General features: G+C 67.2%; 62 protein-coding genes and 1 pseudogene. 41 read left to right on the forward strand and 22 right to left on the reverse strand.

The features are described from left to right. The coding region (locus tag AB0I98_RS27285; RefSeq protein WP_362946249.1) for a transposase at positions 1-298 on the forward strand (298 nt) is incomplete at its 5' end. A gap of 452 nt (positions 299-750) precedes the next feature. Here the strand turns inward: AB0I98_RS27285 and AB0I98_RS27290 are convergent. Together AB0I98_RS27290 and AB0I98_RS27295 are read right to left on the reverse strand one after the other, a co-directional pair. Continuing rightward, positions 751-1254: a TIGR03618 family F420-dependent PPOX class oxidoreductase gene (locus AB0I98_RS27290; protein WP_362946251.1), complete on the reverse strand. Its 504-nt coding sequence runs from the start codon at positions 1252-1254 to the stop codon at positions 751-753. Positions 1255-1322: 68 nt separating this feature from the next. Continuing rightward, positions 1323-1472 (reverse strand): hypothetical protein, encoded by a 150-nt coding sequence (locus AB0I98_RS27295; RefSeq protein WP_362946254.1) that lies wholly within the window; start codon positions 1470-1472, stop codon positions 1323-1325. Positions 1473-1903: 431 nt separating this feature from the next. On the opposite strand from AB0I98_RS27295, the gene AB0I98_RS27300 reads away from it, so the two are divergent. The 5 genes and pseudogenes from AB0I98_RS27300 to AB0I98_RS27320 form a co-directional block, all read left to right on the forward strand. After that, a complete protein-coding gene (locus AB0I98_RS27300) occupies positions 1904-2428 on the forward strand; it encodes a hypothetical protein (RefSeq protein WP_362946257.1) in 525 nt (174 codons plus the stop codon). A gap of 3 nt (positions 2429-2431) precedes the next feature. Further along, positions 2432-3547, forward strand: a complete 1116-nt coding sequence (locus AB0I98_RS27305; protein WP_362946260.1) for an MAB_1171c family putative transporter — start codon at positions 2432-2434, stop codon at positions 3545-3547. A 23-nt stretch (positions 3548-3570) separates the two neighbouring features. Beyond that, positions 3571-4758 (forward strand): amidohydrolase family protein, encoded by a 1188-nt coding sequence (locus AB0I98_RS27310; protein ID WP_362946262.1) that lies wholly within the window; start codon positions 3571-3573, stop codon positions 4756-4758. Positions 4759-4824: 66 nt separating this feature from the next. After that, the gene (locus AB0I98_RS27315; protein ID WP_362946265.1) at positions 4825-5130 is read left to right on the forward strand and encodes a hypothetical protein; all 306 of its coding nucleotides are present in this window, start codon (positions 4825-4827) and stop codon (positions 5128-5130) included. A gap of 70 nt (positions 5131-5200) precedes the next feature. Further along, a pseudogene (locus AB0I98_RS27320) lies at positions 5201-6060 on the forward strand (IS5 family transposase); the annotation flags it as partial. 18 nt (positions 6061-6078) lie between these two features. Here the strand turns inward: AB0I98_RS27320 and AB0I98_RS27325 are convergent. Next, a complete protein-coding gene (locus tag AB0I98_RS27325; protein WP_362946267.1) occupies positions 6079-6408 on the reverse strand; it encodes a hypothetical protein in 330 nt (109 codons plus the stop codon). Positions 6409-6623: 215 nt separating this feature from the next. Here AB0I98_RS27325 and AB0I98_RS27330 point away from each other — a divergent pair, with 215 nt between their 5' ends. Next, the gene (locus tag AB0I98_RS27330; RefSeq protein ID WP_362946269.1) at positions 6624-7712 is read left to right on the forward strand and encodes an IS630 family transposase; all 1089 of its coding nucleotides are present in this window, start codon (positions 6624-6626) and stop codon (positions 7710-7712) included. Here the strand turns inward: AB0I98_RS27330 and AB0I98_RS27335 are convergent. Next, positions 7709-8557: a helix-turn-helix transcriptional regulator gene (locus AB0I98_RS27335; RefSeq protein WP_362946272.1), complete on the reverse strand. Its 849-nt coding sequence runs from the start codon at positions 8555-8557 to the stop codon at positions 7709-7711. The two genes, AB0I98_RS27330 and AB0I98_RS27335, sit on opposite strands and share 4 nt — an antisense overlap. A 378-nt stretch (positions 8558-8935) precedes the next feature. Here AB0I98_RS27335 and AB0I98_RS27340 point away from each other — a divergent pair, with 378 nt between their 5' ends. From AB0I98_RS27340 to AB0I98_RS27380, 9 genes are all read left to right on the forward strand, one after another. Next, complete coding sequence (locus AB0I98_RS27340) at positions 8936-9250, forward strand: transcriptional regulator (protein WP_362946275.1); 315 nt, start codon at positions 8936-8938, stop codon at positions 9248-9250. After that, on the forward strand, positions 9250-9636 hold the full coding sequence (locus AB0I98_RS27345) for a hypothetical protein (protein ID WP_362946278.1): 387 nt from the start codon (positions 9250-9252) through the stop codon (positions 9634-9636). The genes AB0I98_RS27340 and AB0I98_RS27345 overlap by 1 nt, the downstream gene beginning before the upstream one ends. Before the next feature lie 59 nt (positions 9637-9695). Beyond that, positions 9696-10286 carry a WhiB family transcriptional regulator gene (locus AB0I98_RS27350; RefSeq protein ID WP_362946280.1) on the forward strand — a complete coding sequence of 197 codons (591 nt, stop codon included), beginning with the start codon at positions 9696-9698 and terminating at the stop codon, positions 10284-10286. 486 nt (positions 10287-10772) lie between these two features. Beyond that, complete coding sequence (locus AB0I98_RS27355; RefSeq protein WP_362946282.1) at positions 10773-11573, forward strand: hypothetical protein; 801 nt, start codon at positions 10773-10775, stop codon at positions 11571-11573. Between the two features lie 83 nt (positions 11574-11656). Next, positions 11657-12301: an ATP-binding protein gene (locus AB0I98_RS27360; protein ID WP_362946524.1), complete on the forward strand. Its 645-nt coding sequence runs from the start codon at positions 11657-11659 to the stop codon at positions 12299-12301. Beyond that, the gene (locus AB0I98_RS27365) at positions 12301-12651 is read left to right on the forward strand and encodes a DUF4326 domain-containing protein (protein ID WP_362946284.1); all 351 of its coding nucleotides are present in this window, start codon (positions 12301-12303) and stop codon (positions 12649-12651) included. The genes AB0I98_RS27360 and AB0I98_RS27365 overlap by 1 nt, the downstream gene beginning before the upstream one ends. A gap of 11 nt (positions 12652-12662) precedes the next feature. Next, positions 12663-13067: a DUF6195 family protein gene (locus AB0I98_RS27370; RefSeq protein WP_362946286.1), complete on the forward strand. Its 405-nt coding sequence runs from the start codon at positions 12663-12665 to the stop codon at positions 13065-13067. 62 nt (positions 13068-13129) lie between these two features. Beyond that, positions 13130-14173, forward strand: coding sequence for a DUF2637 domain-containing protein (locus tag AB0I98_RS27375; protein ID WP_362946289.1), 1044 nt, complete (start codon positions 13130-13132; stop codon positions 14171-14173). Positions 14174-14256: 83 nt separating this feature from the next. Further along, positions 14257-14808, forward strand: a complete 552-nt coding sequence (locus AB0I98_RS27380; protein WP_362946290.1) for a hypothetical protein — start codon at positions 14257-14259, stop codon at positions 14806-14808. Between the two features lie 48 nt (positions 14809-14856). On the opposite strand, the gene AB0I98_RS27385 is transcribed toward AB0I98_RS27380, so the two are convergent. Next, positions 14857-15162 carry a hypothetical protein gene (locus AB0I98_RS27385; RefSeq protein WP_362946292.1) on the reverse strand — a complete coding sequence of 102 codons (306 nt, stop codon included), beginning with the start codon at positions 15160-15162 and terminating at the stop codon, positions 14857-14859. A gap of 25 nt (positions 15163-15187) precedes the next feature. Here AB0I98_RS27385 and AB0I98_RS27390 point away from each other — a divergent pair, with 25 nt between their 5' ends. The 14 genes from AB0I98_RS27390 to cutA all read left to right on the forward strand — a co-directional run bounded on the left by AB0I98_RS27390 (position 15188) and on the right by cutA (position 27148). Beyond that, positions 15188-15559 carry an SH3 domain-containing protein gene (locus AB0I98_RS27390; RefSeq protein ID WP_362946295.1) on the forward strand — a complete coding sequence of 124 codons (372 nt, stop codon included), beginning with the start codon at positions 15188-15190 and terminating at the stop codon, positions 15557-15559. A 170-nt stretch (positions 15560-15729) separates the two neighbouring features. Continuing rightward, positions 15730-16335, forward strand: a complete 606-nt coding sequence (locus tag AB0I98_RS27395; RefSeq protein ID WP_362946297.1) for a hypothetical protein — start codon at positions 15730-15732, stop codon at positions 16333-16335. 10 nt (positions 16336-16345) lie between these two features. After that, positions 16346-17323 (forward strand): bifunctional lytic transglycosylase/C40 family peptidase, encoded by a 978-nt coding sequence (locus AB0I98_RS27400; RefSeq protein WP_362946299.1) that lies wholly within the window; start codon positions 16346-16348, stop codon positions 17321-17323. Positions 17324-17372: 49 nt separating this feature from the next. Next, the gene (locus AB0I98_RS27405; protein ID WP_362946301.1) at positions 17373-17711 is read left to right on the forward strand and encodes a hypothetical protein; all 339 of its coding nucleotides are present in this window, start codon (positions 17373-17375) and stop codon (positions 17709-17711) included. A 3-nt stretch (positions 17712-17714) separates the two neighbouring features. Further along, complete coding sequence (locus AB0I98_RS27410; RefSeq protein ID WP_362946303.1) at positions 17715-19025, forward strand: hypothetical protein; 1311 nt, start codon at positions 17715-17717, stop codon at positions 19023-19025. After that, positions 19006-20643, forward strand: coding sequence for a hypothetical protein (locus AB0I98_RS27415; protein WP_362946306.1), 1638 nt, complete (start codon positions 19006-19008; stop codon positions 20641-20643). Before AB0I98_RS27410 ends, AB0I98_RS27415 begins: the two co-directional genes overlap by 20 nt. 3 nt (positions 20644-20646) lie before the next feature. Continuing rightward, on the forward strand, positions 20647-22173 hold the full coding sequence (locus AB0I98_RS27420; protein WP_362946308.1) for an SCO6880 family protein: 1527 nt from the start codon (positions 20647-20649) through the stop codon (positions 22171-22173). Next, on the forward strand, positions 22170-23606 hold the full coding sequence (locus AB0I98_RS27425; protein ID WP_362946311.1) for an ATP/GTP-binding protein: 1437 nt from the start codon (positions 22170-22172) through the stop codon (positions 23604-23606). Before AB0I98_RS27420 ends, AB0I98_RS27425 begins: the two co-directional genes overlap by 4 nt. A 62-nt stretch (positions 23607-23668) precedes the next feature. Then, on the forward strand, positions 23669-23989 hold the full coding sequence (locus AB0I98_RS27430; protein ID WP_362946313.1) for a DUF6238 family protein: 321 nt from the start codon (positions 23669-23671) through the stop codon (positions 23987-23989). Between the two features lie 8 nt (positions 23990-23997). Beyond that, a complete protein-coding gene (locus AB0I98_RS27435; protein WP_362946315.1) occupies positions 23998-24252 on the forward strand; it encodes a hypothetical protein in 255 nt (84 codons plus the stop codon). Positions 24253-24406: 154 nt separating this feature from the next. Beyond that, on the forward strand, positions 24407-25741 hold the full coding sequence (locus tag AB0I98_RS27440) for a TraM recognition domain-containing protein (RefSeq protein WP_362946318.1): 1335 nt from the start codon (positions 24407-24409) through the stop codon (positions 25739-25741). After that, positions 25738-26247: a hypothetical protein gene (locus tag AB0I98_RS27445; RefSeq protein ID WP_362946320.1), complete on the forward strand. Its 510-nt coding sequence runs from the start codon at positions 25738-25740 to the stop codon at positions 26245-26247. Before AB0I98_RS27440 ends, AB0I98_RS27445 begins: the two co-directional genes overlap by 4 nt. Then, complete coding sequence (locus AB0I98_RS27450) at positions 26244-26684, forward strand: hypothetical protein (protein WP_362946322.1); 441 nt, start codon at positions 26244-26246, stop codon at positions 26682-26684. The genes AB0I98_RS27445 and AB0I98_RS27450 overlap by 4 nt, the downstream gene beginning before the upstream one ends. 137 nt (positions 26685-26821) lie before the next feature. After that, on the forward strand, positions 26822-27148 hold the full coding sequence (cutA, locus tag AB0I98_RS27455; protein ID WP_362946325.1) for a divalent-cation tolerance protein CutA: 327 nt from the start codon (positions 26822-26824) through the stop codon (positions 27146-27148). A 71-nt stretch (positions 27149-27219) separates the two neighbouring features. Here cutA and AB0I98_RS27460 read toward each other — a convergent pair whose 3' ends face one another. The 3 genes from AB0I98_RS27460 to AB0I98_RS27470 form a co-directional block, all read right to left on the reverse strand. After that, positions 27220-28461: a helix-turn-helix transcriptional regulator gene (locus AB0I98_RS27460; RefSeq protein ID WP_362946327.1), complete on the reverse strand. Its 1242-nt coding sequence runs from the start codon at positions 28459-28461 to the stop codon at positions 27220-27222. A gap of 192 nt (positions 28462-28653) precedes the next feature. Continuing rightward, a complete protein-coding gene (locus AB0I98_RS27465) occupies positions 28654-29769 on the reverse strand; it encodes a helix-turn-helix domain-containing protein (RefSeq protein WP_362946329.1) in 1116 nt (371 codons plus the stop codon). 6 nt (positions 29770-29775) lie between these two features. Beyond that, positions 29776-30195 carry an NUDIX hydrolase gene (locus AB0I98_RS27470; protein ID WP_362946331.1) on the reverse strand — a complete coding sequence of 140 codons (420 nt, stop codon included), beginning with the start codon at positions 30193-30195 and terminating at the stop codon, positions 29776-29778. A 168-nt stretch (positions 30196-30363) separates the two neighbouring features. On the opposite strand from AB0I98_RS27470, the gene AB0I98_RS27475 reads away from it, so the two are divergent. The 6 genes from AB0I98_RS27475 to istB all read left to right on the forward strand — a co-directional run bounded on the left by AB0I98_RS27475 (position 30364) and on the right by istB (position 35139). Continuing rightward, entirely contained in the window at positions 30364-31164 is an 801-nt protein-coding gene (locus tag AB0I98_RS27475; protein ID WP_362946334.1) for a TauD/TfdA family dioxygenase, read from the forward strand. Continuing rightward, a complete protein-coding gene (locus AB0I98_RS27480; protein WP_362946336.1) occupies positions 31161-31634 on the forward strand; it encodes an ATP-binding protein in 474 nt (157 codons plus the stop codon). Before AB0I98_RS27475 ends, AB0I98_RS27480 begins: the two co-directional genes overlap by 4 nt. Further along, positions 31634-32032 carry a DUF6415 family natural product biosynthesis protein gene (locus AB0I98_RS27485; RefSeq protein ID WP_362946339.1) on the forward strand — a complete coding sequence of 133 codons (399 nt, stop codon included), beginning with the start codon at positions 31634-31636 and terminating at the stop codon, positions 32030-32032. The genes AB0I98_RS27480 and AB0I98_RS27485 overlap by 1 nt, the downstream gene beginning before the upstream one ends. A gap of 293 nt (positions 32033-32325) precedes the next feature. Then, positions 32326-32826: a hypothetical protein gene (locus AB0I98_RS27490; RefSeq protein ID WP_362946341.1), complete on the forward strand. Its 501-nt coding sequence runs from the start codon at positions 32326-32328 to the stop codon at positions 32824-32826. Continuing rightward, positions 32771-34369, forward strand: a complete 1599-nt coding sequence (gene istA, locus AB0I98_RS27495; RefSeq protein WP_362946344.1) for an IS21 family transposase — start codon at positions 32771-32773, stop codon at positions 34367-34369. Before AB0I98_RS27490 ends, istA begins: the two co-directional genes overlap by 56 nt. Further along, positions 34366-35139, forward strand: coding sequence for an IS21-like element helper ATPase IstB (gene istB / locus AB0I98_RS27500; protein WP_362946347.1), 774 nt, complete (start codon positions 34366-34368; stop codon positions 35137-35139). The genes istA and istB overlap by 4 nt, the downstream gene beginning before the upstream one ends. 292 nt (positions 35140-35431) lie before the next feature. Here istB and AB0I98_RS27505 read toward each other — a convergent pair whose 3' ends face one another. The 4 genes from AB0I98_RS27505 to AB0I98_RS27520 all read right to left on the reverse strand — a co-directional run bounded on the left by AB0I98_RS27505 (position 35432) and on the right by AB0I98_RS27520 (position 38755). After that, positions 35432-36430 (reverse strand): beta-ketoacyl-ACP synthase 3, encoded by a 999-nt coding sequence (locus AB0I98_RS27505; protein ID WP_362946350.1) that lies wholly within the window; start codon positions 36428-36430, stop codon positions 35432-35434. Positions 36431-36441: 11 nt separating this feature from the next. Beyond that, a complete protein-coding gene (locus AB0I98_RS27510; protein ID WP_362946352.1) occupies positions 36442-37215 on the reverse strand; it encodes a hypothetical protein in 774 nt (257 codons plus the stop codon). Next, positions 37212-37952 carry a hypothetical protein gene (locus tag AB0I98_RS27515; protein ID WP_362946354.1) on the reverse strand — a complete coding sequence of 247 codons (741 nt, stop codon included), beginning with the start codon at positions 37950-37952 and terminating at the stop codon, positions 37212-37214. The genes AB0I98_RS27510 and AB0I98_RS27515 overlap by 4 nt, the downstream gene beginning before the upstream one ends. A 95-nt stretch (positions 37953-38047) precedes the next feature. Continuing rightward, complete coding sequence (locus AB0I98_RS27520; RefSeq protein ID WP_362946356.1) at positions 38048-38755, reverse strand: hypothetical protein; 708 nt, start codon at positions 38753-38755, stop codon at positions 38048-38050. Positions 38756-39045: 290 nt separating this feature from the next. Here AB0I98_RS27520 and AB0I98_RS27525 point away from each other — a divergent pair, with 290 nt between their 5' ends. Next, positions 39046-39999: a phosphotransferase gene (locus AB0I98_RS27525; protein WP_362946359.1), complete on the forward strand. Its 954-nt coding sequence runs from the start codon at positions 39046-39048 to the stop codon at positions 39997-39999. Positions 40000-40092: 93 nt separating this feature from the next. Here AB0I98_RS27525 and AB0I98_RS27530 read toward each other — a convergent pair whose 3' ends face one another. From AB0I98_RS27530 to AB0I98_RS27570, 9 genes are all read right to left on the reverse strand, one after another. Next, on the reverse strand, positions 40093-40476 hold the full coding sequence (locus tag AB0I98_RS27530) for a hypothetical protein (protein WP_362946362.1): 384 nt from the start codon (positions 40474-40476) through the stop codon (positions 40093-40095). A gap of 88 nt (positions 40477-40564) precedes the next feature. After that, a complete protein-coding gene (locus AB0I98_RS27535; RefSeq protein WP_362946364.1) occupies positions 40565-41893 on the reverse strand; it encodes a peptide ligase PGM1-related protein in 1329 nt (442 codons plus the stop codon). A gap of 11 nt (positions 41894-41904) precedes the next feature. After that, positions 41905-43161 carry an aspartate aminotransferase family protein gene (locus AB0I98_RS27540; protein WP_362946366.1) on the reverse strand — a complete coding sequence of 419 codons (1257 nt, stop codon included), beginning with the start codon at positions 43159-43161 and terminating at the stop codon, positions 41905-41907. Beyond that, positions 43158-44354, reverse strand: a complete 1197-nt coding sequence (locus AB0I98_RS27545; RefSeq protein ID WP_362946368.1) for an acyl-CoA dehydrogenase family protein — start codon at positions 44352-44354, stop codon at positions 43158-43160. Before AB0I98_RS27545 ends, AB0I98_RS27540 begins: the two co-directional genes overlap by 4 nt. Continuing rightward, positions 44351-45382: a ketoacyl-ACP synthase III gene (locus AB0I98_RS27550; protein WP_362946371.1), complete on the reverse strand. Its 1032-nt coding sequence runs from the start codon at positions 45380-45382 to the stop codon at positions 44351-44353. The genes AB0I98_RS27545 and AB0I98_RS27550 overlap by 4 nt, the downstream gene beginning before the upstream one ends. A 14-nt stretch (positions 45383-45396) precedes the next feature. Continuing rightward, positions 45397-46329 carry an ATP-grasp domain-containing protein gene (locus tag AB0I98_RS27555; protein WP_362946373.1) on the reverse strand — a complete coding sequence of 311 codons (933 nt, stop codon included), beginning with the start codon at positions 46327-46329 and terminating at the stop codon, positions 45397-45399. A 200-nt stretch (positions 46330-46529) separates the two neighbouring features. Next, entirely contained in the window at positions 46530-47102 is a 573-nt protein-coding gene (folE, locus tag AB0I98_RS27560; RefSeq protein ID WP_362946376.1) for a GTP cyclohydrolase I FolE, read from the reverse strand. Next, on the reverse strand, positions 47103-47855 hold the full coding sequence (locus AB0I98_RS27565; RefSeq protein WP_362946378.1) for a 7-carboxy-7-deazaguanine synthase QueE: 753 nt from the start codon (positions 47853-47855) through the stop codon (positions 47103-47105). Next, positions 47852-48628, reverse strand: coding sequence for a 6-carboxytetrahydropterin synthase (locus tag AB0I98_RS27570; RefSeq protein ID WP_362946381.1), 777 nt, complete (start codon positions 48626-48628; stop codon positions 47852-47854). Before AB0I98_RS27570 ends, AB0I98_RS27565 begins: the two co-directional genes overlap by 4 nt. Before the next feature lie 502 nt (positions 48629-49130). On the opposite strand from AB0I98_RS27570, the gene AB0I98_RS27575 reads away from it, so the two are divergent. The 4 genes from AB0I98_RS27575 (at position 49131) to AB0I98_RS27590 (ending at position 54743) form a co-directional block, all read left to right on the forward strand. Beyond that, positions 49131-50765 (forward strand): amidohydrolase family protein, encoded by a 1635-nt coding sequence (locus AB0I98_RS27575; protein WP_362946384.1) that lies wholly within the window; start codon positions 49131-49133, stop codon positions 50763-50765. Further along, complete coding sequence (locus AB0I98_RS27580) at positions 50762-51580, forward strand: isochorismatase family protein (protein WP_362946386.1); 819 nt, start codon at positions 50762-50764, stop codon at positions 51578-51580. Before AB0I98_RS27575 ends, AB0I98_RS27580 begins: the two co-directional genes overlap by 4 nt. A 569-nt stretch (positions 51581-52149) precedes the next feature. Continuing rightward, positions 52150-53358 carry an acyl-protein synthase gene (locus tag AB0I98_RS27585; RefSeq protein ID WP_362946389.1) on the forward strand — a complete coding sequence of 403 codons (1209 nt, stop codon included), beginning with the start codon at positions 52150-52152 and terminating at the stop codon, positions 53356-53358. After that, entirely contained in the window at positions 53355-54743 is a 1389-nt protein-coding gene (locus AB0I98_RS27590) for an acyl-CoA reductase (RefSeq protein ID WP_362946392.1), read from the forward strand. Before AB0I98_RS27585 ends, AB0I98_RS27590 begins: the two co-directional genes overlap by 4 nt. Positions 54744-54836: 93 nt before the next feature. On the opposite strand, the gene AB0I98_RS27595 is transcribed toward AB0I98_RS27590, so the two are convergent. Next, positions 54837-55058, reverse strand: coding sequence for an integrase core domain-containing protein (locus AB0I98_RS27595; protein ID WP_362946394.1), 222 nt, complete (start codon positions 55056-55058; stop codon positions 54837-54839). Positions 55059-55072 lie beyond the last annotated feature (14 nt).

The following is a 55072-nucleotide window of genomic DNA, read 5'->3' on the forward strand; positions in this document are numbered from 1 at the left end:
GGCCGCCAGGTCCACCGGTCTGCGCAACCTCCCCCTGCACCACACCGCCCAGAACCAGATCTGGCTGGAGATCGTGCAGATCGCCCTCGACCTGCTGGCCTGGATGCCGATGCTCGCCCTGACCGGCAGAGCCAGCTGCTGGGAGCCCCGCCGTCTGCGACTCCGTCTGTTCACCGCAGCCGGACAACTCGTCACTACCGGCCGCCGACGGATCCTCCGTCTGGCCCGGCACTGGCCCTGGACCAGCCACATCACCGCCGCCCTCGAACGGCTCACCCGACTGCCGAACCCCGGCTGACCAGTAGATTCCCCGTCCCAACGAACAGCATCACCAGCCCGGAGCAGTGGAACCCGGCGCCCACCCGACACGAAAGTCGGGCCCTCGGCCTGCCCATCAACCCGCAGGGAATGCAAAACGGCCCACCGACTCCGTCGGCGGACCGTCACGCAAGATCGAGGCTAAGACCGTTGCCGTACTCCCCGTCCATAACAGCGGAATTAGAACGCACTCACGACCCGGGCGCCAGCCCGCCGATTCCACCACTCAGGGAGCCTGAGACCCTTCTTGCAATCGACGACGGCGAGGACAGCCGCGGACTGCAACGCTGGCCCTAGTTCTGGGTTTTGGCGCAGACCAAATTGCGGGTGACGGAAAGTCCCTGCCGTCACCGAAAGCGACAACTCACATCAACCCCACGGGTGCCTGGGTTTCTTACACCCGAGCACCCGTGTTCGGTGTACGTGGCTGTACTACGCGGCAGCGCTTGCGGCACCCCGGGGGCGCGGAGCGTGGGTCTGCCCCATCGCCCGTTCTATCGAGATCCGGATGACAACCCGCTCAGGGTCCGGCGCCGGAGTACGTCCATAACGCTCTCCGTAGCGGGCAACGGCCTCCTCGACCACTGCGGCGTCCGTGCAGACCTCTGCCACGCCTTCGAGCGTGGCCCACCGGCCTCCGTCGACCTGGCACACCGCAACTCGGGCTGCACCGCCACCCTCAAGGACGTTGGTAACTTTCCTGCTGGATTTGCGGGTGATAACTCGGGCCACTCCGGCGGCGGCATCGATCGTCACGCCAACAGGCACGACATGCGGTCGACCATCAGGACGCAGCGTAGTCAACGTGCACAGATAGTCCTCATTCCAGAACTCCAGGTAGCCGTCAGATTGACTCAACAACGCGTTCGACATGGCCGAAAGCGTAATAGCGAGCCGTTGCCCCATCTGTCCGGAAGTGACCATGACCACATCCACTCTAGGCGGGTAATAAGTGCGATTCGAGCACTTATGCCGCAAGCCCCATGCGTAGAAAAGTATCGGATTCATAACAGACCAGCTTCCGCGCGTCGAGCCTTGAAGCGTTCACGCCAGAACGCAAAGCCCCAGCTCAAGAGCATGATCGTGATCATTGTCAGCCGATTTAGAACCTTTTGAGGGGTCGAGGCCCCCGACGAGCGATGCAGGTCGATCATGCTTTTTAGGCCACGTCCGTCACGTACTGTCCAAAGAGGTTCCCGAGAGCTCCGATGAGGCGGCTCACCGGGTGTTTCATTGCGCGTTCGCATCAGTGACATCAGCGTGACGAAGTGACCTGAATGCTCGGCAGCCGGCCCCCCTTGAGGGGGCCTGGCAGGGCATGCGGACACCCCCGTCTGCGGTCGTCTCCGGAGTTGGGAACCGGACGTCATCGACAGGGGCGCGGTGTCGCCCGGCTCGGGGGAGCCATCGGTTGGAGGGATCCTCAATGTGGTTGGGGAAGAACGGTCGCGACGCGGCTGAGTCAAAACTGCCCGCTCAGGGCGAAGCGAGCCGTCGACGCTTCGGGCGCTGGCGCACAGCCGCGAATCGGACGGTGGAGAGGGATCTGCACCGCCTGATTCGACGTGAGCTGCAAGACCTCGGGGTGACTCCCCCGCTCGATGTCGACGAACTCTGCCAGGCACTCAGCCGACGGCGCGGGCGCCCCCTGTACCTGCGCGAAGCTCCGCTGCCGAAGCCTGGACCCTCGGGGATGTGGGTCGAGTACGACGACTACGACGTGATCCTGTACCAGCAGGAAACAACCCGACTGCATCAAGATCACATCAAGCTCCACGAGATAGGCCACATCCTCGTAGCGGAGAACGAGGAGGCCGCAAAAAGGGCCGCGGGCGAGACGACGAAAGAAGCCCCTGCGGTCGACCCCGACGAGGAGACGGCCGTCTTCGTCGAGGGCTGGGCCACCATGCTGCCGGTGTTCCAGCCCGAGACGATTAAGCGCGTGGCCCGCCGATGCTCCTACGAGGACGGCGAGGAGTGCTCGGTCGAACTGGTCGCCACCATCATTCTGGAGTGGTCGTCTCTGCTGGACAGCTCCACTCCGCTGTCGGACGACCCTTCCCTCCGTCGTGTGGAGTCGGCTCTCGGTGACCGGCGAGGATGGCTGTAAACCGTGGAACTGCTACTCCTGGGGCTCGTGGCCGCTCTCGTCTGGAAGCTCTACCAGCTGAAGCGATCCCCTCATGACCCACCTCTGCGTTCCGTCACCCTCTGCCTGTTCTGCGCTGCGCTGTCGTACCCCGTGGCCATGCCCGGCGGCGCGTCCGGCGTCGACGCAGTCGCCGGCCACGGGACGGCGAAGCTGATCCAGAACCTGCTGTTGCTCCTCGCGGTGTACTTCTTGATGTGCTTCTACCTCTACTCCGCCGCCGACGAAGAAGCGGGCCGCCGCCGCGCCCGCAAGGAAGCCGTCGTCGTCGGAGTCGTTGCGCTGGCCATCACCGTGGCTGCGGAGTCGGTGCCGCACGAGGTCTTCGCCGGCAGCTTCAGCACGGCCGACATGACAATTCCGCAGATCGCCTTCTTCTACGGCGGCGCTGGTCTCTATCTCATGTATGCCCTCGGCATGGCGTGCCGGTGGACTCGCCGCTATGCCCGCATATCCCGGCGCCCGCACTCCACCGGGCTCTGGATGGCGGCCGTTGGCCTGGGGGCGATGGCGGTGGCCTGCGCGATCCGTGCCGTTTTCGTCGCCATTCGCTGGGCCGACGTAGAGCTACCCGAGCAGTTCATGACCGCCATCGCTTTCCTCCTGGTGGCATCCGTCCTGCTGTTCGCGGCGGGTATCACGTACTCCGGAGCACGCGCCCGGATCTCCTCTCTTCGACTCTGGCTCCAGCACCGGCGTGATCACCGTCGCCTCGCCCCGTTGTGGGAGCTGTTGGCGGAGACGTACCCCGACAACGTGCTGAGGCCGGCCTCCCCGGCAGCGCTGGACCGGTGGCGGGCCCGCGGCGTGCACCGGCGCTACCACCGCCGCATCGTGGAGTGCCGCGACGGTCTGGTGGACATCAGCCCGTACCTAATGGATGAGAGTGACGACAGCGAGGCCCTCAACATCGACTCCGCAGAGCTTGCCACCCGGCTCCGTCGGGCCTCGGCACGGATCGAGAAGGGGGTCCCGGCACCCCGCCGAGTGGTCCCCCTCGCCATGGCTCTGGGAAGCGATCGCGAGTCGGATGTGAAACAACTGATTGCGGTGTCCGACGAACTACGCAAAGCCGCATGACCTCCCATGATCTAGGAGTCACGATGCTGATCACCGGTGGACGGGTGCTTGTCGACTCGGGAACCTACCTGGAAGACGGCGCCGTCCTCATCGAGGGCGAATCGATCGCTGCTGTCGGGCCGCGCAAGGAGATCGAGGAGCAGGCTAGCGCCAACGTTCCTCGGTTCACGTTCGACGGCACCGTTCTGCCGGGCCTGATCGACGCGCATGTCCACCTGGCTTTCGACGGCAGTCCTGATCCTGTGTCCACCCTCCAGAACTCGACGGATGAGGTCCTGTTCGAGGACATGCGCCGCCGTGCGGAACAGCTCCTGCACAGCGGTGTCACCACGGCCCGTGACCTCGGTGACCGGGGTGGGCTGGCACTCCGTCTGGCTGCGGAGACCAACGATCGTCGTACGCCGGGACCGAGGATCGTGGCCGCGGGAACACCCGCGACCACCGTGGGCGGGCACTGCCACTTCCTCGGCGGCGAGGTTTCCGGTGAAGCCGAGGTCCGCGACCTCGTACGGCGCAACCTCGCAGCGGGAGCGGGGGTCATCAAGGCCATGGTCACCGGCGGCGGCCTGACGAAGGACGGCCCCAAGAGCCACCAGTCCCAGTTCACAGCAGAGGAACTGACCGCCCTGGTGGACGAGGCCCACAAGGCAGGTGTTCCCGTCGCGGCCCATGCGCACGGTGCTGACGGCATCACCGCGGCCGTGCAGGCGGGTGTGGACACCATCGAGCACTGCACGTGGATGACGAGCGGTGGCCTCGATTTTCGGCCTGACGTGGTCCAGCAGATCATCGCTCAGGGAATCACCGTCTGCCCGGCGGTGAGCCCTCACTGGCAGATGCTCCCGCGCTTCTTCGGTGAGGAGCGCGCTGCCGCGATGTTCGACCTGGTGCGACGGATGGCCGAAGCTGGTGTACGCCTGGTCGCAGGAACCGACGCGGGCGTGCAGCGCGCGGGCTTCGACGGCTTGGTTCCGGCCCTATCGTTTTACTCCCACCTGGGCCTGGCGAACGCTTCCATCATCGACATGGCGACGTCCGAAGCGGCCACGGCTCTGGGACTGGGCTCCATCACGGGGCGGATCGCTCCCGGCTACCGCGCCGATCTCCTCCTGGTGGACGGCGACCCGCTCGTTGATCTGGGCGCGCTGAAGGACGTTCGGGCCGTGTTCGCCTCCGGCTTGCGTCACGAACCCAACACCACTCCGGAGTAGAAGCAGGCCGGCGGGTGGGTCGGGCGGCAGCTGCGGCGGCTCGGCACTCGGTTCACAATGTGGATTATGGGCAGTTCTAACCTCCCTGACGATGTCGAGCAGTTCATGAACTTCATCGGCCAGAACGTCGTGGCGTCCGGTGGCTTCGTCTTCGAGGAGAGGCAGCTGATCAAGACGGAGATGGAGTACGAACGGGGCCGCTGGCTGCACGTTCACCCCACAGCTCTCCGAGACAAGTGCGTTGCGATAGGGCTCTCAGACGCAGAGGCTACTGAGGTCGTCGGGTGGCTGGGCAAGATCCGTGAGGGTAAGCACTTGCGCCCTCACAGGGCGCGTCGTGATCACCGCTATCAATGGCCGGGCTCCAACTAAGGCGTGTCCGACGGATCGCGTGACCGAGCCACGCTGACGTCGTTCCGGCCAGCGTGGGGCGAGGTGAGCGTCGGATCAGCAGTGGGCGCGGCTTGAGCCGCACCTACCGAAGAGCACGGGGCGGGGCGGGCGGTGGACGTGTCACCGCAAGGTGATCAACGGGATCTTGTTCCGCCTGCGGACCGGGATCCCGTGGAGGGAGCTGCCCACCCGGTTTGGGAAGTGGAAGACCTGTCATGACCGGCATCGGAGGTGGTCGGCTGACGGCACGTGGGAGAGGGTGCTGCGTGCCGTTCAGGCTGATGCCGATGCGGAGGGTCGGATCGACTGGTCCGTGGTCAGTGTTGATTCCACATCTTGCCGCGTCCATCAGCATGCCGCCGGGGCCCGCCGGGCGCCGGCGCGAATACCGGGACGGCGTGGACGTCCTGCCCATCACCGGCCTGATGAGGGGATCGGTCGTTCACGCGGCGGGCTCACCACCAAGATTCATCTGGCGAGCGACGGCGGCTGCCGGCCGCTGGCCATCCTGGTTACCCTCGGTCAGTGGGGCGACGCCCCGCAGATGATCCCGGTCCTGGACCGCATCCGTGTCCCGCGGCCAGGTGGCGGGCGCCCGAGAACACGCCCGGACCACGTCTGCGGCGACAAGGCATACAGTTCCCGTCGCAACCGTCGTTACCTGCGGCGACGGCAGATCCGGCACACGATCCCCGAGCGCCGGGACCAGCAGGCCAACCGCCAACGCCGTGGAAGCCGCGGCGGCCGACCACCGGCTTTGACCGGGTCTGCTACGCCCGTAGGAATGAAGTCGAGCGAACGGTCAACATGCTCAAAAGCTCCCGGGCCGTGGCGACGCGCTATGACAAGAGAGCGTTCATCTTCCACGGCACGGTCACTATTGCGGCGATCCGGCTCTGGCTCCGGTGAGGCCTTGCCGGGGGAGCCTTAGCCGAAGCTGACGTACGTCGGGTACGGGGCCGTGTACTCGTCCGATTGCCGGGATCCGAGGAACCTGCTGGAGGACGTGCAAGTGCTGTTCGTGTACAGGCGGGCATCCGTGTCGGTGTCGTTGGTCGCCTGGCGGGCGCCACCCGGGATGGCAAGGCACTGGCCGTTCGGCGTCGAGCCGAGGAAGGTCTCGCGTCCCGTATCGGCGCGTGTGTAAAAGAACGTCCCTTCTGCTGCCTGGGCGGATGTGGCCATACCGGTCACCGCCATCAGCGCCGCCGCACCAGTGATGGCGGCGATCCTTGCCGAGCGCCTCAGTGCATGCATGGTCAGATCTCTTTTCTCTCCGAAGGGACCGCTGGTCCGGAGAAGCCCGCCCCCGGCTGGCCACGCGTCTCTCACCCACCCCTGACGGGAAATCACCCACAAGAGGGGCGTTACTCCAAACGGCGGAACCGCCACCTGCAGCACGATCACGCGACCCGTCGGACACCCCCTAGTGACGTGAGTCGTTAGTTCGCTTGCGGTTGTAGGGTGGGGCGATGCCAGGTCCGAAGCCGTTGTCGCTGGAGTTGTCCGATCACGAGCGCCAGGTGCTACGAGGCTGGTTGCGCAAGCAGACGGCGTCTCAGGCGCTGGTGCTGCGGTCGAGGATCGTGCTGGCGTGCGCGGAAGGCCTGTCGAACGCGCGGGTCGCGGATGACCTGGGCATCTCGCGGGAGACCGTACGCAAGTGGCGGTCCCGGTTTGCCGCGGACCGGCTGGAGGGTCTGGTGGACCGGCCGCGTTCGGGGGCGCCGCGTAAGATCACGGACGAGCAGGTCGAAGCCCTGGTCGCCAGAACCCTTGACCAGGCGCCGCCGGCGGGTGATTCGCACTGGTCGACGCGTTCGATGGCCGAGGCGGCGGGCATGTCGCAGTCGGCTGTCTCGCGGATCTGGCGGGCGTTCGGCCTCAAGCCGCACATCGTGGAGACCTGGAAGCTGTCGACCGACCCGCAGTTCGTGACCAAGGTCCGCGACGTGGTGGGTATTTACCTGTCGCCGCCGGAGAACGCTCTGGTCCTGGCGGTGGACGAGAAGTCGCAGATACAGGCACTGGACCGGACCCAGCCCGTGCTGCCGATGGCGCCGGCCACGCCGGCGAAGATGACGCACGACTACGTCCGGCACGGCACGACCAGCCTGTTCGCCGCCCTGGACATCGCCTCCGGGTCGGTCATCGCCCAGCACTACCGCCGCCACCGCCACCAGGAGTTCCTCCGCTTCCTGAAGGTCATCGACGCCGCCGTCCCCAAGGACCTCGAACTCCACCTGGTCCTGGACAACTACGCCACCCACAAGACCGAGCCGGTCAAGAAGTGGCTGCTGCGTCACCCCCGCTTCCACCTTCACTTCACCCCCACCTCGGCGTCCTGGCTCAACCTCGTCGAGCGCTGGTTCGCCGAGCTGACCTGCCGCAAACTCCGCCGCTCGGCCCACCGCAGCGTCGTCGAACTCGAACGGGACATCCGCGGCTGGATCAACGAGTGGAACAAGAACCCCAAGCCGTTCATCTGGACGAAGACCGCCGACGGCATCCTCGACACCCTCGCCGCATACTGCACACGAATTAGCGACTCAGGACACTAGTCGTTGGCGTCGGGGTCGGCCTTCTTCTCCAACTCGGTCGCAAGATCGTTGAGGATCGAGAGGACGTCGGCCGGCAGGCCCTCGGAACCGATCCCGCGGGCTCGCACTCGGCCAACCTTCCCCTGCTTGGCCGCTGACATCAGGCGAAGCCCTTCGTAGACCTGACGGGCGACAGCGTCGTCCGGCTCGAAGTACATACGAGCGACACCGAAGAACTGGGCGAGACCTTCCAGGACAACCGGCGCGGGGGCTTCGTCGGTTCCCGTTCGAAGGGCCTCGACTTTCGCGGCCGTAGTGACCTGCGAGCCCGCGTAGGCGTTCACCGCCTCCGCGATCTCTTCGTCCCCCGGGGCGGTCCCCGCCGGGTACGAGCGTTCCAGGAGGAGAGTGATCTTCTCGGCGAGTGTCCGCGGAGGCTCCTCAGCCTCCGCGACCGCAGCAGACTCGTCCTCTCCGCCTTCTCCGAATGACCGCTCCTGCGCGCGCCTCAGCTCGTCCTCGGTCACGCCGTAAGCCTCCGCCAGGGGAGGGATGTACCTGTCCTTGAGGCGTCGGATCCCTTGTTCCGCTCCGGCTACCGGACCGTCGCTCTTGGTACCGATGATCGCTTTCGTCTCGTACCGGTAGAGGCCGGCGTCGCACCGCAGGTCGGTGAGATCGGGCAAGCCGTCACGGGGGAACAGCTCGTCCAACGGCCGCTTGAGCACCCTGGCGAGGGCCGGCAGCTTCTCTTGATCCGGCACGCTTGCGCCCGACTCCCATCCCGCCACCGTCGAGTCCGCAGCACCTAGGGCAGATCCCACGTCGGCCTGCGAGACGTCGGCGGCTCGACGTACCGCGCGCACACGGGCTCTATCGAAGCGGCGAGCTGGCATCGGACCTCGTTTTTTGGATGAACCGGGGAAACGCCGGACTGTTGACTTTCCGGAGGAACCAAGATAGCTTCAGTTTAGCGAAAAACGAGGGGGTTCGCACCCCCGTCTGCCTTCGCGCACCCGTTGGCCCTCACCAAGGGACCAACCCGGTGGAGAGGAGAAGCCGCTCACGACTCGCGCGTGTTCCTTCCCCTCAAAACGCCATCGGCGTCCGAGAGTTCGCACCTCTCGGACGCCAGACAGCTCGTGATCCGCTGCCCCCAACGGGAGCTCTAGATCACTCGCACAGCCGCTCCGTGTCCTTTCGCACGGCACTACGGAGCGGCGTACCACAAAGAGGAGTGTCGCATGTCCCCTACTGCGGACTGCAACCCGAAGCCGGAGATCGATTCCGAACCGGCTGAACGGCTGGCTGCACAGCTGACGTCCATGCTGCCCGGGGCCGCCGTCGTACAGGTTCGCCTCCAGGGCCCCCGGACTCCGTGGCCCCACCTGGGGCTAACCGCCGTGAACGAACGCGGACACGTCCTGCGGGTACCCCGAGCGAAGGCGCTCACGATCGCGCGATGGATCATCCGCTCGTTCCCGCAGGCCGGGTGGGCAGCCTCGGGCGGCCACGTCTTCGATCTGCGGACGGCTCAGCTGCGCGGGCTGGAAGCGTGATGGCGGCCGTGGCACCGGCGAACGCAGGCCCGGCCTCCATAGGGCCCATCGAATTGCAGGGGCTCGCCGCCGTGGTGAACCTGCTGGCTCAGGCTGGCGGCCTCGATGCACTGCTCAGCAACAGGTCGTCAGAACTTCGCGACAAGCGTCTGCACATCGGATATGGCGAAGCGGCTGAGCGGCTGAACATTCCGGAGAAGTGGCTGCGTGAGCGCATCTCAACACTGCCCCATCGAAAGTTCGGAAAGTTCGTGCAGTTCACGGAGGCAGACCTCCGCGCCATTTCTGACATGCATTTCGTCAACCCGGGCGCAGCATCCGAAAAGGATGGCACGTCAGCGTTGATGTCGCTTCAGCCCTCTAAGCGCTCGCGTAAGCGCTTCTGATCTCCTCTTGCGCTCGTACGCGTACAGCGTGCGGCGCCGTGAACATCGTGAGATGCAAAATGAGCACTGATATATACCGTCTCGTCGAGGCTGCACGTCAGGGAAATTGGTCGCCTCTCATAGAAGAGTCGAAGAAGGCCCCCGGAAAGCACTGGGCGGAAGACGCCAGGTGTTCCAACCAAGACATCGAAATCTTCGTTCCCGTCTGGGATGGCCCCCGCGAAGATCCCGACCTTGTGAAGCACAAGCTGGGCACGGACCTTAACCGGCCGCGTAATCTCTGTGCATCGTGCCCACTGGCTGTGGCTGCCCGGTGCCTGGTCGAATCTCTGAGGGATGACGACGAATACGGCATTCGAGCTGGCCTTCTGGCTTCGGAGCGTTCCGCACTGCGCGCCGCATGGCAGCAGCGGGCGAACGAAGACACCATCCAAAGTGCTATTCAAGGCTGTACCGCGGTGCTGAGCAAAGTCGAGCGGGACGCGGTGATCGCTCGTTTCGCGACAGACCCGTCATTGGAACCTGCCGCTGTCGCCCGGGGACTCGGAGTTACGCACGAGTATCTGCTGAAACTCGCGCGACGCCACCGGAAGAAGTCCCAATCCAGGCTGGCCGAATCCTTGCCTACTGGCAGCGCTGACGCAGCCTGACACGCCTCCTCGAGGAAACGATTCTTCCAGCAAGGCAAGCCTTGCGATCACGGGAGTTCTCCCCATGCCTCAGAACAACCCCGCCGCTTCGGCGTGCGCAAATCTCAGTGCGGCGATCCGCGAAATAGCTCCCACGGCAGTCCTTGCCCGCGTGTATCCAGAGCGCCGGTCTGTTACCCACCTCTTCGAATCGGACTTCTACCGCATGCTTATCGACCGACGAACCGAAGAAATAGTGGCACACATGATCAGGCGGAATTTCGGCGATTCCGCCGATTGGCGCCGCGCCCATGATTTCTACCTCCCGACCGGAACGTTGTACCTCACTCCCGAACCGCATCAGACCGGGTACATCCCTGAAGATGATCACTCTTTTGGCCTTGCCCTCGTCCGTCGCATAGCGATAGATGGGACTTGCTGATGAGCGACATAGCGACCGAACTGGTTTGGTCACAGTCCAAGTCATGCAGGGGCTCGCGTCTGGTCATGCTCGCGCTCGCCCGCGAGGCCGACGATAAGGGCAGGGCCACCCTGACCCTGGAGGAGATATCCGCCCTCACCCAACTCACCGCTCGCTCGATAACGAAGTGCCTCGGGGAGTTGACGACGCTCGGCGAAATCAGCCGCGAGCGCGGCGGGGGCGCCTCGAACCCCAACAGCTACTCAATACTCCTGTTTAACGAGGGCACTGAGACCCCGGCTGGTTCAGAGACAGAACTTTCATCTCCGCCTTCCGAAGCATCGCAAGGGGGAACGAGGTTCCACGAAGTTTCTTCCCACAACTCCCCCTCGATGACGGCAAGTGGGAACTCTCTACACCGAGACTGGGAAATCCCTTCCTCGCGCGCGCGTGGTGGTAATACTCCCTACGGGAGTATTACCACCACAAAAAAGCAAGCTAGCTTGCCTGGGGCGAGCCGAAACCACCACCAAACGGCCCATCAGGAGTCGGTCAAGGTTCCTGAAGGCGCCAAGGATCTGGTAACAGCCATCACTAATGCCGGAATGCTCGTCGGCTGGCGGCTGACCGAATCGGAATGGGATCGGGTAACAGCTCTCGCGGCCCGTTGGGGGAATGAACGGCTGGTCGACATGATCGCGCGGCGATGGAATACCGACCGACCCCCACAGTCGGCCCGCTACCTGCTTCGCATCTGGGCAGACCTCCCATCGCACGCATCCGCAGCGGCGTCCCAAGGCAACGTCGTGCCACTGCGTCGGCAGCCCGGAGGATGGGCGCCCTTTCAGAACACAGCCGAACCCAGTGCTTACCAGAACGGATTTTGATCATGGCAGAGCCGGAACGCGCAGGTAACGCCCGGTCAATGCGCCGCCTGGAACAAATACTGGCCGCGAAAGGAATTCAGGTCGTGCCCGACAGCCCCGCCGACGAATCACCGGAAGAAAATCCGGGAGACCGCGAATGGCACCGCCGTGCTCGCGCCGAGTACGCGCTGAACCGGTGGCGGACCGCGACCCCTCCCCGGTTCAGCGACGCTGAAGCGACGGTGCCGGAGGTCACCGCGTGGGCTGATCGCGCTCTCGCGGATAACACTGGCGCTGGCGCTCTCCTCCTCACCGGCCTCACGGGCACGGGCAAGACCCACCAAGCCTACGGAGCCCTGCGGCGGATCGCGGCCGGCGGGCCGGACCGGTTCGAGCTGATCGCCGTCAACTCGGCAGACATGTACGGCGACCTGCGCCCCTCGCAGGTCATGGGTACGGCGGAACGGGAACTGCGGAAGCTCAGCGAGGTGCAGTACCTGCTGCTCGATGACCTCGGTACGGCTAAAACCTCGGAGTGGACCGAGGAGGTGACGTATCGGCTCATCAACTACAGGTACAACCACTGCTTGCCGACGATCATCACGTCCAATTTGCCAGCCCGCGACGACAACGGGCCGGACCTGACCGACTTCGTCGGGGCCCGGGTGGCGAGTCGCCTGGCAGAGATGGTGACGACCCTCGTCCCGATGATCGGTGCCGACCGGCGCCGCGGTGGGAGGGCGGCGTGATGCCCGTCCGCCTCCGTGGAGCGTCCCGCGACGCCGCTGCACTGTCCACAGCCTGTGCATACGTCGGCCCTCGCAGCCGGTACGCGAACCCGTTCACGGCCGGGTTTCCGTCCCCGCTCGGTCCCCCGATGGACGCTGCGGAGTCGGTGGACCTCTTCGCGGCCACGCTCCGAGGCCCAGTCGGACGCCACTACGCCGCTCGCTTCGCCCGAGCGCTGCGGGGACTCGACCTGATGTGCACATGTCCCCTTGATGCCCCGTGCCACGCGGATGTGCTGCTCCGTCTCGCCAACGAAGCCAGCGACGACTCCGTAACCCGAACCAACCATCTTCTGGAAGGCCCCCGATGAGTCACCCGCTCATGTTCGCTGCGGCCAAGCACCTCACGAACGCTGAGGAGCGGCGGAAGACCGCTCGGGAGCACGCGTTTCGCACCTGGGGGCCGAGGTCCATCACCGCAGCCTCGAAGTACGCGCGCACCCTCCTGGGTGATGCCGCAGTCACGCTCGACTGGGAGGTTCTGGGCCTGCTCAGCTTCGAAGAACACCTGCAAGCCTTCGCGTCCCTCGACACGACCGGGGGCCAGCACCTGGAGCTGTACTACACCGACCAGGGCGGCACGGAACGAATCTTGCTGCGGGTGTCGTGCGTGAGCTGCCCGAGTCAACATGTGCACGACGTGACGTCCTTGGAACAGCTCGGGCAACTGCTCTCGCAGACCCCAGCTTGGCAGGACATCGATCCGCGCGACGGGGGCAACCTCTGATGTCACGCGCTCACATAGACACGGCACCGGCCGAACGTCCGGGGGCCTACAGCCTTCGCGGCATGACGGCCTGGGACCGTTCCGCGATCATCCTTCTCGGCGCGGCCGGCTTCGCCTTCTCGTACGACGCGCTGCGGCAGATCGCCATCGCGATCCACGCACGGGAGAGCTTGTCCTATCTGTTTCCGGTGTTCATCGACGGGTTCATTGCCTACGGCGTTCGAGCGATTGTGCTCCTCCGTCACCAGCGCTTCGGTGCTCGGCTGTACGCCTGGTTCCTCTTCCTCGCGGCCACCGGGGCGAGCCTGGGTGCGAACGCTCTTCACGCCGTCACGCTCAATGACGGTCCGCAGGCCGGACGGTCCGCTCTGCACCTGGCGGACAGCGTCGTCGGGGTGCTGTCGACGCTCGCGCCGCTGGCCTTGGCAGGCTCTGTGCACCTTTACATTCTGATGGCGCGGACGGCTGAGCTGGCAGTCCCGGACGGCGGTCCCGGACCGGTCCGCGACGAGGTCCCGAAGCTCGAAAGGGTCGCGGTTCAGCCTGGTTCCCCTGCTCTGGTGCCGACGCCGACATCCGGGGCGGGGAGTCTCGCAGCTGGTCCGTCCGCGACAGAGGAAGCGCCCCCGAGCCGTGTTGATCTGCGGAAACGTGAGACGGCACGAGACGCCGAGCCGCGTCCGGAGAGTGCCGATGCCACCTCGTCCGCAGGCGCGGCCGATGCAGACGAAGGCCCGTGCGATACGGACGGACCGGCCCCTGGCTCGGCGGGCCACGGGCCGACAGAGGCACCCTCGACAGCAGCCGATCCCTCGGTGCCGGCGGCAGTCCGCGCCTCTGCGGACGGCGAAATGCCGTCCGTCCCGGACGGGGCGGAGCGCCCGCAGGACCGGGAGGCGGACGACGACTGGTTGGCGGAGCTACTGCCGATTGCGCGGGCCGCTACCGAGCGGGCCGGACGGACCAATCGTGAGGTGGTGGCGAGCGCCGTCCGTAAGCACCAGGCGATCAGCAACGACCGTCTTGGTGTGCTGCTTGCCCGGCTGAAGGAAGAGGACGACGAGGCGGCGAAGACACCCGCCGCTGCCTCCAGCCCTCTCTGGTGATCTCATCTCATGACGGGCCCGGGGCCTGTGTGGTTCGCGCCGTGCAGGCCCCGGCCGGTCCGCTTGATCAGGAAGGTCCGACGATGTGGTCTCGCCGACGCGACCGGGCGGAGGACACCGTCCGCGCCGATGCCGTACAGGCAGCGTCCGCGCTCGCGGTTCATCTCCAGGGCGGGGGCAGTCTTCTGCCGATCCAGGCGGACGGCCTTGCGCTTGCGGCCGGTGAGGTCGCCTTCGCGGACGTGGCGTGCTCCGCCGCCCGCTTCTACGGGACAGACGTCGACTACCCGCCCTCGGCCAGTGGGTACTTCGAGGACCACCCGACCTTCGGCCGGCGGTGGGTGACCAACGGTCGTCTCGACGCCCGTCGGCGACAAGAAGCGGAGGACGTTGCCCTACCGCAGTGGCGCGATCACACCACGGCCCGAGTGGTGCTCACCTCGGTCGGGGTACGGCTCCGGCCGGTGGGGGCTCGTGACTGGCTGCCGTTCGACCACACCCTCCTGACCGGAGTCGCTGATGGGCAGTCGGCGGTCGTGCTCTCGTACGGCGTGTGCGCACCGCTGCTTCTCGCCGGACCGGCCGCACCCTGGCTAGGCGTCGCGATCGAGCACCTGGTCCGCCCTGCCTCGTAGGCCCCAGTCAAGCCCGAGTGAAATAGCGAGATACCGAGAAGTCGGAACCTAATTCTTGGATTCAGGTTCCGACTTTTTTGCTGGTTCGAGTTGTCCGCAGACCTCTGCCAGGATCTGGGCATGGCCAAACGCCGCAGCGTTTTCGGCCAAGCCACTGATTCCGTTCCCAGGATCAGTCATGCCCAGAGGAGGTCGATCGACCTTGATATGAGAAGCATCGGGACCGGAATTCTGATCACGCCAAATATTGCGATCCGAACCCCCCGACGAAACAGCGGCGCTGAATCCGAGCGCGCCACAGAGGTTTCTCATCTCAGGAATTAGGCCGCGCTTCACCCAGAAGTAGACCGACACTCACCACAGTCTCTTGAGGAAAGCAATGCGTTTCACTCGTACCGCCACCGCCTCCACCCTCGCCGCGACCGTTGCTCTCGGCGGCGCAATAACTCTCGCGTCACCTGCCCAGGCCACCCCTGCGCAGTCCTCGTCCGCTCTGACTACGAAGACGGCGAACACCTGTCCCACCTGGACCGTCATAAAGAAGGCAGTCAACTTCCGAAGCGGCCCCAGCACCAGCAAGTACGCAAAGGGGGTCATCTACCGCGGCGACTTCGGCAAGAAGGTCGACCGCAGCGGGTCCTGGATCAAGCTCAAGCTGGGCAAGAAGTCCCGAGGCGGCCTTCCCAAGGGCAGCACCGGATGGGTGCCCCGGGCCTACCTCGACCAGTGCGTCTACATGAACCTCGACTAGCTCAACTCCCCTATCTCATCCGCGATATCGCGGTTCCCCCGGCTGATAACTCGCCGGCCAGTCCCGCAGGAACTCCCCCTCCTGCGAAGGGGTGTTGCGGTCCTCCACACCCGCTGGACCGCAACACCCACCCCTCGCTGATTCCTGTACCAGAGCGTGGTGTTTGCTGCATGCGCTACTCCAAGCGCTTTATCCAGATATCAACCGCAATAGGCGTTGCCACTGCGTTCGGCCTGGCCGCGGGCTGCTCCAGCTCGACCAGCGGCACATCCGCTACCTCGACCTCGACCGCACAGCCGCACTCCGTCTCGGCAGGCATCCCCGACACGGCCCCGCCGAACACCAAGGCCGCCGCCTCCTCGTCGACTACCGCTCTCCCGGCAGACGTTGAGCGGACAGCGCGCACCTTCACTACGGCCTACGCGGAGCACGACGCCCGCGACGGAGCCGACAGCTCGTACGCGGACGCTGGCGCTCGGGCCGCCCGGCTCGCCTCGGGGGAACTCGCGGGCGTGCTCGCCCAGAAGCGGCCGAGCCAGGACGCCGCCTGGGCCGCCTTGCGGGCCGAGAAGGCACACCAGACAGCCAAGATCACGTCAGCCGTCGTCCCCGACGGCGCACCTGCGGTAACGGCCTCCTCCGCTCTCGTCCGCGTGAGCTACACCCTCACGACCACCCCGAAGGCCGGCCACGCGCGGAGCAGTGGCGAACAGCTCGCGCTACGCCTGGAGCACACCTCCAAGGGCTGGCGCGTCACCGCCTTGCCCTGGGCGTGACGGGGCCGCGATGAACAAGGGCACGCAAGCTGGCCTGGGACTCGTCACGGCCGGGCTCATCTCCGGTGTAGCCATGCTGACCACGTTCGGAGGGGCTGACAGAGCCTCCGCGCAGGAAACCGGTCCTGGTGGTGGCATCAAGACGGACGCGCCCGTACCGGGCTGGGTACGTGAGTTGATCAACAAGCATGCGGGCGAGTGCCCGCAGGTCACAGCTTCGCTCCTGGCGGCTCAGCTCTACACCGAGAGCAACTTCAACTCCGGCGCGAAGTCGCCCGTCGGTGCCCTCGGCATCGCTCAGTTCATGCCAGGGACCTGGGCTCAGCACGGCAAGGACGGCGACGGCGACGGGGTCGAGGACATCCGGAACCCAGCCGACGCCATCGCCGCGCAGGCCGCGTACGACTGCACCTTGGCCAAAGAGGTCAAGAAAGTGCCGGGCGACTCGACGGACAACATGTTGGCCGCGTACAACGCGGGTGGCGGCGCGGTGATCAAGTACAACGGCATCCCGCCGTACCCCGAGACCCGCGACTACGTGCGCAACATCCGTGCGCTGGCCTCGAAATGGGCCGATGCCGTCAGCCCCGACGCACCGGCCGGCAAGGGCGCAGCTCGCGCGATCACGGCCGCGAAGACGGCCCTGGGCACCTGGTATCGGTGGGGCGGCATCTGTGTCATGCCGTACGAGGGCGTGGGCGGTTGCGACTGCTCCTCGCTCACCAAGATGGCCTGGTCAGCGGCGGGAGTGAACTTGCCGCGCACCACGTACAACCAGGTCCACGCAGGAACCGCCGTCAAGAGCGTTTCCCAACTCGCCCCGGGCGACCTGCTGTTCAGCGTCCCCGGCAGCGCCGGACCTGAGCACGTCGGCATGTACCTCGGCGGCGGCCAGGTCATCGACGCCCCGCACACCGGGGCTCAGGTGCGGATCAAGCCGCTCAGCTACTGGAAACCGCAGATCATCGCGATGCGGCATGTCGGCTAGCCACGCCAAAAGATAACAAACCATTGCTTACAGCACTAAGGGGCTGAACATGCACAACCTCCTGTCTGCCGCTGCTGATCCCTCCCTGCACACGACCCTCGCCGCCGGAGCCGATGTCGTGTCCGGCGTGAAGCCGGACTGGGGCCCCTTCGGGAAGCTCGGCACCACGGCGAAGGTGATCCTCGGCGTCATTGCAGCCGTCGTCCTCGTCGTCGGCGCCGGCGCCTTTCTCGCCGGTGTCGGCAAGTCGAAGGGCTGGTTCGGCGAGGGCCACTCCACGATGGACAGCTCGCGCGGCAAGGGCATGATGGTCGGCGGCCTGACCTGCGTCTTCCTCGTGGCCAGCTTCGGCACCATCTTCGCCATCACGTACGGCATGGGTGTGTGACCCATGGCTTCCCGATCCCGGAGGAAGGTTTCCTCCTCGAAGGCCAGCGGAGCGCGCCGCCCGTCGGCCAAGCTCTGGGGCATCGCCGCCGGCGGCACGGCAGTGGTCACCGCGGCTGGGGTGGTCGTCAGCATGGCGACGGGCACCCCTCCGGCCACGGCTCCCTCCGCGGCGGCACCCGCCCACTCGACTCCGCAGGCGAGCGGCGAAGGTGTGCGCGAGCTGCACGGCGTCCCCGTCGGCTACCCGCACACTCGATCCGGCGCCAAGGCTGCGGCGGCCAACTACACGACAGTCAGCGGGAGTTCTAAGTTCCTCACAGACAAGGAGGCGCGACACCGCGCTGTTGCTGTCATGGCGGCCAAGGGCACGGCCGGAGCGGCGGTGAAGAAGGCCGACCACGCGGCCGGTGCCGCAGTCGGCTCCCTGCGGGGCGACACCTCCAAGGTCTCCGCCAAGAAGACCGTCGCGCGGACCGGCGTCCTCTCGGCTCACCTGCTGGGCTTTGACGCCCACGGGGCGATGGTGCGGCTGTGGACGACGACGGTTCGCGGCAGCGCGGCCGGGCACGCGACGCCGAAGGCCGGCTTCCAGTCGGTGACGGTCACGCTCACCTGGGAGTCCAACGACTGGAAGCTGAAGGATAGTTCGGCTTCGACGGGACTGGTCGCTCCGATCGACGTGCGGCAGGCGGCGAACGTTCCGGGCAACTTCTCGGACTACGTTCCGGCCGCTGCAGAAGACCCCGTCCTGAGCGGTGCCGTCGACCAGAGTGGGTTTCCGGCACCGTACGGACACAACGAGCGCGGCGCGCGGGCCGCCGCCGTCAGCGCCACCATGCTCTACGGCGACCCGAGGTTCTTCACCGATGAGGACTGGCGGCACCGGATGCTGGCGGCCACCGCCGCGTCAAGCGTGCTGCACTCGGTCACCTCGGACGCCGACTCGACGGCTCGTCTGGTCATGGAGAACCGCGGGGTCGGGGCCGACGGGACGACCGCCGACGGCAGCGAACTGGTCACGCGGACGGCGGCGCTCGCCACCCGCTCGATCTCGTACTCCGACCAGGCCGCGAGCATCGAGCTGTGGACCGCGTCGGTGGGCGGCGTCGCTGGGAAGGACGAGACGCAGCGCCCGCAGGTCGCCTTCCTGCGGATGACCGTGGATCTGGTCTGGGAGGACGGCACCTGGAAGACGACGGCCGTCACGCCGTCCGAACCGCTCGTGCCGTCGCAGTCGGCCATGCAGGAGGCGGACCCGGCCGACAGCTTCGCGGACGTGGGGGGTGTCAGCAATGCGCCTGCGACTGCGTGATGACGCCCCTGGCCTGCTGACCGTCGAGCGGGGTACCCCGAGCCGCTGGGGGCGCCGCCTTCGGACGGTGGCCATGGTCAACGTGATCATCGGGTTTCTGTTCGTGCCCTCTGCGGTTGCCAATCCGTTCTGCTACATCCCGATGGTGTGTGAGGCGAAGGCGGCGATCGACTTCGTATCGGACCCGCTGGGCTTCCTGCTCCAGAAGCTCACCGAGGCCAACATCTGGTTCCTGCGCAAGATGCTGGAGCTGATCCAGAACACGACGAAGATCGATCTCACGTCGGCTGGCTTCCTGAAGCAGTACGCGATCATTTTCGCGGCCTCCAGCCTGTTCACCGTGGCCCTGTGGCTGATCGCCGTGGCCAAGAGGGCGGTCCGTGGGGTCGCCGTGACCACCGCGGTTTCCGAGGCGATCGGCTTCCTGCTCCTCCAGTTCGTGGTCAACGCGATGACTCCGGGCGCAATTGCCTTGCTGGTGAAGGCCATTGACGAGGTCACGGCCGTTTTCGAGCCCTACGCGACCGCGAACTTCAAGCCGTTCCTGGAGAACATCCTGAAGGTGATGGCAGCGAACCCCACGTCGGGCGTGGGTCAGCTGCTGGTCGTCAACCTCATCATGATGTTCGGCGCTCTGCTGATGTGGATCGAGCTGCTGATCCGCAGCGCGGCAATCTACGTGGCCGTGGCGCTCGGTCCCGTCGTGAACGCCGGGCTCGTCGACCGCGATCTGTGGAACAAGAGCAAGAAGTGGTTCGCCGCCATCTTCGCGATCGGCCTGAGCAAGCCTGTGCTCTTCGCCCTCCTCGGCCTCGGCGGCGCGGTCCTCAGCGACACCTCGGGCAGCATGTCCGACGAGGTGTCCCAGACGCTGGTCGGTGCGCTGATCCTCCTGCTCGCCGTGTTCGCGAGCGCCATGCTCTACAAGTGGGTGCCCGCCTTCGGCGACGAGATGGCCCAGCTCCACCACGACCGGAAGACCGCCCAGTCCTCGGGCCCGGCCGCCGCGATCGACGGTCCCAGCCAGCACGCGAACCGTGCGATCGGGGCGCGTGTGCAGGACTCCTTGGTCGGCGGCAGCTCGAAGACGGCGGGCAGCAAGGTGGCAGGCGCCAAGATGGGCGGCGGAACGGCCGTGGCCGGCCCGGTCGCTGCCGGGGCAGCCGTGGCCAAGGCCGGGGTCGACAGGGCGAAGAACAAGGCCACGAGTTCCCCCGGTATGCAGGGCACCGACGCCGCCAACGGCGGCAGCCCCGAACAGCCCGAAGGCCAGCAGGGCGGCGACGACCACTCCGGTGCCTCCGGTGCACCGGCCGCAGCTCGCCCCGGGGGAGCGACCTCCGATCCGGTCGTCAGCTCTCCTGCGGACTGGTCCTCGGCCGGCAGCCACGCAGCGTCCGGACGTCCGCCGGGAGCCAGCGCAGCCCCGAGTGCGGCACAGCCGCCCTCGCCACCGGCTCCTGGCCCGGCGGCCTCTTCCTCGACGCCGCCACCCGCCTCCCCTTCCTCTGCATCAGGAACCACCTCGGGCTCCGGGCCCTCGGTCACGCCCCCTCCGCCGTCGCGGCCGTCGGGCGGTCAGGCACCCGGACGTCCGAACCCCAGCAAGGATCAGTGACTCATGTCGACTCGTACGTATCAGTTCGGAAAGCACCGCCCCACGGGGCTGGTGGGCCGCCGCGACCTCGGCGAACAGGTCGTTCTCGGTGGCGGTGCGGTCACCGGCATCCTGTTCGGCTACCTCTTCAACGGCGTGACGGCCATCGCCGCGACCTCCCTCGTCCTGCCGATCTTGCTCGCCCTGGTCATCGTGTACGCCCCGTACCGGCCCAAGGGCACCTCCCAGCGGCGCACGCTCTACCGCTGGTGGCGAATCAACCGCTACCACCGCAAGGCGCTCCGCCGCACCGGCGGCGTGTGGGTCTCCTCGGCCTTCGAGGCCGGCGTGCGCCGCGACGGCACCCCGCCGGACGCAGCCCTCGCGGAGCCGGAGGGCATCACGGGCATGACATGGGTGCCGGTCACGGTCCGCGGACAGAAGGCCGTCGTGGTCCTCCAGCCGGAGGCCGGGTGCGTCACAGCCACCCTCGAGATCGCCTCTCCCGGCCTCGGCGGCAAGGAAGTCGGTGAACAGGTCGTCGCCCTGGAGCGCTGGGGCGAACTCCTCGACGCCTTCGGCAACGTCGAGGAACACCCGGTGAAGCGGATTCAGGTCCTCGCCCGGCAGATGAAGTCCGACCCCTACGCGCACCAGCGGTTCATCGCACAGCGCGACGAGTCGGCGGCAACGGCCGACGCGCCGCAGTGGCTGAAGGACTCGTACGACGTCCTGGCCAACGCCGTATCCACATCGGCGGAGGAACACCGCTACTACATCACCATCCACGCGAGGTTCACCCGCGACCTGGCAGCCGAAGGCGCGGCCCGAGGCACCGGTGACGAAGGGGTCGCTGCCGCCATGGCCGCGTACCTGGAAGAGCTGTGGTCCCGCGCGGAGGACGCCGACCTCTCCGTGATCGCGCCTCTGGACGAGGGCCGGATGACCGCGTTCATCCGCAACTCCTACGACCCGGACCACGCCATCTGGGACACCGAACTCCCGCAGGCGCACGCCTTCCCGCGCAACGTCGACGTTCGCAACGGGGCTCACGTCGCCACCCGGGCCGCAGGGTCCACCGACAGCTGGTTCCACGCCACGGCCGCCGTCGTCGGATGGCCCACCACGCCCGTGGGACCCGACTTCCTGTCGCCCCTGCTGATCGGAATGCCCGACGTGATCCGCACCATCTCGATCACCCAGCAGCTTGAGCCGAACGACAAGGCCGTGGAACGGATGCTCGCGGAGGACACGAACAACCAGGCGGAGATGGACCGCGACCATAAGCGCGGCAAAAACATCGACCCGCGCGACCGGATCGCGGCGGACGCCACCGGATCACGGGGCATGGCCCTAGCCTCCTCCGGCGCGGCCGGCTCCGCCGTCGTCGGCTACATCACCATCTCTTCGCGCAGCGCGGAGGAGCTGGAGCGCACGAAGCGGACGACCGCTTCCCGTGCCCGCAACGCCCACCTCCGGATCGAATGGCTCGACCTCGAACACGCAAGGGCCTTCGCCACGACCCTCCCCCTCGCCGGAGGCATCAAGTGACTGACCTGCTCGACCTCGCCCCACTGTCCCCGACGTATGAGACGGTGCGCCGCCCGCTCTACACGGAGACGACCACCAGCCAGGCCCTGTACCTTCCGATCGCGCCGCCGACCCTCGGCACTGCGGGCGCGATCATCGGCCGGGAGCTGTACAGCGGGAAGGCGTTCATCTACTGCCCCTTCTCGGCGTTCGGTGACGGCCTGCCCGGCGGAAACATGATCGTGATGGGTGACACCGGCCGGGGGAAGTCGGCGCTCACCAAGACCTACACCGCACGACAGATCCGCCTCGGCCGTCAGGTGGTCGTGCTCGACACCAAGGAGCAGAAGGAGCGGGAAGAGGGCGAGTGGGCCGCGCTTGGTCGCTCGTTGACCGGGAAGGCCCCGGTGAAGTTCGCCCCGGGTTGCGGTCGCGGTGCCTCCTGCATCAACCCGATGGACCCCGCCATCGCGGGCAAGCGGCAGATCGAGCTGGTTCGGACGATCGTAGAACTCGGCCTCGGGAGGTCCCTGGACGAGTTCGCCGGCTCCGCACTGCGCATCGCGATCCGCCGGGCCCATCAGCGGGCGGGCAGCCTCGGCCGCACGCCGGTGTTGGCGGACGTCGCCGCCGCGCTCCGGTCTCCGGAGGAGTCCGACGCCACGGCCAAGCAGCGGACGCGGGACGAACTCCTCGGTGACGGCCTCGAAGCGTCCTACGTGCTGGACCGGCTTTGCGGGAGCGAGCAGGATGCGACCGGCGACCTCACCGGCATGCTCGACGGGCCGACCAGTCTCGGCGTGGATCTCGACGCCGACATGATCGTCTTCGACCTGACGAAGGTCCCGTCCGGCGGCGTCGCCATGACCATCCTCGTCGCCGTCATCAGCGTGTTCCTCGAAGAGGTGTGGCTGCGTCCGCTGTGCGAGTGCGGGACGCAACCAGGACAGCACGAACGGGTCGTGGTCGACGCGAACTCCGGAGCTTGGGAACTGGGGCCGAACCCGGAATCGGGCTGCCGCCGCTACACCCAGCGCAAGCGCATTCTCGTCTGCGAGGAGGCGTGGCACATCCTCGGAACTCCCCAACTCGCTTCATTGTTGGAGAAGTTCCTCAAATTCGCTCGTGGCTATGGCCTGTCCTGCATCTTCATCGTTCACCACCTGTCGGACATCGATGACAGCCCGGAGACCCAAGCGGCGCTGAAGATGGCGGACACCATCGTCATCTACTCGCAGAAGAAATCCGAGGCAGAAGCGACGGTGTCCCGGCTGGGTCTGCCGTCCTGGACGGCGGAACACATCATGCGCCTGCGCCGCGGGATCGCTCTGTGGAAGGTCGGCGAGGTCATCTATCCCGGCGTCCAGCACCTCCTGGTCGAGGCCGAGCAGCACCTGTGCTTCTCCTCCGGCTCGATGACCGACCTGACCAGCACATCTCCGGACACCGAGTGAGCATGTACCGCCACCTCTCCGCCACCGATCCCTTCCACGCAGATTCGGAGCGTGCCCCATCCATGACCATCACCACCGACGAGGCCCCGCTCCCGACCGACGAACACGCGGTGCGTCAGGACATCGACCAGCTGCACGCCGAAACCCTCGCACTCGCCCGCCGTACGAAGGCACTGGCCACCGTGCTGGACCACGGCGACTACTCCGCCGCCGGGGGCCGCGTCCATACGGCCGTCGCCCACATCTGGCGAGCTGCCGAGGACCTGCACAGCGCCTTCCACACGGCGCCGCCGCGCTGTGCCGGGCCCGACGCGTCCCTCTCCCAGCTCTGCGGCCGACGGATGCGCTACCTCGCGGCCCGCGTCGCGCGGAGGGCCGAGTAGTGGACGTCATGCCCAGCGGGATCTCCCTGGCCCTGTACGCCCTCACCGTCGTGTGCGCGGTGGTCCTGATGACTGTCTGGGTCCTGATGAACCGGGGCCGACGCAATGCCGGATTCGCAAGCAAGGGGCAGCTGAAGCGCCAGATGTCGGCCAAGGCGGTCCTGAGAGCCACGGAGATCCGCCCTTCCCTCACCCGCGGTGACGACCAGCCCGCTCGTGCATCAGCGGTGAGTCTCGCCAAGGACCGCTCCGCCGGTCATTGATCCGCCCCTCTCCTCGCCCCACTTTGCTCCGGAGCACGTCATGCACCACATCCTTGATCCTTACGACTTCGGCTATTCGCTGGGAACCTCACAACGCCCGAAAGGCGTTGAGCTGTGGTCTCGCGCTGACAAGGCATGCCGGGTCATCGGTCCCATGGGCAGCGGAAAGACCCTGCGCTTCTTCGCTCCGACCATCCGCAACTGGGCCGGCCCGGTCCTGGCCACCTCGACCAAGCCCGACCTGGTCGAACTCACCCTCGATGCGCGGCGGTGTGACAGCCGACCCGTCATGGTCTTCGACCCGCAGAACATCGCGCCCTCCCTCCCAAAGTTCCGTTGGACGCCGATCAACGGCGCCTCCGAGACGGAGGTCGCGATGATGAGGGCCAAGGCGTTCGTCGCGGGATCACGGACCCCCGGTTCCGCGGCACAGTCCAGCGAAGGCAGCGCCTTCTACAAGGGACAGGCATCCAAGATCCTCGCCGCCTTCTTCCACGCCGCCGCCCTCGACGGCGCCAACCTCGAGTGGGTGCTGAAGTGGGCCCGCAAGCTCACGGACCCCGCCCCCCTTGGCATCCTCAACACCCATCCCGGCGCCGGCCCCGGCTGGGCGGACATGCTCCGCACTGCCACCACAGGAGACAGCCGCACCGTCGGCAACACCGCCTCGACCCTCGACGCGGCCCTCGAACCCTTCATGCACCAAACGGTGATCCGCGCTCTCCAAGGAGACGGAGAGGACGCTACGGACTTCCACGAGTTCCTTGACGCAGGAGGCACCCTCTACCTGCTCGGCAAGGACTCGGAGGTGAACAGCGTCGCACCGCTGACCACGGCGATAGCCGAAGACCTGCTCGACCTCGCCGAGGCTCACGCCATCGCCTCCCCGGCCGGACGGCTCGACCCGGCCCTCCTCGCCGCCCTGGACGAGGCACCGAACATCGCGCCCATCCCAAGCCTGCGCCAGCGCGTCGCCGACGGCCGTGGCCGAGGCATCACGGTCATCTACGGGCTTCAGGCTTGGGCGTCCGCCCGAGCCCGCTTCGGCGAGGACACCGCGAAGGAGCTGGCGGCGTTCACCAACAACGTCGTGGTCTTCAGCGGGGACAAGGACCCGGCCTTCCTCAAGGACATGTCCGACCTGTGCGGACAGGTTGAACGGGAGCGCACAACGAAGACCACGACTGGGGGAGACCGCGGCGGCCACTCGACCGCCACGCACATGGCACTGGAACCGGTCCTGCGCGGAGACGAGATCAGGGCTCTTCCGGAAGGCCACGCCTTGGTCCTCGCGGACAACCTCCCGCCCATCATCACGCGTCTCGACGGCATGTGGACCTGGGAGTCCTGGACCGAGATCGAAGGTCACGTCCGCGACCTGCGAGCGGCGAACGAGACGGAGCGCTCACGGCAGGCCACGGCGCAGAAGAACCGGGCCAAGGCTCACGCCGCCGCCTGGGCTGACCGCGAGGGGGCGGCTGCCGCATGACGAATCTCCTTGCGCAATTCGAGCCCTTCCCCGAGCCGCCCGCGCTGATCTTGGAGTACATCGCGGAGCGGAGCACGGAGAAGTCCGTGGTCGACGGCCCCGCTCCGTGGGATCTGGGGGCCCTGCCAGCCGAGTTGATCGCGCCGATGCCCGCCTGGCTCGACTCCGTGTGCCGCTGGCTGAACTGGACGTATGCCTGGCAGCCACAGGACGTCATCCCGCCGTGCTGGACGAAGCACGAGGGCCTTGGGTACGAGATCGCGGCCCTGGCCTTCGCCCGAACCGATGCGTACGCGGACGCGGGCTCGACCGTGATCTGGCACGAGCAGTACGACCGGTTCCTCACCCGGATGAACAAGGCCCTCGGCAAGGCCGGCGACGAGTGCCGGGTTGGACGGCACGAGGACCGTCCTGCGCGCTTCCAGCTCTCAGCCTGGACCGCACAGGTAGCTGATAGCACCGAAAAGTCGAAGGTAGCGGCACGAGTTGGGGAGATGGCGGGATGATGACGAACCCCGACATGGTCTTCTCGACGGACCCCCGTCACGGACTAGTGGCGCGAAGCGGCTGGGAGCAGGAAGAGGCTCGAACCGTGCTCCGCGATCTCGGCTGGGAGTGGGAGGAAGAACTACACGCTCTCGTCCCGCCGGACGACGTGCCGGAGGTCGACGCCGGCGTTCAAGCGGTGGAGGAACTGCACCTGCACGGGCATCGCGCCGGGTACGCGGTGGGACCGTACGGCACAATGCGGCTGACCCTGGACCGCGCGGAGCAGGTGTTCACGAAACTCGCGGTGCGGGATACCAATACCGCCGAGGTCCGCTCCGAGAAGACTCCCCAAGACGCGCACCAGACACCATCACGACAGCAGTGGGCCTACGACCGCGGCACAAGCCAGGTGGAAGCCGTCCCGACGGAGGCACCAGAAAGTCCGGCGATCTGACGCTTGCGGTGTCCTTCACTCGGCGGCGTCCCAGTCTTCCGCCTGGGCCTCCCCGCCCGGCCAGATGTACGCCCATCCGCGCCCACCCGGAGGCGGCTGGGTAGGGTCGTAGTACGCCGAGTTGGAGAGGTAGTTGCATGGCCAACGAGATTGTGATCGCGCAGACAACCATCGACAACGAGGACCAGGCAAAGGCGCTGGCACGGGGTGCGGTTGAGAGCAAGTTGGCAGCCGGCGTTCACATCGACGCGCCGATCACCGCCGTCTACTGGTGGAAGAACGAGGTTGAGACGGCGCTGGAGTGGCGTATCTCGTACATGACGACGACAGACCGTCTCCCGCAGCTGGAGGCATGGCTGTTCGAGAAGCACCCGTACGACGTCCCCCAGTGGATCACGCTGCCCGTGACCGGCGGGTCGGAGACGTATCTGTCGTGGGTTGTTGAGGAGACAACGCGGGACTGAAGAGCGACGTGCAGTGTGGTCGACGGCGGTCTTGTTCTGAGCTTGCCGGTGTACCGAACGAGGGAATGGACTCAGGACGCGAACTGCCGCAAGTGATGGGCGAGTTCCCGCTCACGGTCGGGGAGCCGTGCGGCGATCTTCGCCGCGCGTTCCTTGCCCATCGTGTTGGGCTTGGCATGTGACGCGGCCGTGAACTGGTGTGATACGTAGACGCCTTGTTCGACGTCGCCTCCGTGGAGCAGGGCCGAGGCTAGATCGCCGAGGACGACGACGCCGCCATCCGGTAGTTCGTCCCCGAGGCGGTCGACCGCGGTGTCGGCCGTGGCGGTGAGTTCGGATCGCCCCAACTGCCCGTACACGGAAAGGGCCAACGAATCCATCCGGTACGGCGTCACGAAGCGGACCCATGCCTGTTCGCTGATGTGATCCGCGAAGTCGTAAGCGAAGCGTGCTCGGTCAAGCGCACGCAGCGCCCCTTTCTCGTCGCCGACTACGGCAGCTTCCTCCGCGTGCCTTCCGAGGACCCAGGCTGCGGCCGTTGCGTTGCCGTGGCCGCGCACATCCTGGGAGGCTTGGGACAGGAGTTCTAGCTTCCTCCTCGATGTCGGAGCCCCGTAGCTGGCGTAGGTGAGGGCCAAGGCTCTGAGGGGAGGATGCCCGGCCTTCGCCGCGCACTCGGTCGTGACGTCGTAGTAGGCGCCAGCCTTGTCGTACTCGCCCAGGTCCCAGGCCACCCATCCGGCAAGGGCAGCGGTTTCCCCGGCTGCGATGGTGAGAGCCCGTTCGTGCTCGCCGGCGTGAGGCAGCGTTACGGTGATCGCATCAAGGTGCGATTCAACCGTGTTTTGCAGGCGGCGGGCACTGAGATTGAGTTCCTGGACGTGCAGGTCGGCAGCTCGGTTGATGAGCGCGACCGCAGCGGGCGTGTCGATGCGGGAGCCCTTGCTGAGAGCGAAGGCGAGCCGCCCCCAGGGCTCGGCAGCCGCGCTTACGCCGATGGCGGCGCTGCCCAGCAGCTGGCGGCGCTTCACGTCGTCCTGGTCCTCCTCTTCACGGAAATTCCCCCTCCGCCGTCGGGCGCGGGCGGCCTTGGCCTCCCGGAGTAGTTCTTCGAAGGGGACGCCGGAGGCCGCCGCGATGTGGGCCAGTGTGTGGTTCGTTGGGACGTTCTCGAACTTCTCATAGCGGCTGATCTCCCGGCGGGTCAGGCTTGCCCGGCCGGAGACAGCGTTGATCGCGTCTGCCTGCTGCTCTTGCGTCCGGCCTGCTTCCTTCCGGAGCCGGAGCAACAGTTCCGCGAACGGATCTGGCATGAGTGTGACCTCTGTCGTGGGCGGAATCCAATCATGGCCCCAATTCCCCCCTGGGTTTCCCCCCTTGACAGATTTTTCCCCTCCTGGATTCCCCTGGTAGACGGCTGCGTAGCGCGGTGCGATGGGGCCATGACCACGTTCCTTAAGTCAGGCGACCGAGGCCACCCGGTGCTGCTCTGGGACGAGATCAAGTTACGCGGCCATCTCTTTCCGAATCCGGTCCAGGGCATGGTCTGCGACTTCCCTGATCTCTGGCAGCCGGTAGTGCGCCGCGCGCACGATGCGCTGCAACTGGTGGGGAAGGCGCTGGCGGACAGCTTCGTCGACGGCGGTGTGCAGGGACTCAGCGGCGCCGCCGCCGTCCTCGGCGGCCAGCCGTACTTGGGCCACTGTGATGAGCTCGATCACGCGCCACTGCGGGGCAACGGTGGTCGTCGGCACAGGACTGCCCTGCTCGACCAGCTGTATAGCCACGTCGGTCCTGCCAGTAGCCATCAGCCCCCGCAGCCGGATCTCGTGCAGGGCATAGGGGTTGAACAACGACGTGTGCTCTGTATCGTCGAGAAGCTGGTCCGTCGCCCGCATCGCCTCGTCGAAGAGAGGCTGGTTCCGGAGGACGCCAGCCGCGCGAGCAAGGAGCGGCAGCACAGCTGCTTTCGCCCCGCGGTGGAGGCGGGCCTTGCGCAGTTCGTTGCCATGCATGCGCAACACGTAGGAATTGAAGGCCGCGTCTCCGAAATAACGGGCGATATCGATGCTCTTCGCGGTCCAGCGGGCGGCGGTGCTCAGTCGTTCCTCCGGCAGGACGTTGCCCAGGGCGACGCCGAGGCCGACACGGGCTCGGGCCAGGAGGTGCAAGACGTCCCGCTCCGTGTGCCCGTCCTCCATTCGTGCTTCGAGCCGGGCGACCAGGGGCCACAGCTCCGCGACGGCTTCAGAGGCGTGCCCGGACTGTCGAGCGATCTCGGCGAGGCGGACCGTGGAATCGCCGAACTGGAGCATGGCGCGGTGGTCGGTGTCCGCGCGATCGGTCACGCCGACAACGTGCGGAGGCAGACGCAGGGCCTCGGCGATGTGCCGGCGAGAGGCGATGTCTTCAAGGCTCCGTTTGCCGAGTTCGAGGAGCGAGATGTACGTCTTGTCGTAGCCGAGAAGCTGCCCGAGTTCGGACTGGTTCATGCCGTGCACGGCGCGGTGGAAGCGCAGGATGGCTCCGAGATCGCGGGTGGCGAGGACCGCCTCAGCCTGTGGGGTTGCCCAGTGCCACAGGGCGTGTTTCGAGCGCCGTGCGACCATCGCGCTGTCCATGGCCCGTCACATCCGTGCGTACCAGGCGGCGATGGACTGCTTGTATCCGTCCGGCATGGTCAAACCGGGCACTTCGTCGGCGGTGAACATGCCGAGCTGCTTGTGCTCGTGACTCAGCACGGGAGTCTTGTCCGGGGTGAGGACGATGCAGCCGTAGGTGACGATCACGACTCGACGGTCCGGCATGGTCGCGGGCAGGGGCTGGTAGATCCACACGTCCAGGAGGGGACCGGCCTTGGCCGCCCAGCCGGTCTCTTCCTCGATCTCCCTCTCCACTGCCAACTCAGGTGTGTCATCCGCGGGTTCGAGTCGGCCGCCGGGCAGTTCCCACTCCTCGCGTTCGTTCTTCAGCAGCAGTACGCGTCGGCGGCTGTCCACGGCCACGCCCTTGACGGAGACGGGCCAGGTGGGGGGCGTGTACGCCATCGCTCTCCTCGGATTGCACGTACGGCCGGGGGTGTTCGGAACGTAGCACGCGACCCGTGGCGCGAGTTGGGCATGGGCGAATTGCCGGAGTCGACAATCTGTCGCTTTACCCCCGGCCCAGCGGCGCCGAACAGTGGAAGCACCACATCGCCGGTAAGGAGAGCCAGGATGCGCCGAGTTCATCAGCCGAACGCCGACGTCTTCGTACGCAACCGTATCGACCTCGCCCTGCCGGGGGCGGAAGAGAGGATCGCGGGGCGGCTGCGGGAAACGGGCTTGGTCACTGTCGACGGTCTTGCCTCGCGCGCTGCCGTGCTCGCCTTTGTCACCCGGATCATGAATCTGGTGCCGCACCGTGACAGCGACCCAGACGGCCTCACCACGATCTGCGACACCCGACGCGACGCGCATCGGGCAGGCTTTGCCGGGTTCGGCAACGGCCCCCTCGATCCGCACACCGAACGCTCCGGCACACCCAATCCGCCCCGTCTGATGCTCCTTGTATGTGGGCAAGCTGCCGTAACCGGTGGGGAATGCTTGCTCACCGATGGGCAGGCCCTGCACTCCGACCTCTTCACTGGTGAACGGCAGGCCGGGATTGCGCTGGCGCAACCCCGCACCGCGTTCTTCGGCGCCGGAGATGGTCATGCCACACAGGTGTTCACGGTCCACCACGATCTGAGGGTGTCCGTTCGCCTGCGGTTCGACGGGCTGGCGCGCTGGAACCCGATGGTGCAGCCCTACCTCCCGCAACTGCGGGCCGCAGCCGTGCGCCATCAGGTGCGTCTCGGCCTGGCTCCTGGCCAGGGCTACCTGCTGGACAACGAACGCTGGCTGCACGCACGACGTGCCTTCACCGGCGATCGGCTCTTCTGGCGTGCTCTTGGTCAGCCCCTGTTTCCCATGCCGCGGGGGTTCGTTCCCGCCCCGACTTCCGTCCGCACACCCATGCTCTCGGAGGCGGGATGATGGCTGAGGGAAGCATCACGTTCGCCTGGGGTGCGATGACGTCCACCGGGTTTGTCGCCCTTAGTGCCTCAGCCGGGAACCAGGCAGTTGAGAGCGGCTTCGAGGTCGACTTCCTCCCGGCTGAGATCCGCACTGGCCAGATGAGACAAATCACCAGGGCCCAGCTGAGCCAATGGGACCTGACGATGCTCACCGACGATGCCACGCTCGTCGTCTCCGAGTTGGTCACCAACGCCATCAAGCATGGCAAGGGGAGACCGGTCGGACTCAGGGTGCGGCGCTCCGCCTGCGAACTGCGCATCGAGGTAACCGACGGCACCCCGACGCCGGCACGGCTGCGTTCTGCCGACCTGGCCGACGAGAACGGCCGCGGCCTGTTACTCGTCGCGGCTGTCGCGAAGGAGTGGGGCGTGAGCCCCGACGGCACGATGACGTGGTGCTCCCTGGCGATCCCCGATGGGAGATTGTGATGGTCGCAGTGACGGCTGACGTCGCCGTGCGGTTGCTGAACCCACGAGCCTCCAACGATCACGAAACGATGAGCGTGGTCCTGTACGGCCTTCGCCGCTCCCTCGCCAGCGAGGCGATCGACGAGCAGCTGTACGACGACCTGGACGCCGTACTCGGCGAGTACGCCCATGCTGCCCCGCAACTCGTCACGGCCATCACGGCGCGGTTCCGCAAGGCGACCACCACGTTCGTGGAGATCGTTCCGTACCTCGTGCAGCCGTACCCGGTCGACGAGATGCGACGCCTGATCTACGTGAGCGCCGAGCACCCCCACCCCGATGACGCACCGGGCCACCTCCGACGGCTCGCCCTGGCCATCCTCTCGGTTCTCGACCTGATGGGAGAAGCCGCCTCATGACGCGCACTCCCCTAGCGGACGTCGGGCGGCATCCCCTGTCTGCCCGACTCGCCGCCCGGCGCTGGGCCACGGCTCTCTACGTCCCCCACGGGGGAGACGAGGCGTCACAGCACCGGGCGGAACCCCCGCTGCCTCGCCTTTGCTCTGCTCGGCACGCTCGCCATCGCCGTCGTACGCCAATTGCGGCGCCGTCGGCCGCCGGCACCCGCCATACACCGGCTCGCGGCCACTGAGGTGCTGCTATTCGCCGCGCTGTGCTGGCAAATCACTCACGCCCGCCAATGAGAAGAACAGTGACCACGACGACCGTCGCCAGGATCGTCCTCGCCCCCAGGGAGCGACAGATCCTTGAGGGCCTGGCCGATGGCAACACGCTCGCCGCGGTCGCGCTCGACCTCAAGATCCGCGAGGGCACTGGCGCGGGCTACCTCAAGCTCGCCAAGCGCAAGCTGCACGGTGTGAGCGAGAACGCCGCCGCACTCGCCGTCGGGTACGCCACCGATGCCATCGCCCGCCCGGATCTCTTGGACCCCGAGGGGCTTGTGAGCGGTCAAGATTTTCCCCATCTAGGGCGGTTTGAGCGTCATGTAATGGGACACCCCGAATCCACCGTTTTCCCCATGGGTATGACGGAGTTGGGATTGAGGGCCCTGGCCATCGCGAAGTCGCATGTGCTGTCCCTTGACCTGCGGGTTGAGAGGTCGATGGACGCACCGGATGGCAAGGAGATCGTTCACCGTGGTCGACATCAGCGAGATCTACGTCCACTGGTACGCGGGCCGCTCGAAGAGTGAACTGGCCGCGTCGCTAGGGGTGGACCGCAAGACGGTCAGGAAGTACCTGGCCCCGGCGGAACTGGCCGGGATCACCCCGGGCGGGCCGCCGATGAGCGAGGACGACTGGGCCAAGCTGATCAAGAGCTGGTTCCCGGAGCTCGCCGACCGGCGGCTGCGGCAGATCACCTGGCCGGACATCGACCAGCACCGCGACTACATCAAGAGCCTGCTGGGGACGGTGACCGTCTCCACGATCCACCAACGCCTGCGGGACGAGCACAAGTTGGAGGTCTCGCTGTCCTCCTTCCGCCGCTGGGTGCACGCCACGCTGCCGGACGAAGTGAACGCCTCGCAGGTCACCGTCCTGCGCGATGACGTCGAGCCGGGATCGGAGGCCCAGATCGACTACGGCTTCCTGGGCCAGTGGGTCGATCCGCGCACCGGCCGGCGCCACCGGATCTGGGTGTTCGTGATGGTGTTGCCCGCCTCGCGGCACATGTTCATCCGGCCGGTGCTGACCCTGCACCAGCACGCCTGGACCGAAGCGCACGTGGCCGCGTTCCGCTACTTCGGCGGTGTCCCGCGCCGGCTGGTGCCGGACAACCTGCGCACCGGCGTCGACAAGCCCGACCTCTACGACCCCAAAATCAACAAGGCGTATGCCGAACTCGCCACCCACTACGGCGCGTTGGTGGATCCGGCCCGCGCCGCGAAGCCGAAGGACAAGCCCCGGGTCGAGCGCCCGATGCCCTATATCCGCGACTCGTTCTGGCGCGGGCGGGAGTTCACCTCGATCGAGCATATGCAGGCCGAGGCCGTCACCTGGGCCAGAAAGGTCGCGGGCCGCCGGAAGTGCAGGCCGCTGGGCGGGGCCGCCCCGCTGGCGGTCTTCGAGGCCATTGAGGCCGAGCTGCTGCTGCCCCTGCCCCAGACCCCGTTCGTGTTGGCCCGCTGGTCAACTGCCGTGGTCGGCCCGGACATTCACATTAAAGTCGGCCGCACCCTCTACTCGGTGCCCTGGAAACTGATCGGCCGCAAGGTCGACGTCCGTTCCACCGCCACGATGGTGCAGGTCTTCCTCGATGGCGAACTGGTCAAGACTCACGCGGCACTTGAGCAGGGCAAACGCACCGACCGCTCCGACTATCCGCCGGAGAAGATCGCCTTCCAGATGCGCACGCCGATCTGGTGCCGCAGCCAGGCATCCGAGGTCGGCGACGCCTGCCGGGAGGTCGTCGACCAGCTGCTGGAGGTCAACGCGCTCTACCGGCTCCGCGCCGCCCAGGGGGTCCTCGGACTGAAGAAGAAGTACGGCGAAGGACGGCTGGAGGCCGCCTGCGCGAAGGCGATCGCGGTCGGCGACCCCTCCTACCGCACCATCAAGGGCATCCTGATCGCCGGCACCGAGACCGATCCCGAACCCGAGGGCAGCGGCGACGCCGGCGCCGCGGCCTTCCTGCACGGACCCAAGCGGCTGTTCGCCACCGCCGCACCCCCCGACCTCGCGGACGAACACCTCGGCGACCAGGTCCACGACGGCGGACAGGAGGCGACCCGATGAGCGTGATGGACACCGCCCTGCGCGAGTCGCTGAAAGCCCTGCGACTGTCCGGGATGCTCGAGACCCTCGACGCCCGTCTCGCCCAGGCCCACGGCGGCGAACTCGGCCACCTCGACTTCCTCCAGGTCCTCTGCCAGGACGAGATCACCCGCCGCGAGACCGTCGCCTTCCAACGCCGCCTGCACCGCGCGAAGTTCGAGCAGCAGGTCACCCTGGAGGAGTTCGACTTCACCGCCTCCTCCAAACTTCCCGCCGCCCAGATCCGCGACCTCGGTGCCCTGCGCTGGCTGCACGCCGGCGAGTCGGTGATCCTGTTCGGGCCGGTCGGCGTCGGCAAGACCCACATCGCCCAGGCCCTGGGCCACCTCGCGATCCGCCAGGGCGCCCACGTCCGCTTCGCCAAGACCAGCCGCATCCTGGCGGAGCTGGCCGGCGGCCACGCGGACCGCACCTGGGAGAAACGCATCCGGGAGCTGATCCGGCCCGACGTCCTCATCCTCGACGACTTCGCGATGCGCCAGCTCTCCGCGGCGCAGGCCGACGACCTCTACGAGCTCGTCAGCGAGCGACAAGGCCGCTCTTTGATCATCACGAGCAACCGGGCGCCCAGCGACTGGTATCCGCTCTTCCCCAACCCGGTCGTCGCCGAGTCCCTCCTGGACCGGCTGATCAACACCAGCCATCAAGTCATCATGAACGGACCCAGCTACCGCCCGAACAAGCGCCCCAAAAACCCCACCGACAAGCCAGGCAAACCCTCGATCAAGTAGTCCCCATCACGCCAGGACCTGGGGAATTACGTGACGTTCAGCCTGGGGAATATCGCCGTCGTTCACAGGGCTGTTTCTCCCCAAGGAACAGCGCGATCTCGTGGCGCTGATCGGGCACGGCTTGACGTCCGCGCAGATGTCCACCGAGCTGAAGCGTCCGGTCGACATCATCCGCCGGGACGGCCGCGACCTGCTGACGAACCTGCAGGCCCGTAACCGCGCCCGCGCCATCAAGCGGGCGTGGCAGTACCAGATCTTGACTGCGGACCAGGTGAGGGGAAAGCTAGCAGGCTCAGGGAACGGTGACGATCTGCGCCGAGTAGCCGAGCCCGGAGCCGAACCCGGCCAGCAACGCCAGGTCGCCGGGCTGGACCTGTCCGGTGGCACACAACGCCTCCAGTGCCATCGGAATGGACGCCGCCGACGTGTTGCCGTCCTCACGGATGCTGCGCGCCACCACAACGGACATCGGCAGTTCGAGCTGACCCGCGACGCTCTCAATTATCCGTACGTTCGCCTGATGCAGTATGAGCGCGTTGATGTCACCGGGCTCGAGGCCCGCGGCGTCCAACGCCTCACGGATGACATCCGCGAGTGCGCTGATCGCCCACCGGAACACCTCTGTCCCTGCCATCTCCAGGTAGGGCCACCGGACAGCACTCGGTGTCTTCAAGGCCGAGAAGGACGCGCTCTGCTCGATCGCGTGCAGATGCGTGGTGTCGCTGCCCCAGACGACAGGACCGATGCCCGGCTGCTCCGAGGGTCCGATCACGACAGCGCCGGCGCCGTCGCCGAACAGGAATGCTGTGGACCGGTCTGTGATGTCGACGATGTCGCTCATACGCTCGGCGCCGGCGACCACCACATACTGCGCGTCACCCGAGGAAACGAGACTGCTTGCCACCGCGAGGGCCTGGGAGAACCCCGCACAGGCCCCTCCGATATCGAAAGCCGCGGCACCGGTCGCCTCGAGTTCCGCGGCACACGCGGCGGCCGCCGGCGGCGCCTGGTGCAGATAGGACATCGTCGCGAGGATGACGCATGACACGTCTTTCGGAGTGAGGCCAGCGGCACTGAGCGCCTTGCTCGCGGACCAAGCCGCCATCTCGGGGATGGTCTCGGCGGCCGCGAACCGGCGCGAGACGATGCCCGACCTGGTCTGGATCCACCTGTCGTCGGAGTCGATGTGCTTGCTGATCTCCTCGTTGCCGACGACGCGGTTCGGCCGATAGGCGCCGATTCCCAGGATGCGGGCGGACCGTCGGCCGCGGCCGTGAACCTTCGCCGACATGACGCCATCACTCATCGGTTCTTCACACTCCCAAGACCTGTTCGCACCAGCGGAATACGATCGCCATCGGCCTGCGATGGCGGCTTCGCGGAGTCCTCAGGGTTCGCCGGGACTCGTGACAGCCCGCCCGCCCTCGGTCGCAACATCTCCCGCAGGAGAGGTCTGACGTCTTCGAAGTCGTTGGGTGCGCTCGTGTCCACAACTGAGTAGAGATTCTCTTCGGCCAACTCACGAAACCGCCTGACCTCGACCTCCTTGTCGTGCCGCGTCTGCGGGTGCACGGGTGAGTCAGCACGCGCCAGCACCCGGTCGAAAAGGAGATCGCTCGGCGCGTCGAACAACAGCCCGAGATCAGGCCGGTAAAGTCGTCGCAGCGGCTCCGAGAACATCGCTTCGGAATTGAACACCAGCGGGGTCAGGGCGTATCGCTCGCAGATTACGAGGTGCCCCTGCCGGAGAGCGGGTTCAATGATCGCCCGCAGCCGGACCAAGCGATCGCCGACCGCCATCAGCTTCAAGCCGACATCGTCGATGAGGCTGCGATCGAAGCCGAGAGACTCGTCGCTCCATGCCCGCCAGAGGTCATAGGCGCGCATGTGCTCTCCCGGCATCAACACGTGCGTGCACGGGACTTCGTCACGCATGGCCGCCATGAGCCACGAAACGAAATAGGACTTCCCGGATCCGTCCGATCCTTCGATGGCCAGGAGCCGACCGGGGAATTCATGGGACTGCCCGTCCAGTACGACGGGAGTCCAGTCCTCGCTTCGGTCGGTGTGACTCATCGCTGCTCCCGGGCGCTCTTGACTCTCCCGGTATCGCAGGTCTGAGAAGGCAGCGCGCCGATGGCGATGAGACGCTCCCTGACAGCTCCCATGGAATACGCAAGGCCGATATCCGTTCGAACCGATATGCCGTCGTTCAGCGCTGCGAATTCACGAAAGAGCTTCGCTCTCATGGACATGCCTTCCAGATCGACCGACTCCGCCTCAGCTCCCCCACGGTCACGCAGCCGTTCGGCGGCGACCTCCACCGGAACGTCGGCGAAAAGATAGCAGTCCGGCCGGGGAAAATGCCCGGCGCAGTCCCAGACGGTACGCCGTTCTGCGGCCGAGTGCGGCGTCAGTAAGAACTCCACCAGCGTCGTGAACAAATATCGATCGATAATCACCGTATGCCCCGCCCGGAGATGGTTCCGCACGTGATTGTGCAGCGTGATCAGGCGGTCTCCCAGCAGCACGAGCGTCAATCCGAACGGGTCGATGAAACCACGGTCCAGACTGCCCTGGCGATCCCTGTCGAATTCGCGGAACAGCGCCGTGTCCTTCAGCTTCCGGGACGGGAACTTGAAGCGCCGCACCACGACCGGGCGGCGCCTCGCCTCCGCCACGATGCACCGGATCAACGTCGTCTTTCCGCTGGCGTCGATGCCTGAAACGGCGATGAGCTTCCCAGGCCAGGTGTGCCGTCGCATATCGATGCGGAAATCCAGATCACCATAGCCACTGTCAGGACGATTCATCCAGTGTCCTCCTCCGCCGGCCAGCACGCCGGGTATGGGCGGTTCCGTACCCGGCGTGCTCGAACTCTTCCGATCCCGCCGCGCCGTCGAACGGCTCAGGGAATGTCCACCTCGATCGCTGTCGTCTGCGTGAAGGTCAGCACCGCCATGTCCTTCACGAAGGTGGTCTCGCGGGGGTCGAGGAGCTCCCGCACGTCGTCGGCGCGAGCCCTCGTCGCGTCCGGCAGGACGGCGTGGGGGTTCTTTCCCGGCCGGACACCGTGCGCGAGGTTGTGCGGGTAGCCGAGGACGAGTGCGGCACCCTCGTACTCCTCGGGCGCGAATGTGACGTCGTGGTCGCGGCCTTGCAGCTCATCGGTGGGAAGGCCGGAGAAGTGAGCGCCGAATTCCGCCCCCTCGATGTTCCGCGTCCGCACCGTGGGATAGAAGATCACACTGCCCACCGGCTCCTGTGGGGAAGCGATGTCGCGGTGAAGGAATCCTTCGTAGACCTGCCCGGCGCGCGCGATCACCCGGTAGAGGAACAGTGTCACGATGACGCGCTGCTCGTCGAATTCCTTCGGGATCGCCAGCTGCGCCGCGAGGCGCACGATGCCGTCGAGGTGTGCGAACGCCGGCACCTCGGTCGCGTCGGGGAGTTCGAGTCCCGGTTCCCCACGGGGCTGGAACGTGGTCTCGGACAGCGAGAAGGACGACTTGATCGCGCCGGCGGCCAGCGCCGGGGTCTCGCCGCGCCCCAGGGAAGCGCGCTGGTAGTTGTCCCAGCCGCGAAGTCGCGTGGCGACTTGTTCGGCTGGTGTCATTCGGAGGCGATCGGTGATCCCGGAGAACACCTGCTGGAGGTGACCGATCGAGGAACTGACCGGTCCTCCTCTCACCAGCCGCGCCATCAGCTCCGATCGCTCTGTCTCGGACTCAGGCATTGCACACCTCTTCGAAGTAGTTTTACATCGGTTCCGGGGGAGGTAGTTTAGGCATGCGAATCTCGCCTAATCGAACCGGAGATCGACATATTCAGCGCGGGGAGTATTTCAGCATGACATCGATTCGACGCCCGATTCGGCCGCCTTACGATGGCGCTCCATTCCCGACCGTGACGCCGGTCCAGGCCGCGGCGGTCATCGACCGATATCAGCTCGACGTAGATCCACGGAAAACGAAGCGGCTCAATTCATCGGGCAATGTGCATTCAGTGTACCGGCTCGGCGACGAGTATATCCTGAAAATACCGCGTGACCATCCGCGGGCGATCGGAGAAACACTCACCGCGTCAGTCGCGGTGCCGGTCGCCACTTCCGCAGGTGTCCGCACCGGATCACTCGTCGCGTTCGACGACAGCCTGGAGATATTCAGCGTCCCGTTCTCGGTTTTCGAGTACGTGCGCGGCGACTCGGTGACCCCGTCCGCACGGGCCCTGCCGTCCGACGCGGCCATCTGGCACGACGTCGGACGTGAACTCGCCGTACTCCACCACACCGTGGGTCACGTGGACGATCCGAGGGGCTGGCTGGAGGCGTGGTCCCGCCCGCTCGACCACGCCACGATCCTGACAGGACTCGTCGAAGCCGGCGTGGTGGCCTCGCACCTGGCCGAGTGGTTCGACGAACTGCTGACGGCCCTGAAGCCCTCGGTCAGCAGCGCGAACCGGTATCGGCGGTTCGTGCACGGCGACCTCAAGCCGGGGAACATCCTGCAGTGCGACGGCCTGTTCGGCGCGCTGATCGACTGGGATGACGCGGGTTGGTTCGATCCGGCGATCGACTTCGCGCAGATACCCCTACACCTGGTCGACGTCGCTCTCGCCGGTTACCGGAGTGTCGCTCCGCTGGACGGCGACGACACGGCCGAGCAGCGGATCCTGTGGGACCACGTGATGACCGCGCTGACGGAGCTGTGGCGGCTTCGTATCGACATGGCCAAGGTCTACCACCCCTGCCCCGGCGACGGACTCGTCGAGGTGCTCGCCCTCGCCGTCGACGGCACGTCGTCGCTGCTCGAGTACTTCCCGGTCCGCCGGGGCCTGACCCAGCCGGCGGCGCGAGGCTGACCGCGCTCCGCCGCCAAAACCCGCACCTCGGCCGCTCGCGGCGACGGCTTTCGCCGGACCGCGAGCGGCCGAGGTGCGCGGTGCCATGGGGTCTCAGGCCGATATGCGGGCCCGGAACCGGTCGGCGTCGACCACGGCGCGCTGGTGGACGCCGTCGCAGAGCACACCGCCCTCGACGCTCCTGACGGCGAAGTCGAACTGAGGCTGCGAGCCGTCGCCGGCAGCGGTCGCCTCGATGACGACGACGTCGCCGACCCGGGCAGGGGCCCGGTGGTTCATGACGACCCGCACGCCGACCGTCACCTCGCCGGGCGCCAGCCGCGGCTGAAGGAGGTCGGCGCACAGACGCTCCACGTGGCCGAGGATGGCCGGTGTCGACAGCACCTCGACACCAGGGTTCCCCCAGCGCGAGGCCGAGTCCTCCGGACTGACGGTGATACGGCGTTCATTGCTGATCACGGATATCTCTCCTGACATGTAGAGGCTCCCTCACGGCCGCTGATCACAGCGGACCGGGGGAGCCATGACTGGTGTCCGACGTTCGCTCGGCTCTCCGCGGATGTCGTCAGCGCGACGTCGGCAGTAGGTGGAGCCGCCGCTCGTAGTCATCGGCTGTGGCCGCGTCGGCCCCGACGGCGCAGTACTCGACCGCCCCGGACTGGACGGTGTGGTCGCAGGTGAGGATGACGCCCTCGCCACGCTCGGGGTCGAACGCCAGGCCGGCCCGCTCCAGCGCCGCCACGGCGGCCGGGAACGAGTCCACCTTCAGGTCGTTGTTGCTGACGAGGTGGCGGCGTCGCAGGTAGTCGTCGCCGAAGAGCGCCCGGCCGATCCAGTGGAGATGGGTGGAGCCGCCGAGGCGTCCGTTGAACTCGTTGAGGACGACGGTCTTGCCGTCGTCGGCCGCCAGTCCGTCGATGTTGATGAACCCGCGATAGCCCATGGCGTGCACGACGCCGGCGAGTTCCAGGGCATACCGCGAGAACTCGGCGTCGCACTCGTCGGAGATCGAACCCGGGGGTATCAGGAGGCCGTCGAAGACGGGCGTCATCCGCATCTCCGCGGTGTGGCGCATGACCGCGGACTCACCGGCCACGTCCACCTCGCACCCCAGCGAGATCGCGTCCCGCAGGTAGTGCTCGATGACGACGGGATCGCGGCCGTTCGAGCTGAAGCGCGGCCACTGCTCGCCCAGTCGCTTCTCGACGGCGTGGCGGTCGGCGACGACGGTGAGCACGGCGGCTCCCAACTGGGCGGTGTCCGCCGACGGCGTGAGGATCTCGTTGCCGTGTCCGCCTTGGTGCGCGTCCTGTTTGACGATCACCGACCGCCCCGCCTCGATGAACGAGGCGACGAAGTCGGTGGCGTCGCTCACCGACCGGGTCACCAGGCCCTCGGCGACGGGGACGCCGGCTCCCCCGCAGAGCGCCCGGAACACGGTCTTCCGGTTGAGCAGGTCCGCGCCGCCGGCCTCGCAGAACGCGACACTCGCGTCGTGCGACCCGATGCCGACGTCGCGGGCGAGCGACGCGATGATCTGGTCGTAGCAGTAGGGGACGATGCGATCGAGTCCTCGGCCGGCGACCGCCGCCCGCAACTCGTCGACGAACCGGGCCCCTCGAAGCCGGTCCGCCGTCAGCACGTCTTCGCCGAATCCGCCCGGCGGCGGAACGACGACGTCCGCCGATGTGACCGGCACGCCTTTCAGCCGGGAGGCGTAGGCGAGGAACTCGTCGCTGATGGGCTGCGGACTGACGAGGAGGTCGCGGGGCTCCATCAACCAGACCAACCGGCAGGACAGGTTGCCACCGATTCGGCGCTCCAGGGGGTCGAACTCGCTGAGGTCGCCGACAAGGGTCTCGTTGAACGAGTTCCCGACGTACAGGGTCGTCATCGTCAGCCTCCTCAGACGCGCTCTGCCGCGAACGACTCGGACACCGCGCGGGTGAAGCGCGCGATCAGCATCTCGACCTCTCGGTCTCGGATCGTCAGTGGTGGGCACACCAGCACCGACTGCGTACGCGCGTCAACGCCCGAGGGGTACACCAGGAGCCCGTTCCGCAGCGCGGCGTCGACGATCCGGCGGTTCAAAGGCGTGGTCGCGAAACCGACCGGGTCCTGCTCGATTCCGACGCCGAGGAGCAGACCTCGCCCACGCGGCGGCCGGAGGAGGGGAGTCGACCGTGCGATCGTCACCAGCTCTCGCCGGAGGTAGGCGCCCACCTCCCGCGCCCGCGAGACGAGACGGTGGTCGCGGGTGTACGTGAGCACGGCGAGCGCCGCCGCGGCGGCCAGCGGGTTGCCGCTCATCGTGTGCCCCATCGACACCTCCGCCGCCGAGACACCAGACAGCACGCCGTCCCCCACGACGCACGCGCCGATCGGAAGGTAGCCACCGCTGAGGCCCTTCCCGGTGACCAGGAGGTCGGGCGTGATCCCGGACTTCGTGACACCGAACCATTCACCGGTCCGGCCGAACCCGGTCATGACCTCATCCGCGATCAACAGCGCCCCGGCGCTGTCACAGAACTCACGGAGCCCCCGGAGCGTCAGCGCGTCCGTCTCCGCCCCTCCACCGGCCGCCCCGCCGACGGGCTCAAGCACCACGGCGGCCACGCGTGCGGGATCCACCCGCTCGAGGACGGACAGCCAGTCCTCGAGCGAAGGGAGGATGTCGGCCTCGCGCGAGGACGACACCTGCTCCAGCTTCGCCGCCCCGCCGAGCAGAGCGTCGAGGTTGCGGCGGCGAGGCGGATGCCCGGACACCGCGAGCGCGCCGGCGGTCATGCCGTGATAGCTCGGTCGCTGCGAGACGATGATGTCTCGCCCGGTCCCGGTGTGGTGGTGCATGGCGAGCCGGAGCGCGGTCTCCATCGCCTCGGAGCCGGAGTTGGTGTAGACGACCTCCTTGTATCCGGGGCCGGCGATCGACAGGACCATGGCGGACAGGTCTTCGACGGGCTGATTGCGGAACTGGCTGCGATGGGCGAACGTCACGAGCTGCGACTGCCTCGCGATCGCCTCGAGCACGTCGGGCACGCCGTGCCCGATGTTCACGCAGATCGTGCCCGAGCACCCGTCGACGTATTCCCGGCCGTCGGTGTCGACGACCATGACCCCCTTGGCCCGATCCACCATCGGCAGTGCGGATGCTCCCGTCATCGCGTCCCCGACTCCTTCGGACCCCAGGCGAGCTCGCGGGACCGGTACGCACGCCGCACGTGGTTGAAGATGTTCTTCTTCTGCATCTCGTCCGTCCCGGCGGCGATCTTGAAGGCCACCGAGTCGCGCAGGTTGCGCTCCACCGCGCTGCCGGATTCGTAGCCCGAGTGGCCGAACGCCTGGACCAGGTCGAGGCCCGAGCCGACGAGACCTGTCGAGGCGAACAGCTTCGTCACCGAGGCACTGAGGCTGTATCCGTCGTGCCGGCCGTCCAGCTGGTCGAACGACCGGTAGGCCAGCGCTCGGGACCCCTCGACGGCCATGGCGAGCGACACGACCTTCTCCTGCATGTACTGCTGCTCGCTCAGCGGTGCGCCGAACGCGTGCCTGGTCTCGAGCTGCCGTACCAGCGGCGCGAGCTGTGCCTCCAGGGAGCTCCCGACGATGATCCCGAACAGGATCCGGTCGTACGCCAGCGTGCTGTAGAGGCACGTCAAGCCCTCGCCGACGCCGCCGATCACCGCGTCGGCGCCGAGGTGCACGTCGCGGAACTTGATCGGCCCGGTGGGACTCGTCCGCAGGCCCAGGAGATCCTCGCCGGGTCCGATCTCGACCCCGTCGACGCTGGTGCGCGTCACGAGCAGGCTGAGTTCGAAGGTCCCGGGCTCGGTGTCGGTACGGGCCGCCAGCATGACGACATCCGCGACGGGCGCGTTCGTGATGTGCGCCTTGGCGCCATTCAGGATGAAGCCGCCGTCGGCCGCAGGGACCGCCCGGGTCGAGAACCCCCGGACGTCGGACCCGCCGGACTCCTCAGTGGACCCCGTGGCCGCGATGTCCCCGGATGTCAGACCCGGCAGCCACTTGTCCTGCTGCTCGGGGGTGCCGGCCGTCACCAGCAGCCGGATCAGACCGCTCTGCGACGCGACGGACATGAGGAAACCGAGATCACGCGCGCCCAGCGAGAGACCTTCCATCGCCGCCAACCAGTCCCAGCCGTCCTGGCCGAGACCTCCGATCTCCACCGGCACCTGCAGCCGCCAGAAGTCGGTGGCGGCCAGTTCCTTCCAGATGCTGCGATCGAAGGATCCGTCCCGATCGCGGGCATCGGTCCCGGTCGCCACCAGTTCGGTGGCGACCTCGTGGAACCGCTCTCGGATCTCCGACTGTCGCTTGTTCCAGGTTATGTTCACGGCTCCTCCACTCCGGCACCCGGGTTCGACCAGCTGATCAGGGTGCCTCCCCACGACATTCCTGCGCCGAAGGCCGCGAGCAGTACCAGAGATCCCTGTCGCAGCCGGCCGTCCCGCACCGCCGCGTCGATTCCCAGTGGCACCGACGCTCCGACGGTGTTGCCGAACACTTCGCCGGTACTCACATTCCGCTCACCGGCGAAGCCCGCTTCCTCGGCGCAGCGCGCCACAAGCCTGGGATTCGCCTGGTGACAGATCAGATAGTCGACGTCCGCCACGGTGACGCCCGCCCTCTGCGTCACCGTGTTCACCAACTTCGGGAGTTTCTCGAGCATCAACTCGGAGATCTCCTTGCCGCGCATCCTGAAGAGATGGGCGTCGCTGGCGGGCGCCCGGCCCGGCAACGGAGGTGCGAAGCCGCCCACGGCGTAATCGCCCAGCGCGCCGTTCGTCGCGAGCTCCGTCGCCAGAAACCCGCCCTCCTTGACCGGGCCGAGCACCACCGCCCCCGCCCCGTCCCCGAACAGCGGCCAGGTCTGACGATCGAGCGGGTCCGTCATCCGCGACCAGAGGTCACAGCCGATGACCAGGACGTACGGCCGCTCGACAGCCACCCCGACCAGTGGCCGGGCGACCTCCAGCGCGAAGACGAATCCCGCGCACGCCGCGTTGAGATCGAACGCGAAGGCGTGCGTCGCGCCGAGGCGGTCCTGGACCCGGGCGGCGACAGCCGGGACCGGCGGGTCGGGGCTGACCGTGGCCACGATGACGGTGCGGACCTCGTCGGGGCTGACGCCGGCGGCGCGGAGGGCCTCTTGGCCCGCCCCGACGGCCAGGTCGGTGAGTGATGTCTCGGCGGGGGCACGGCGCCGTTCGCGGATCCCCGTCGCACGCTGGGTCCATCCGGGCCTGGCATTGAGCGCCCGGTCCATCTCGTCGCAGGTCACAACGGTGCTCGGCAGGCACGAGCCGGTGCCGATGATGCCCACCGGCGACTCCGCGGCGGCATGGCCCTGCGGCCGGCTCATCGACTCGTGGCTCATCATCGCCACCCCCGTGCCGACGTCGCGCTGACGCCACCCAGGGCGTTGGCCCGGGTCTCCGCGTACTCCACGAGCTGAACGTTGGGGACGCGTGCCGCTTCCTGGGACCATGCGGCCCAGCCCGGCACCGGGTTCACCTCGATCACCGTCAGGCCGGCCTCGCTGATGACGATGTCGACGCCGGCCGTCGTCAGGTCCGTCGCCTTCACAGCTCGCAGGGCCAGGGACGCGAGATCGTCGGACGGCTCGACGAGGGCGGAGCTCACCGGATCGTCGGCGAGGTCACCGGAGAAGGGCTTCCAGTCGTCGCCGGCGGTGTCGAACCGCGTGCAGCTGGAGACCTTCGACCCGATGACGAGCACCCGGTAGTCGCCCCTGTGCTCCAGGTAGGGCTGGCACAGGAGCGTGCCGTGCCGTTCGAGGAGTGTGTCGACGAGCTCCAGCGCCGAGGTGGTCGGGCCGTCGAGGAGGCGCTCGACGTCGAGCCCTCGATAGCCCAGGGCCGGCTTGACCACCACCTGGCCCCACGTGTCGAGCGCGGCGCGCACGTCAACGGCGCTGTGGCACTCCTTCGTCGGCGGGACGGGGATGCCGTGCAGTGTGAGCTGCTGGAGCATGGCTCGCTTGCTCGCCGCTCTGATGTGCACGTCCAGCGGATCGAGGACGGTCACGCCCGGTTCGCCGTTGAGCAGCAGAAGCTGCTGGATCTTCTCCGTCCAGGGCGGCGTGCTGAGGTCGCACCGGCAGAGGATGACGTCGAACTCCGACAACGGGGTCCCTTGGACGGTCGCTACCGCACCCGCGGGACTGGCAGCACAGCGTACGTCGTCGAGCTCGAACACCAGGGCGCTGTGCCCGCGTTCCCTGGCGACGTCCGCCATCCCGATCGCTTCCGGCTCCGCTTTCTCCCACGCGAGAATCCCGAGTTTCACGGCACCCACCAGAACGTGGGCACGTTGGTGACATGGGTCATCGATGTTCTCCATTCGTAGATGACGTACGCCGATCGCGGGACCGATCCCGTCCGTGCAACTGAGGAATCTCGTCAGTTGCACACCTCAGTCGTGCGGACCGGCAGGGAATTGCGAGCTCTTGACCTCATTCGCCGTCGGAGCCGCGCCGGCACGAACGCTCAGACGCTCCGGGCCGTGTGCTCCGCGAGAATCGCCTGAAGATCGGCGTGCCCCGGCTCCCACTCGCCGGCAGCCGCCTGCGTCGTCGTCACCACGCCGTGTTCCAGGACGCCCCGCGTGCTGATGCAGCCGTGCTCCGCCGTGATGACGCACGCGGCGCCGACCGGGTCGAGCTTCTGGCGTATCGCGTCCACCACCTGGTAGCCGATGTGCTCCTGGACCTGCAGCCGCCGCGCGTACCCATGGAGCACGCGGGCGAGCTTGGACAGGCCGACGATGGGTGCTCCCGGTCGCGGGCGGTACGCGACTGTCGCGGTGCCGGTGATCGGCAGCAGATGGTGCGCGCAGGTGGAGGTCAAGCGGATCCCGCTGAGCACGACGAGGCCGGGATCCGACGGCCCGGTGAACGTCGCGTCCAGGTGCATGACCGGATCGATGTCGTATCCGGCGATGCACTCGGCCCATGCTTCAGCGACGCGTCGGGGTGTGTCGTACGTATGCGAGTCGCGCTCCACACCAAGCGCGAGCAGGAGGTCGGAAACACTCGACGCGACCTTTTCGATGTCAATCATTCAGTGACCTCTACGATCTTGCCAGGCGAGAATGTGCAGCCGATGGGTAGCGTTGATGCCGGCGTGCGCAGCCGCGTCCGCGATAGCGCGCCAGCGGCCGTTCAGCTCTTGTGCGGTCGTCCCCTCCGGCATCACCCAGACTTGGCTGAGGGGCCAACCGGTGGTGCGAGCGATGTCGACGGCGCCCGCGACATCGTCGGTCGAAGCGCACACCACCTTCAGGTGCGCATGGCCGGATTCCGCGACCTCGGCCCAGCCGGTGCGCAGTGCCGGATCGATGCTGCCGCGATGAACACCCGCATTCGCGAGTTTCGGTGACACCACGAACGTCTGGACGAAGCCTCGAGTGGTCGCGTTCGGTACGATCGTTCCGTTGGTCTCGACATGGAGCGTGCAGCCACGCGCTCTCAGCCCGGTGCACAGTGCGCGCCACGCCGGTCGACTCTGGTGCAGCAGCGGCTCTCCACCGGTGACGACGACAAGCGACGACGAGGGAATCCGGGCGAGAACCTCCTCCACCGGTGTCATCGGGATCTCACGCCGCAGGTCGAAGCGCTGCGCGTCCCAGGTGTACGGCGAGTCGCACCAGGAACACGAGAGATTGCAGCCGCCGAGCCGGACGAACCAGGCGCTCCGGCCGGCATACGGGCCCTCGCCTTGGATGGTCGGTCCGAACACCTCGGAGACCGGCAGTGCCTGCATGCCGCCGTCACCGTTCTCGAGCAGATCCAGGTCGGCCTCGTCTGTCTTCACCAAGAGACCTCTGCGGCATTGACATGGGTTTCCCGCACCACGACCCGGGACACGCGCACACCTGGCCACCCCCGCGATCGGATGTATCCGGCCGTGACCCGGGTGAGAAGCTCAGCGACGTTCTCTACCGTCGGCCAGCTGAGACCGAACGAGGGATCCGCTTCGCCGAACAAGAACACCTTGGAGTCCGCCGCCTTCAGCGCCGGCACGAGTTCGTCCTCGCTGCCCAGCATGGCCCCGTGATCGAGATTGCCGTCGATCCACTCCCGCAGGTAGCTCTTCAAGTCATGGAACTCCACGACTATGCCGTCGGTTCCGGCTTCGCCCGCGACGGTTGCCTCCACCCACCAGGAGTGACCGTGGAGATTCTGGCATTTTCCGCCCAGCTGCGGCAGACGATGCGCGGATTCGAAGTTGTGCCGAACGGTGATAGCGGTGGTCGCTGCGGTCTGCCGGATTTCACTGCGGCCGACCTCTTGTTCTTCCTCGCACCATGTCGCATCGCGTGCGAGTTCATCGGTTCTTTCAGCCATCAAGCTCTCCTCCAGTTCGCAGCAGGCTCCCGTCAACGACGCCGAGAAGGTGCCGCCGGTATTCACACGATCCTGGCATGCTCGCTCGTTCCGCCATCGTGGCGCGGCCGCAGGCGACATCACAAGAGACTTGTCGCCGATATCGCCGACCCGCAACGGGAATTCGACGCGGTCCATGCAGGGTTCGATCGCACGGTAAACCATCCGCGCTTGAGCCAAAAAATTCATTGCGACGATCACGCCAATTCTCAACCTCGATTCTTCTGCGGTTTGATCGCGCCGGGTGGCACGGGCTGGCCCTGGTTCATCTCGCTGGCGCGGACGTGGGTCCGTCGCATGCGCTGTGGGGGCGTCGGGGTGGTGGCTGGCTTCGAGGGCAGCAGTACCCTGCGGAAGTGCGGCGGCCAGGGCACGGGTGAGCCGCAGCCGGGAGCCGGATCCCTGTGCAACTGCTGATAATCCTCAGTTGAACAGACGTCTCCGGGAGACGGATTGGCTTGCACGGCACAAACGTGCGCGCGACGAGGAACCGCCGTATTGTCGCCGGGAGATCGCGTCAGGCCATGGGGCGGAAAGACCTCGCCATGCGGGCCTCAGCCAGGCAGCAACCCTTCATCACATCAGGCGATCCGCCTGCCCGATTGCACTTCGTCCGCCGATCGGTGTATCGCCCTGTCAATGCGCGGGTTCCATCACATTCCGCGCGCTCGTTATGTATCGCGCACTAACCGGAGGAAATATCGTGGCTGGTGAAATCCTCGATCTCGTCGTAGCGAACGGGACCGTCGTACTCGGCGACGGACGCCACAACGTGGCCGTAGGCGTCAAGGACGGAAAGGTGGTCGCCCTCGCACCCGAGGAGTTGCTGCCACCCGCAAAGGAACGCATCGATGCGCACGGGAACTACATCCTGCCGGGCATCGTCGACTCGGAGGCCCATCCCGGCTGCTACGTGCCCTTCGAATACGACATGCGCACCGAGTCGCGGACCGCGGCGTGCGCCGGGGTGACCACCTGGGGCATCCAGGCGCCGGTGACGCGCATGGGTACCGAGCCCTTCCAAGAGGTCGTCAACCGGGCCGACGTGGTCTCGTTCCATCAGGCGTTCCCTTCGGCCCGGAAGGTGATCGAGACCGTTTCGCATGTCGACGCCTATCTCACCTACATGCTCGAGACCGATGAGCAGGCCCACGAGATCCAGGAGTATGCCGAGGGGCATGGCGTCACCTCGTTCAAGCTTTACCTGCAGACGCGCGGCCTCAAGGCCATGCGGGACGGCGACGACAGCAACTGGCCGTCTCGGCGGGCGGGCCTCGGTACGGGCATCGACGACGGAACCGTCTACCAGGTGATGGAGCAGGTGGCCCACCTCGGCTACCCAGGGATGGTGCACATCCACCCGGAGAACTGGGAGATCGGCCGGGTCTTCGAGGACCGTCTGCGCGCGGCCGGCCGCACCGACTTCGGCGCATGGACGGACCGTTCCCCCGACTTCCTCGAGGCACAGCACATCCGGGCCTACGCGTATCTGGCGCAGCAGACGCCGGGAAATCCTCCGCTGTACCTTCAGCACTGCACGACGCGCCTCAGCTTCGAGGAGGTCGCGAAGGCGCGCGCCGAGGGCGCGCGGGTGTTCGCGCAGACCGGCCCGGCGTGGCTGTGGGCGCAGCCGGAGGACGGCTGGCGGATCAACGTGCCGCTGCGGCGCCGGGAGAACATCGACGCCCTGTGGCAGGCGCTGGCCGACGGCACCGTGGACGTCGTTGGGTCCGATCATGTGGTCGGCTGGGAGCCGGCGAGTTTTGAGGAGATGTACAACCCGAACATATGGGACTGCCGTACCGGCTTCAGCCGGGTCGAACTCTTCCTGCCCGTCCTGCTGTCCGAAGGCGTGCGCAGAGGCCGGATCAGCATGGAGCGCCTGGTGCAGGTCAGCTGCGAGAATCCTGCCAAGACCAGCGGCCTCTGGGGCCGCAAGGGCTCGCTGCTGCCCGGCTTCGACGCGGACATGGTCATCGTCGACGCCGGACGCGAGGTCACCGTCGGTAAGGAGCACATCAACACCCGGGCCGGATGGTCGATCATGGAAGGCCACACCTTTCACGGCTGGCCGGTCAAGACGATCATGCGTGGCAAGGTCACCGCCGAATGGGCCGACGACTCCCCGGGGATGCGTCCGGTAGCCGAAGCCCGGGGCGAGTATCTGGCCCGGTACCCGCAAAGCGCACCGCGCACCTACCCGATCGCCGAGCCGACCGCCGTCGACCTGTCGCACCGCCGGTGGAGCGGTTCGGACTTCAGCCGGCCCGGCTTCAGCGCGGAGACCCAGCTCTACACCTCCGTGCGCGCGGACGGGCTCGGGGAGGCCGGGCGATGAGGGACAACACCCGGGGTGGTGACATCAGCGAAGAGGCCGCCGTCGACGAGGAGGTCTGGGCGGATGTCCTCGGCGAGACCGACCGGATGGTCTTCGAAGCGGCCGGCTGGGGACGTCGGGCAGGCTTCGGCCGACGGCCGGCGCTGATGATCGTCGATGTGAACTACAACTTCTGCGGAGACCGGCCCGAGCCGATCCTCGAGTCGATCGAACGCTGGCGGTACTCCTGCGGCGAGGTCGCGTGGACCACGGCGATACCGGCGATCGCGCGGCTGCTGGAGGTCGCCCGGCGTAAACGGCTGCCGGTGATCTACACGACCAACCCACGGCGCCCGGATGGATTCGACCTCGGCGTCTGGACGTCGAAGAGCACCCGCAGCGGTGACGCGGTGGACGTGAACGGACACATGGGCAACCGGATCGTCGCCGAGGTCGCACCGGAGGCCGATGACATCCTCATCGAGAAACGGAAGCCCTCGGCCTTCTTCGGTACGCCGCTGATGAGTCACCTGACGATGCTCGGCGCCGACTCGCTGATCATCACAGGCACGACCACGAGCGGTTGCGTACGGGCCACGGCCGTGGACGCCATCTCCTACGACCTTCGTGTCACCATCCCGCATGAGGCGGTCTTCGACCGGGCGGTGCTCTCTCACAAGGTGAGCTTGATGGACATTCATATGAAGTACGCCGACGTCTCCGGGCTCGACGAGGTCCTCGGCCATCTCGAAGGACTCAAGGAGGGGATGTTCGACGATGTCTACCCGCCGGCAGCAGCCCGGGCCAGGGCCAGCAGAAACCTAGACGGTATGTAGGCGCCGGACGTGGGTCCGGGCGCCTCACTCGCCCCTTCGCTCCACCCCCACCGCGCCCAGCAGGAGCTTCACCGCTACTACGAACCGGTCCGCCAACACATCCCGCCTCGCGGGTGTCCTGCTCCTCCTCGGGGCAGAGTGGGCGCAGCGGTGGTACGGACCCCGCCACCGTCCCGGCGGGCCGCACTCCTCGTCTGCGGCCCGCCCCTCGCCCTCGGATGCTCGGAACTCGTCCGTGCCACGCGCATGGAGCGGTGCCTGGCCGTGCACCCCTGGTGCTCCTACAGCGCCGTACTGGACATGACGCCGGAGATGTTCGCGATCGGTCGGCCCGTCCTCGTCCGCACCGACGAGGACGGACGCTCACACACAGCGTCACGGGATGGTCCTGGCTCCGTTCCTGGGCGCGATCGGAGAGGTGTGGGTCGCGGGAGACCCCTGCGGGGTCTGCGTGGTCTCGCCGCCCGGTGGCGCCGGGCTCCTCTGGCTCAAACCCCTCGGATCCGTCACCCGGTTCCGGCTCCGGCAGCGGACGGGATCCGTGCCCACAACGATCTGCAAGGAGTGTCATGACCACCACATCGACCCCCGACGCCGACCTCGTCCGGCGACTCGGCTCGCTCGCGAAGTACTTCCGCCCCCTCCAGGTGCCGGATCCCGGGGAGCTGCCCCGGGTACAGGAGCTGTGCGACATCGCCGACCCGTTCCGCGCCGACCACGCCGCCGACGCCCTATTCGTCGCCGCCATGCGGGAGATCAACGCCTGGCACGCCGCCCGCAACCCGCTGTACGGGGCCATGTGGGAGGGCGCGGGCGCGCCGGACATCACCCGCGTCGAGCAGGTCGTCGATCTGCCCTACATCCACGTAAACCTGTTCAAGCGGCATGCGCTGAGCTCCGTCGCGGACGACGCCGTCACGCTCCGGCTGACCTCCTCGGGCACGGGCGGCGAGAAGACTGAGATCGGCTTCGATGCCTGGTCCATCGGAACCGCCCAGCGCATGGACGCCTGGACCATCAAGGCGCTGGGGCTGATCGACGTCGAGCGTCCCGCGAACTACCTGGTGCTGGGCTACGAGCCGGATCCGAGGCTCACCGTCGGCGCCGCGCACGGCCTCAACGAGCTCTGCGACTTCGCTCCCGTCGCCTCCGCCGTCCACGCGCTACGGAACACCGGAGAGGGTCACGAGTTTAACCCCATGGGCTCCGTCGACGCCCTCCTCGAGTTCGCCGCCCGCGACGAGCCGGTGCGGATCGTCGGCTTCCCCGCCCTACTGCACGCCGTCCTGGAGCGAATGCAGGCGATGGGCGTGCCCCGCCTCGACCTGCCGGAAGGATCGCTCGTGCTGACCGGCGGCGGCTGGAAGGGCCACGCCGACCGGTCTATCGGCCGGGTCGAGTTCCGCGAGGTGATCGAGCGGCAGCTCGGCATCCCGGGGGAGCAGATCCGGGACTGCTACGGCTCAGTCGAGCACTGTCTCCCGTACATCGAGTGCGCCGCGCACCACTTCCACGTACCCGTCTGGTCGCGCTGTGTGGTGCGGGACGTGCGCACCCTGGAGCCGGTGGGCCACGGCACCCCCGGCTATCTCCAGTTCGTCTCGCCGTTCATCACGTCGTTGCCCGCCCATACCATCCTGATGGCCGATCTCGGCACCCTGCACCCGGCGGGCAACTGCGGGATCGCCACCCCGTGGTTCGAAGTCCACGGACGGGCGGGCGTGCGTCGAAACCGCAACTGCGCCGTCGCCGCGGCGGAACTCCTGGAGGTTCAATGACCACCGTCCCGCACACCACGCCCTTCTATTGGCAGGGCGAATGGGTCGACGAGAAGGAGGCCGGCCGCCGCCTTGGCACCCTGGGCGGCATCCTGCCCGCCCTGGCCGGACCGCTCGACGTCCACCACTTCTTGACCGCGTGCGGCAGGCTCGCCGTCCTCCTCACCGACCGGGACAGCGCCGAGTTCCGCCGGCTGTTTGCCGATCTGACCGATCCCGCCACGACCGCGCTGTCCGCCGCCGACGCGGAACTCGCCCTCGCCGCGCTCGCCGCCGCCCTCGCCCCCGACCTGCTGGCCGCCCAGCTGACCACCGAGCTCGGTGGCACGGCCCCGCACCAGCTGGTCCCGGCGCCCTTCGCGGACGGAGCGGCGGAGCTGTGGCAGCCGATTGGCACCCTGGTCCACATCGCCCCGAAGAACGTGGCCGCGGGCGGCGTGCTGAGCGTCGTGGAGGGCCTGCTCGCCGGAAACGTCAATATCGTCAAGACGAGCGGCGGCGAGGGCCTGTTCACCCAGCACGCCCTCGCCGCCCTGGCCGACGCCGATCCGTCCGGAGAGCTCCGCAGCCGCCTAGTCGTGCTGCGCTTCTCCTCTCGCAACACCGAGTGGCTGCGCGAGCTGTGTCGCCCGGCGGACGCCGTGGCGGTTTGGGGAACCGAGGAAGCCGTCGAGGGGGTCGCAAGGTTCCTTCCGTCCGGCTGCCGACTGGTCGAATGGGGGCCCAAGATCTCCGTCGCCTATCTCGACCGTACGGGCGCCCGCCGGGACGGGGAGACGCTTCGGGCGCTGGCCCGGGACATCCTGCGCAACGGTCAGCGCACCTGCACCAGCCCGCAGGTCGTCTACGTCGACACCGCCGACCGTGACGTGCTGTTCACCGAGGCCCGGGCCGTCGCGGACGCGTTGTCGGCGGAGGCCGTCAACTTCCCCGTGCTGACGAGGGAGACGGCCGAGCAGGCGGAGATCACCAATGTGGTGACCGTTGCACACCTGGAGGAACACCTGGGCCTGACCCGCACGTTCAGCGCTTCGGACGGCACCTGGCACGTGCTCGCGGACACGCGTCCGGGCCTGGCCGCCTCCCCCCTGTTCGGAACGGTCTGGGTCAAGCCCCTGCCGCGGGAGGAGATCGTGCGGGTCCTCCACCCAATGCGCCGCTATCTGCAGACCGTTGGCCTGCATGCGGAGGGGCGCAGCACGGTGCCGCTGGCCAGCGAGTTCTTCCGGGCTGGCGCCCTGCGCGTTGTACCGCTGGGGGCGATGCTGGAGAGCTACGCGGGCGAGCCGCACGACGGGCAGCTTGCCCTGCAGCGCTACAGCCGTCGGGTCAGCATCGCCACGATGGGTGCCGCGGACCGGCTGCCGGCGGGCCGGGCGGCCTGACCCCGCCGCGGGGCGGCCCGGCTCCCCACGGAGTGGCCCGCCAGGTCTGGTTAACCGCCGCGGTTGTCAATCCCCCCGTTCGTGGAGACCTTCCTATGCAGCCAGCTCTTCGGCGAAGCTGGCCCGGTAGCCGTATTCGTAGTCGATCGGGCTTTTCCAGTCGCAGACGCTGTGTAGCCGTCGCGTGTTGTAGAAGTCGGTGATCCAGGTCGCGATCCGGATCCGGGCTTCGGCGCGGGTTGCCAAGGTGTGCCGGTGGACGTACTCGACCTTGAGCACGCTGTTGAACGCCTCCGCGGCGGCGTTGGCATTCACCGTCGAATGCGCTT

The sequence above is a fragment of the Streptomyces sp. NPDC050211 genome (genome assembly GCF_040656035.1).
Lineage (GTDB): Bacteria > Actinomycetota > Actinomycetes > Streptomycetales > Streptomycetaceae > Streptomyces.

Excerpts from the sequence above, each read along its gene's own strand:
- AB0I98_RS27535 (WP_362946364.1), bottom strand. The coding sequence starts at position 41,893 with ATGACGACCCTGTACGTCGGGAACTCGTTCAACGAGACCCTTGTCGGC.
- AB0I98_RS27310 (WP_362946262.1), top strand. The coding sequence starts at position 3,571 with ATGCTGATCACCGGTGGACGGGTGCTTGTCGACTCGGGAACCTACCTG.
- AB0I98_RS27485 (WP_362946339.1), top strand. The coding sequence starts at position 31,634 with ATGGTCGCAGTGACGGCTGACGTCGCCGTGCGGTTGCTGAACCCACGA.
- AB0I98_RS27365 (WP_362946284.1), top strand. The coding sequence starts at position 12,301 with ATGCCCGTCCGCCTCCGTGGAGCGTCCCGCGACGCCGCTGCACTGTCC.
- folE (WP_362946376.1), bottom strand. The coding sequence starts at position 47,102 with ATGATTGACATCGAAAAGGTCGCGTCGAGTGTTTCCGACCTCCTGCTC.
- AB0I98_RS27515 (WP_362946354.1), bottom strand. The coding sequence starts at position 37,952 with ATGAATCGTCCTGACAGTGGCTATGGTGATCTGGATTTCCGCATCGAT.
- AB0I98_RS27445 (WP_362946320.1), top strand. The coding sequence starts at position 25,738 with ATGACGAATCTCCTTGCGCAATTCGAGCCCTTCCCCGAGCCGCCCGCG.
- AB0I98_RS27400 (WP_362946299.1), top strand. The coding sequence starts at position 16,346 with ATGAACAAGGGCACGCAAGCTGGCCTGGGACTCGTCACGGCCGGGCTC.
- AB0I98_RS27520 (WP_362946356.1), bottom strand. The coding sequence starts at position 38,755 with ATGACACCAGCCGAACAAGTCGCCACGCGACTTCGCGGCTGGGACAAC.
- AB0I98_RS27370 (WP_362946286.1), top strand. The coding sequence starts at position 12,663 with ATGTTCGCTGCGGCCAAGCACCTCACGAACGCTGAGGAGCGGCGGAAG.
- AB0I98_RS27505 (WP_362946350.1), bottom strand. The coding sequence starts at position 36,430 with ATGTCGGCGAAGGTTCACGGCCGCGGCCGACGGTCCGCCCGCATCCTG.
- AB0I98_RS27550 (WP_362946371.1), bottom strand. The coding sequence starts at position 45,382 with ATGAGCCGGCCGCAGGGCCATGCCGCCGCGGAGTCGCCGGTGGGCATC.
- AB0I98_RS27390 (WP_362946295.1), top strand. The coding sequence starts at position 15,188 with ATGCGTTTCACTCGTACCGCCACCGCCTCCACCCTCGCCGCGACCGTT.
- AB0I98_RS27315 (WP_362946265.1), top strand. The coding sequence starts at position 4,825 with ATGGGCAGTTCTAACCTCCCTGACGATGTCGAGCAGTTCATGAACTTC.
- AB0I98_RS27530 (WP_362946362.1), bottom strand. The coding sequence starts at position 40,476 with ATGTCAGGAGAGATATCCGTGATCAGCAATGAACGCCGTATCACCGTC.
- AB0I98_RS27450 (WP_362946322.1), top strand. The coding sequence starts at position 26,244 with ATGATGACGAACCCCGACATGGTCTTCTCGACGGACCCCCGTCACGGA.
- AB0I98_RS27355 (WP_362946282.1), top strand. The coding sequence starts at position 10,773 with ATGCTCGCGCTCGCCCGCGAGGCCGACGATAAGGGCAGGGCCACCCTG.
- AB0I98_RS27510 (WP_362946352.1), bottom strand. The coding sequence starts at position 37,215 with ATGAGTCACACCGACCGAAGCGAGGACTGGACTCCCGTCGTACTGGAC.
- AB0I98_RS27330 (WP_362946269.1), top strand. The coding sequence starts at position 6,624 with ATGCCAGGTCCGAAGCCGTTGTCGCTGGAGTTGTCCGATCACGAGCGC.
- AB0I98_RS27410 (WP_362946303.1), top strand. The coding sequence starts at position 17,715 with ATGGCTTCCCGATCCCGGAGGAAGGTTTCCTCCTCGAAGGCCAGCGGA.
- AB0I98_RS27460 (WP_362946327.1), bottom strand. The coding sequence starts at position 28,461 with ATGCCAGATCCGTTCGCGGAACTGTTGCTCCGGCTCCGGAAGGAAGCA.
- istB (WP_362946347.1), top strand. The coding sequence starts at position 34,366 with ATGAGCGTGATGGACACCGCCCTGCGCGAGTCGCTGAAAGCCCTGCGA.
- AB0I98_RS27340 (WP_362946275.1), top strand. The coding sequence starts at position 8,936 with ATGTCCCCTACTGCGGACTGCAACCCGAAGCCGGAGATCGATTCCGAA.
- AB0I98_RS27350 (WP_362946280.1), top strand. The coding sequence starts at position 9,696 with ATGAGCACTGATATATACCGTCTCGTCGAGGCTGCACGTCAGGGAAAT.
- AB0I98_RS27435 (WP_362946315.1), top strand. The coding sequence starts at position 23,998 with ATGCCCAGCGGGATCTCCCTGGCCCTGTACGCCCTCACCGTCGTGTGC.
- AB0I98_RS27295 (WP_362946254.1), bottom strand. The coding sequence starts at position 1,472 with ATGATCGACCTGCATCGCTCGTCGGGGGCCTCGACCCCTCAAAAGGTT.
- AB0I98_RS27375 (WP_362946289.1), top strand. The coding sequence starts at position 13,130 with ATGACGGCCTGGGACCGTTCCGCGATCATCCTTCTCGGCGCGGCCGGC.
- AB0I98_RS27325 (WP_362946267.1), bottom strand. The coding sequence starts at position 6,408 with ATGCATGCACTGAGGCGCTCGGCAAGGATCGCCGCCATCACTGGTGCG.
- AB0I98_RS27465 (WP_362946329.1), bottom strand. The coding sequence starts at position 29,769 with ATGGACAGCGCGATGGTCGCACGGCGCTCGAAACACGCCCTGTGGCAC.
- cutA (WP_362946325.1), top strand. The coding sequence starts at position 26,822 with ATGGCCAACGAGATTGTGATCGCGCAGACAACCATCGACAACGAGGAC.
- AB0I98_RS27470 (WP_362946331.1), bottom strand. The coding sequence starts at position 30,195 with ATGGCGTACACGCCCCCCACCTGGCCCGTCTCCGTCAAGGGCGTGGCC.
- AB0I98_RS27430 (WP_362946313.1), top strand. The coding sequence starts at position 23,669 with ATGACCATCACCACCGACGAGGCCCCGCTCCCGACCGACGAACACGCG.
- AB0I98_RS27380 (WP_362946290.1), top strand. The coding sequence starts at position 14,257 with ATGTGGTCTCGCCGACGCGACCGGGCGGAGGACACCGTCCGCGCCGAT.
- AB0I98_RS27440 (WP_362946318.1), top strand. The coding sequence starts at position 24,407 with ATGGGCAGCGGAAAGACCCTGCGCTTCTTCGCTCCGACCATCCGCAAC.
- AB0I98_RS27420 (WP_362946308.1), top strand. The coding sequence starts at position 20,647 with ATGTCGACTCGTACGTATCAGTTCGGAAAGCACCGCCCCACGGGGCTG.
- AB0I98_RS27480 (WP_362946336.1), top strand. The coding sequence starts at position 31,161 with ATGATGGCTGAGGGAAGCATCACGTTCGCCTGGGGTGCGATGACGTCC.
- AB0I98_RS27590 (WP_362946392.1), top strand. The coding sequence starts at position 53,355 with ATGACCACCGTCCCGCACACCACGCCCTTCTATTGGCAGGGCGAATGG.
- AB0I98_RS27415 (WP_362946306.1), top strand. The coding sequence starts at position 19,006 with ATGCGCCTGCGACTGCGTGATGACGCCCCTGGCCTGCTGACCGTCGAG.
- AB0I98_RS27475 (WP_362946334.1), top strand. The coding sequence starts at position 30,364 with ATGCGCCGAGTTCATCAGCCGAACGCCGACGTCTTCGTACGCAACCGT.
- AB0I98_RS27540 (WP_362946366.1), bottom strand. The coding sequence starts at position 43,161 with ATGACGGGAGCATCCGCACTGCCGATGGTGGATCGGGCCAAGGGGGTC.
- AB0I98_RS27345 (WP_362946278.1), top strand. The coding sequence starts at position 9,250 with ATGGCGGCCGTGGCACCGGCGAACGCAGGCCCGGCCTCCATAGGGCCC.
- AB0I98_RS27405 (WP_362946301.1), top strand. The coding sequence starts at position 17,373 with ATGCACAACCTCCTGTCTGCCGCTGCTGATCCCTCCCTGCACACGACC.
- AB0I98_RS27395 (WP_362946297.1), top strand. The coding sequence starts at position 15,730 with ATGCGCTACTCCAAGCGCTTTATCCAGATATCAACCGCAATAGGCGTT.
- AB0I98_RS27580 (WP_362946386.1), top strand. The coding sequence starts at position 50,762 with ATGAGGGACAACACCCGGGGTGGTGACATCAGCGAAGAGGCCGCCGTC.
- AB0I98_RS27585 (WP_362946389.1), top strand. The coding sequence starts at position 52,150 with ATGACCACCACATCGACCCCCGACGCCGACCTCGTCCGGCGACTCGGC.